Raw genomic sequence first — 55,887 nt, 5'->3', positions numbered from 1 at the left:
CGACCCACATGACGGCGGACGCGGTGAGCCCTCCGGCCGGGCTGCTCGGGATCCTCGGCACCCTTGGGCTCTGACTGACGTCAAGAAAGGATTACCGTGGCCGTCACCCACTGAGCCAATCGGTGCCCCTTCGCGTAGTGTGACCTTTGTGATGCTGCGTACATCGGCGTCGCGCGTGCTCGACGACAGCGACCGGGACGAGGTCCTAGCCCTGCTGGACACCGACCCGGTCGCGAACGTCTTCGTCTCCTCCAGAGTGCGGGCCGTCGGACTCAATCCGGCGAGGCTGGGTGGGCAGATGTGGGGGTTCGGCGCGCGAGGCGGCCTTGTGTCACTCTGTTACGCCGGGGCCAACATGGTGCCCGTCAACGCCGGTCCCGAGGCCGTGCACGCCTTCGCCGACCGTGCCCGCAAGCAGGGGCGCCGCTGCTCCTCCATCGTGGGCCCGGTCGACGCCGTCTCTCTGCTGTGGGAGCGTCTCGAGCCGCACTGGGGCCGGGCGCGCGCCATCCGCTGGGCTCAGCCGGTCATGGCCACCTCCCGCACGTCGCCGGTGCCCGCCGATCCGCTCGTACGCCGGGTGCGGCCGGAGGAGTTCGACATCCTGCTGCCCGCCTGCGTGGCCATGTTCACCGAGGAAGTCGGCGTCTCGCCCAACCTCGGCGACGGCGGCGCGCTCTACCGGACCAGGGTCGCCGAGCTGATCAGGATCGGCCGCTCCTACGCGCGCATCGACGACGGCCGGGTGGTGTTCAAGGCGGAGGTCGGGGCCGTCACGCCGCAGGCCTGCCAGATCCAGGGCGTGTGGGTAGCCCCCGAGCTGCGGGGGAAGGGCCATGCCGTGGCCGGCATGGCCGCCGTCGTGGAGGCTGCGAGGAGCCTGTTCGCCCCCGTGGTCACGCTGTACGTGAACGACTTCAACCTCTCGGCCAGGGCCGTCTACCGCAAGGTGGGCTTCCAGGAGGTCGACACCTTCATGTCCGTGCTTTTCTAGATACGGACGAGTTTGTCGAACAGCCTGGCCAGCTCGGTGTCGGGGTCGGCGGTGAGGCCCGCGTGCACGGGCCCGGTCTGGATGATCGTGCTGCGCGGCGCGGTCAGCCAGCGGAACCTGCCGCCGAGCGACTCCTCGGCCAGCGGTCCCGGCCGCTCGCCGCAGGCCAGCTCGTACGCGCTGAGCGCACGGCGTACCTCGTCGAGGTCGGCGTTCGGGTCGAGGGCGCGCAGCCGGGCGGCGTCGAGCTGGACCCGCGCGCACAGGTAGCCGCGCGGCTGGCAGTAGAGGAGCACGCCCGCGTTGATCAGCTCGCCGCGCTCGATCTTGGGCATCACGCGGATCACCGCGTACTCGTAGACGTCCCTGGTCACCGGCCGCCTCCCCGCCAGAACTCGCCCACCGACCCCGGGCCGCCGTGCGGCGACTTCGCCTCGCCGCGCACGAGCCACTCGCGCGGCCCGTGCGCCCGCTCCATCAGATGATCGACGTACGCCTCGCGCACCGCCTCCGGACTGTCGAACCCCGGCTCGCCGTCCAGCCACTCGTCGGGCACCATCGCGGTCACGCTCACCAGCAGCCCCCGCGTGATCCGCGCGGCCAGCTGGTCGCCCGCGGCCTCGACGTCACCGGCGAAGGGCGCGAGCACGTGGTCGCCCGCGTCGAACGTCCGCTGGGGGTCGGCCGTGCGCCAGTTGTGGTGGAACCAGAGCGCCGCGCCGTGGTCGATCAGCCAGGTCTCGCGGTGCCAGACCAGCATGTTGGGGTTGCGCCAGCTGCGGTCGATGTTGTGGATGAGCCCGTCGAACCACACCACCCTGGCCGCGAACACCGGGTCCGCCGCCCACGCCAGCGGCTCGAACCCCAGCGCGCCCGGCAGGAAGTCGATCGCCAGGTTGAGGCCGGTGCTGGCCTTGAGCAGGTCCTGCACCTCTTCGTCCGGCTCCCGGATGCCGATCTGCGGGTCGAGGTCGATGAGCTTGAGATCGGGGGTCCTGAGCCCCAGCCTGCGGCCCAGCTCGGCCGCGACGATCTCGGCGACGAGCACCCGCCGGCCCTGGCCCGCCTCGCGAAACTTCACCACGTACGTGCCCAGGTCGTCGGCCTCGACGACGCCGGGCAGCGAACCACCCTCCCGCAACGGGGTCACGTAACGGGTGGCTGAGATCCTTTCCAGCACAGGACGAAGGTTATCGCCCATCCCGGCCTCTCCTGCTCCCGGGACGGCGCGCGACGGGATCGGTCAGCCGGCCGGCCGGCGGCACGCTCAGAGGGGCCGGGTGGCGCGGGCGCGGAGGGCGGCGAGCATGACGCGGCGGATCAGGCCGCTGCCCAGCCGGATCGCCATCCAGTACCGCAGGAACGCGCGCCGCGCGTCCTCGCTCGTGGCCACCACGCGGGTCTCCGTGACGAGCCTGATCCGCCCCTCGCCCGCCTCGTCCAGCCGGAAGGACAGCGTGCCCTTCGCGTAGCCGGGACGGTCGAACGCGTGGAAGTCGGCGGCGCCGGAGATCGCGCCGCTCTTCTCGGCGTGCCCGAGGCGCCACCACTGCCCGATGAGCCCCATGACCAGCTCGTGCCCCGGGTCCTCGCCGAGCGGCGTGAAGCGGGGCGCGCTCCGGTGCGGCCGGCCGCCGCTGAGGCGCGCGGCCAGGTTGCGGATGGCCACGACGGCCCGCAGGTCGAACGAGCCCGGGTCCGCGACGGCGGCCCAGACGCGCTCGCGGGAGGCGTTGATCACGATGGAGTGCCGCTCGGAGGCGTCGGGCCGCGGGATGAACCGGTCCGTGAGCGTGGGCATGGGGGCCACCTCTTTCCATACGGATGCGTATGGTCCGACTATACGGTGGCGTATGGAAGGATGGGAGAGTGGGTCGGTTGAACGCGGACGACTGGGCGCGGGCCGCGCTGGAGGCCCTGGCGGAGGGTGGGCTGGCCGCCGTGGCCGTGGAGCCGGTGGCGGTGCGGCTCGGCGTCTCGAAGGGCAGCTTCTACTGGCACTTCCCCAACCGCCAGGCGCTGGTCGAGGCGGCGCTGCGGCGGTGGGAGGCCGGCACCGAGGAGATCATCGCCCGGCTGGAGCCGGTGCCCGATCCGGCCGAGCGCATGCGGACGCTGCTGGAGTGGGCCTTCGGCGACGGGCGTGACGCCGCCGTCTCGTTCCGGCTGATCAGCGAGGCCGACGACCCGGTCGTGGGTGCGGTGGTGCGGCGGGTGAGCGAGCGGCGGCTGGCGTTCATGCGAGCCGTCCTGGAGGAGGTCGGCCAGCCGCCGGACGAGGCCGCCCGGCGGGCGCTGACCGCGTACGGCGGCTATCTCGGCCTGGCCGCCCTGGCCCGCATCGGCGCGGTGACGGAGTCGCCGAAGGGCCTGGCCGAGGCCCTGGAGGAGCTGGGCCTGCGGCCTCGGTGACGTCAGAGCTTGGCGATGACCTCCTCGGCGAAGCGCTCCATGGTGGCGATCTTGAGCTCCAGCGTTCCCTCGCCGTACCTGGCCTTCTCCTCGGGAGTGGCCAGCCACCACGGCGCCGCCATGGTCCCGGTGACGCCCTTGGCGGCGAAGCGGCGGTACGTGTCGGCGTCCGGCATCACCGCGAGCGGCGCGATGATGTCGAGGGGCTCGCTCCGGCCGCTCTCGTCGAGGTGGCCGCGGAGCGTGGCCAGCACCACGTCGAACTGCTCCTCCGTGTAGATCCGGTTCCCGATCCAGCCGTCACCCAGCCGGGCGGCCCGGCGCAGGGCGGCGTCGCTGTCGCCGCCCACGTAGACGGGGATCGGCCGGTCGGGGGTGGGCGAGATCGACAGCTCGGGCAGGCCGTCCAGGGCGACCGTCTCGCCGGCCCAGAGCGAGCGCAGCGTCGGGAGCATCGCGTCCAGCCGCCGTCCCCGCGTGTGGAAGTCCTGCCCGGTGCCGACGAACTCCTCCTTGCACCAGCCCACCCCCACCCCGAACGTCACCCGGTCCCCCGACAGCACCGCCGCCGTGGACACCTGCTTGGCCACGGTGAACAGGTCGCGGGCGGGCGCGATGTAGACGTTCGGGGAGAAACGCAGGGTCGTGGTCACCGCCGCCATGGCGCCGATCGTCACCCACACGTCCGGCCAGTGCGTACGCGCGTCCCAGCGCGGCCGTCCGGACCGCGAGTACGGGTACGGCGAGGCGAAGTCGGCGTAGAACAGGTGGTCCGACAGCGTGAGCGTGTCGAACCCGCACCGCTCGGCCGCCCGCGCCAGCTCCAGGAACTGGTCGGTGTCGACGAACGAGGCTCCCAGCCAGAATTTCATTGGAACTCCGGGATGACCTTGGTGGCGAACAGCTCCAGATTCCGCTTGACCGTGTCCAGCGGCAGCACGCCCTGCTGTCCCTGCATGTAGAGCCCGAACCACTCCAGGTCGGGCATGCGGTCGAGCATCCGCTGGATCCCGCGCTTGACGTCGTCCGGCGTGCCGAACAGCGCCATCTCCACGTCGTTCATCCGCTTGGCGTCGCCCTTCTCGGGGGAGATGGGCTTGTGCTTCTCGTCCTCCTTCTTGCGCAGCACCTCCAGGTAGCCGAACGGGCCGAAGAAGGCGGCGAAGTCCTTGGGGATGCTGCGGCCGAAGGTGTTGATGGCCTCCTCGGTGGTGTCCGCGATACCGACGATCTTGAGGATGCCGGTGTGCTCGCCCAGCTTGTACTGGCGGCCCTGCTTGGCCGACTCCTCCTGGTAGAGCTTGGCCTTGGCGGCGTGGTCGTCGGGGTTGGGGGTGAACATCCACGGCAGGATGTCCTCCTGGGCGGCCCTGATGACCGACCGGTCCGAGATCGTGAACGGCTGCCACAGCTCGGGGTGCGGGTTCTGGTACGGCCTGGGGCAGACCGAGACGGCCTGCACCTTGCCGTCCTCGGAGAGCTCGCCCGGCGCCCCGAACGTCTGGGTCCACTCCTGCGCGGGCCATCCCTCGATGCCCTCGAACGGATACGGCACCTGGTAGTCCAGCACGTCCGATTTGTAGCGCAGCGTCTCCTGCGTCCACGCCATCTTCATGATCTTCAGCACCTCGCCGAAGACGTCGAAGTTCCGCGTGTCGGAGGCCGACCCGTCGGAGCGCGCGGCGGCGGCGTGCCAGCGCTGGCCCAGCACGTTCATCCACCGGTTCTGGTAGCCGCGCGCCACGCCGAGCCGCAGCCGTCCCTTGCAGAACTGGTCGAGCAGCGCCACGTCCTCGGCGGCTCTGATCGGGTCCCAGGCGGGCAGCACCAGGCCGAGCGGCGCGAGCAGGATCCGCTCGGTCCTGGCGGCGAGGTCGGTGAGGACCATCAGCGGGTTGACCGAGAACTCCATGCCCTCGGAGTGGAAGTGGTGCTCGGTCATCATGAGCGCGTCGAACCCGAGCTGGTCGGCGTGCACGGCTATCTCCCGCACCTCGTGCAGCAGCTTCTGGTACGACTCCGTGTCGCGCCCGATCGGGCGTTTGGCCTTGGCGTTCTCCTCGGCCGCGTACCCGGAGCCGGGAATCTGCGGATTCAGGAAGATAGAAAACTTCACCGGGGACCTCTTTCCGCGGAATGGTCTTCTGCAAGGTACTCTGGAAATCTTAACCGAGCAATCGCTTGGTTAACTAGAAGGAGGTCCCATGAGACTCGGGGTCACGATGTTCGCCACGGATCTGACCATGCCGGTCCAGGACCTCGCCCGAGCGGCGGAGGAGCGCGGCTTCGACTCCCTCTACGTGCCCGAGCACACCCACATCCCGGTCTCGCGCCGCACCCCTCCCGCGGCGGGGCAGGACATGCTGCCCGAGGAGTACAAGCGCACGCTCGACCCGCTCGTCGCCCTGTCCTTCGCCGCCGCCGCGACGCGCCGGCTGCGCGTCGGCACCGGCATCCTGCTCGCCGCCCAGCGCGACCCCATCGTGACCGCGAAGGCCATCGCCACGCTCGACCACCTCTCGGGCGGACGGGTCGTGGTCGGGGTCGGCTTCGGCTGGAACGTCGAGGAGATCGAGAACCACGGCGTCCCGTACGCGCGCCGCCGCGAGGTGGCCAGGCGGAACATGCTCGCCATGCAGGCGCTGTGGCGGGACGAGGTGGCCTCGTTCGACGGGTTCGAGCCGTCCTGGTGCTGGCCCAAGCCGGTCCAGGACCCGCCGGTGTACGTGGGCGGCGCGGCGGGACCCAAGCTGTTCGCCCACGTCGCCGAGTACGCCGAGGGCTGGATGCCGATCGGCGGCAAGGGGATCAGGTCGGCGCTGCCGATGCTCCGCGAGGCGTGCGAGAAGGCCGGGCGGCCGATGGCCAAGGTGATCCCGTTCGGGACGCTGCCGACGGAGGAGAAGCTCGACTATTTCGCCGGGCTCGGCATCGAGGAGGCGGTGGCCACCTTGCCCAGCGCGCCTGCGGATACGGTGTTGCCGATCCTTGATGATTATGCGCGACTGATCGATTGCCCGGCATAATCAGGAGATATGTCCGCACTCCGAGCCGATGATCCGCGACAGCTGGGATCGTACCGCCTGTCGCGCAGGCTCGGCCAGGGCGGACAGGGCGTCGTCTACCTCGGCCACTCCGAGCAGGGCGCCCAGGTCGCGATCAAACTGCTGCACGCGAGCCTGTCAGGCGACCCCGACGTGCGGCGCAGGTTCCTGGGAGAGGTCGAGGCGGTCCGCAGGGTGGCCGCGTTCTGCACGGCGCAGCTGATCGACGCCGATCTCGAGGGCGACCGGCCCTACCTGGTCAGCGAGTACGTCGAGGGCCCCTCGCTGCTGGAGCACGTGGTCGCCAAGGGGCCGCGCCTGGGCGGGTCACTCGAACGCCTGGCCATCGGCACCGCCACCGCGCTCGGGGCCATCCACCGGGCCGGGGTGGTCCACCGGGACTTCAAACCGGGCAACGTGCTGCTCGGGCTCGACGGGCCGCGGGTGATCGACTTCGGGGTGTCCCGGCTCATGGACACCGCGGCCACCACCAACGCGATGCCCGTCGGCACCCCGGCGTACCTGTCGCCCGAGCGCATCAAGGGTGAGCCCGCCGGGCCGCCCGCCGACCTGTGGGCGTGGGGGCTGACGGTCGCGTACACGGCGACGGGGCGGCACGCGTACACGGCGGACACCTACCAGGAGGTCCTGGCCAGGATCCTGTACGCGAAGGCGGACCTCGGGCCGCTGACCGGGCGGCTGCGGGAGATCGTGGCGGCCTGCCTGGCGCCGGAGCCGGGGGAGCGGCCGGACGCGGAGGAGGTGCTGCGGCGGCTGCTGGGCCAGGCGGCGGGGGGCGGCGACGTGCTGTCCTCGGGCGCGCAGGCCGCCGTCGGCCCGTCCGGTGTCTCGCCCGTCACCGGGTCCGGCAGGACGTTCGCCGATCGCGAGCTGAGCACCGCCGGGCTCCGGCTGGTCATGGAGACCGCGCCGCCCAGCGCCGAGCCGGGGCGTATCCACGACCCCGACCCCACGACGAGCTTCCCCGCCGTCAGCCGCGACACCGTTCCCGAGCCCCCGCCCCGCAGGCGGGTGAAAGCCTGGCAGATGGGCGTGGCCGCGGCGGGCGTGGCCATGGCGGTGGCCGGGTTCGTGTTCTGGCTGCGCGGTGCCCAGGAGCCGGGGCTGGTCGGGACGTGGACGGGCTCGGCCGAGCACTTCACCGCCCAGCGGGTCTTCCCCGTCGAGCTGCGTCTGGGCCCCGACAACGACGGCGGGGCCATGCTGTGGGGATCGGACCTGCACTGCTCGGGACGGCTCCTGCGGCAGGGGAGCGGGATGGTCTTCACCCTCGACCGGGTCACGGGCGATGAGTGCTATCCGGGGACGTTGCGGATGATCCCGACATCGGCGTCGAACCAGATGGACATCAAGGTGACGCGCGAAGGTAAGGACGAGGTGACCTATTCGGGCACGGTCACCCGCGAATCCTGACCAGCTGTGTCACGGTCAGGCGGCGATGCCCTGACCACCGTTGACTCGGGGCGGCCCGTTGCTTTCAGTAGAAAGCAGGCGAGGGTGGCGGCGAGGGGAGACGCCCGTGCCGACGGCGCAGCCGCTCAGAACGGGGGACCCGCAGCGACTCGGACAGTACGAGCTGTCCGGGCGACTGGGTGAAGGTGGTCAAGGCGCGGTCTTCCTCGGCTGGAGGAGCGGGGAGACCTACGCGGTCAAGCTGCTGCACGGACCCGTGGGTGACGAGCGGGCGGCGTTCCTGCGGGAGGTCGAGCTGGCCAAGCACGTGGCGAGGTTCTGCACCGCGCAGGTGATCGACGCCGGGTTCGACGAGGGGCGTCCGTACATCGTCAGCGAATATGTCGACGGGCCGTCGCTGCACAGGGAGGTCGCGCTCACCGGGCCGCGGCGGGGCGGGGCGCTGGAGCGGCTGGCGGTCAGCACGGTGACCGCGCTCACGGCCATCCACCGGGCCGGGATCGTGCACCGCGACTTCAAGCCGCAGAACGTGCTGCTCGGCTCCGACGGGCCGCGCGTCATCGACTTCGGCCTGGCCAAGGCGCTGGACGCGGCGGCCACGGTGAGCGGGCGCGGGGTGGGCACGCCCGCCTACATGGCGCCCGAGCAGATCACGGCGTCGGCCGTCACGGGCGCCGCGGACGTGTTCTCGTGGGGCGCGACGATGTGCTTCGCGGCCAACGCCACCGCCCCGTTCGGGCAGGACTCGGTCGCGCCGGTGCTGCACCGCATCCTGACCGCGCCGCCCGAGCTGGGACGCCTGGACGGGCGGCTGCGGGCCCTCGTGGAGGCGTGCCTGGACAAGGACGCGCGCAACCGGCCCACCAGCAGGGACCTGCTGTTCGAGCTGCTGGGGGAGTCGGAGGTGCCGTCGGAGGTGCTGAGCTCGCCGCCGGCCCACATCCTGCGGGTGCCGCCGCTGGTGCCAGAGCAGCGCTCGTCGGAGCGGGCGCCGATGGCCGAGCCGGAGGCCACGGGGGTGGCCGGCGGCTACCTGCTGCCCGACTCCCGCGCCGGTGCGTCCGCGCCCACGGAGGAGACCGGCGCGTTCACGCCCACGGAAGAGGCCGGAGCGTCCACGCCCACGGAAGGGAGCGTGTCCGCGCCCGCGTCGTTACCCGCGGGCTCCGGGCCGGGGAACGATCCATCGCCGGCGGGGTTGTCCAGGGTCGCCTGGCCCAGGGCCGCGATCGCAGTCTGCGCCGCCCTGCTGGTGACGGCCGCCGTGCTGCTCACCGCCCACATACCCACGGCGAACACGGCCGAGCGGCCCCAGGCGCCGCAGGGGGCCGGCCCGTCGGTCCCCCCGCAGTCGGATCCGGTGAAGTCCCGGCCTCCGGCGGACAGGACGACCGCGCAGAAGGTCCCGCTCAAGACCACGGGGACGCTGGAGGCGCGCGGGCCCACGACGCCGCCGCCGTCGGCGGTGCGCCCCGCCGCGGTCCCGGTCCCGGCGCTGGCGGGAATGGACAAGGGCGCGGCCACGAAGGCGATCAAACAGGCCGGGCTGGTGCTCGGCACCGTCACCCAGCTCGACTCGCCGAAGCGGATCGGCCAGGTCCTCAGCGCCCAGCCCGCCCCGGGCATGCTGGTGACCAGGGGCAGCAAGGTCTCGCTGGAGGTGTCGGCCGGGGTGCCCGTGCCCGCGGTCACGGGCCTGCAGCGCAAGGCCGCGGAGGGCGCCCTCACGGACGCGGGCCTGGCGGTGGGCGCCGTCACCCGCTCCTGCGTCGACCGGCCGGACGGGCAGGTGCTCTCCACGCAGCCCAAGGCGGGCGGGCGCGTCACGGGCGGCACCCCGGTGGCGCTCACGGTCGCGCGCAACGGCGCCACGGTCCCGTCGGTCGTCGGCCAGGCGCTGGAGGACGGGCGGGCGGCGCTGGTCGCGGCGGGGTTCACGGTGCGGACGAAGGGTCAGGTCGTGGACGACGAGTCGCGGGTGGGCACGGTCCTCGACCAGAGCCTCCAGGCCGGCACCTGCGCCAGGCCGGGCAGCGCGATCGAGATCGCCTTCGGCCTGGCCGGCCAGTCGGGCCCGGACCCGGGTGAGCCCGGGGAGACCCCCACCACCGGCCCGACCTCAGAGGAGTGACGACTCACGCTCAGTCCTCAGGAACGGTGACGGTCTGGCCGTCCAGCCGCGACCTCTCGGCGGCCCAGGCGATGAGATGGCTGTGCAGGCTCTCGCCCGGCGAGGAGAGGATCGAGGAGCGGTCCCGGGTGGCGACCGCGGTCAGGAACGCGTCGACCAGCGCCTCGTCACCGCCCCCGTGGCCGCCCCGAGCCGTCGCGTCCCCGGTGGGGCGGGTGTCGACGGTCTCCTCGCGGCCGGTGACGAAGTCGAAGACGGTCAGGCGGTCGCCGTCGCCCTCGATCCAGCCCCGGGTGCCGAAGATCCGGGTCTGCCGGTGGAGGGAGGGGGTGAAGGCGGTCATGGTGAACGACGCGGTCGTGCCGCCCTCGAACTCCATGTTCACGACCTGGTGGTCGACCACGTCGTTGTCGCAGGCGTACACGCACCTGCCGTACGGGCCCGTCCGCAGCGCCGCCAGCACGCCGGCCTCGGAGACGTCGTCGGTGAGCACCGAGACCGGCCACACCGCGCGCCCGGCCAGCGGCAGGTAGATGCGCTTGGCCGAGTACGGGCACGCCGCCTCGACCGCGCAGTCCAGGCAGCGGTCGGCGGCGCCCTCCGGGCGGTTCTCCGGGCGGAAGTGCTTGAGCCCGCCGAACGACGACACGCGCGTGACCTGCCTGCCGGTGAGGTGCACCAGCCAGTCGAGGTCGTGGCTCGACTTGGCCAGCAGCATGAACGTGGACTCGTCGGAGCGGCGCCAGTTGCCCCGCACGTACGAGTGCGCCTGGTGCCACCACCCGACCGGCTCCAGGTGCTGGACGCTGACGATCTCGCCGATCCTGCCCCCGTCCAGCAGCGCCTTCAGCGCCCGCGTGTACGGCGTGTACCGCAGCACGTGGCAGACGGCGAAGACGGCGTCGGACCGTCCGGCGGCCGCGACGATGCGCCGGCAGTCGTCCTCGGAGACCGCCATCGGCTTCTCCAGCAGGATGTCGTAGCCCAGCTCGGCGAAGCGCACCGCGGGCTCGACGTGGTCCCTGTCCTGGGTCGCGATGATCACCGCGTCCGCCTGGCGGGGGAGCGCGGCCAGCTCGCGCCAGTCCGCGTACGCCTCGGCCTCCGGGAACCTGGCGCGGCGGGCCGCCAGCGGATCGGCCACCGCGACCACCCGCGCCCGGCCGCTCCCGGTGGCGTGGCGGGCATAGGAGGAACCTCGCGAACCCGCGCCGACGATGGCGAGCGTGACCATTGCGCCTCCACATATGTAACCAGTTCACGTATGTCGGCCCGATGCTAGGATCCTGGCTGTTCCCCGTCAATGGGAGAGTTATGAGAAAAGGTCTCATAAGTTGACCGAGCTTCGCCCAGGTGACGCGTCCCTGCTGCGCAAGGTGAACACCCAGATCACGCTCCGAGCCCTGCGCCGCGAGGGCGTGGCCACGCTGACCCGGCTCGGCCGCATCACCGGGCTGTCCAGGCAGACGGTGGAGGCGGTGCTCGACGAGCTGGGCGAGCGCGGCCACGTCAGGGAGGTGCCGCCCGACGAGGGCGTGATGGGGCGGCCCGCGCGGCGGTTCGGGTTCCGCGCGGACGCCGGCTACGTGGTGGGCGTGGAGGTCGGGGGCGACGGGATCGTGGCCGCGCTGGCCGATCTCAACGGCGAGGTGATCGCCTGGGAGCGGGCCGACGTCTCCGGCGACGCCGCGGCCCACGAACGGCTGGAGGCGGCCCGGCGTACGGCACTGAAGTGCGTGGACGGCGCGGGCGTCGCGCGCACGCGGGTGTGGGCGGTCGCGGCGGGCACCCCGGGCATCGTGGACCGCACCGGCCGGGTGAGGTTGTCGATCACGCTGCCCGGCTGGACGGGCGTGGACCTGGCGGAGCTGGCCGGGCGCTGGTTCGGCGGCACGGCGCTGGCCGCCAACGACGCCAACCTCGCCGCGCTCGCCGAGCACTGGCGCGGCAGCGCGCAGCACGCCTCCGACATCGTGTACGTGCTCGTCGGCCACCGGGCGGGCGCGGGCATCCTCATCGGCGGGCGGCTGCACCCGGGGCGCAACGGCGCCGCCGGCGAGATCGGCACGCTGCGCCAGGTCGGCTGGGAGGACGCGGCCCGCGAGCTGGGCGAGGACGCCTCGGCGGCCGAGGTGTTCGAGGCGGCCCTGGCGGGCGACCGCGACGCGGCGCGGCGGGTCGACCGCTACGCCGAGAACCTCGCGATCGGCGCCTCGGCGCTCGCGCTGGCCATCGACCCCGACCTGCTGGTGCTGGGCGGCGGTCACTCGCAGGCCGGCGACGTGCTGCTCGAACCGCTCCGCCGGCACCTGGCCGAGCTGTGCGTGAGCGTGCCGGAGGTGGTGGCCTCCACGTTCGGGGACGAGGGTGTGGCGCTGGGCGCCGTACGCCTCGCGCTCGACCACGTCGAACGGGAGGTGCTGGGTCTCTAGAAAGCCCGGCAGGCCTCCAGCAGCACCTCGCGGACCTGCTCCTCCGGCAGGTCCATGGTCCTGACCGCGCCCCACTGCAGCGCGCCGAGCAGGGCCCAGCTCTTCAGCCTGGTCTCCGGGTCGGGGTCGTCGCCCACGAGCCGGCCGAAGATCTCGTCCCTGAACGTCCTGACCGTCGCGCGCTCCGACTCCGGCGCGCCGGGGTCCTCGGCGGCCAGGTCCTCCATGAACAGGCGGATCACCGAGCGGTAGCGCACCGCGAAGGTCACCAGCGCGTCGACGAACGCCTCCCGGCTCGGGAAGTCGGTCCCGAGCAGCGCCAGCATGTCGTCCCCCGCCGGGGCGAGTAACTCGGAGGCCAGGCGGTCCTTCGGGTGGAAGTGGTAGGCGACGGCGGTCTTGGTCAGGCCCACGGCCGCGGCGATGTCGGCCAGCGAGGTGCCCGCGTAACCGCGCTCGGCGAACAGCTCTCTGGCCGCGGCCAGGATCCGGGTCCGGGTGTCGTCGGGTGTGGTCATCATCTCATTTCCATGCGATGCATCCCCTCCGGATATTTCCTGCTTTATCGTAGTCCTGTACGACCGTACAGGACGGCCGTCGAGAGGGACTTGGGCGATGACGCGGTTTCTTGGGCGGCTGGGCGGCTGGTGCGCGCGGCACGGGCGGTTGGTGCTGGCGTTATGGGTGGTCGTGGCGGCCGCGCTGATGGGCGGGAGCCTCGTGCTCGGCAGCCCGGTCAGCAACGACGCGACGATTCCCGGCACCGACGCGCAGCGGGCGCACGACCTGATGAAGACCGGCTTCGGGCCGGGGTACGACACCGGCGGGACGGTGCAACTCGTCCTCTACTCCGCGGGCGGGCCGCTCGTCGAGAAGTCGCGCAAGAAGGCCGTCGAGGACGTCCTGGCGAGCCTGCGCACGATGCCGCACGTCGTCGGGGTGGACACCCCGTTCAGGCGCGGCGGCATCTCCGCCAGCCTGCAGATCGGGCTCATCGCCATCCGCATGCAGGGCCAGGACGGCACCAAGGTCGCCGAGACCACGCGGGCGCTGTCGAAGGCGGCCGACCCGGTGCGGGCCGCCGGGATCGAGGTGGTGGCGGCCGACAGCTCCACCCCCGCCGACAAGGACATCAAGACCGGGCCCAGCGAGATCATCGGCGTGGTGTGCGCGCTGCTGGTGCTGGTGTTCGCGTTCGGGACGCTCGCGGCCGCGCTGGTGCCGATCTTCACGGCCCTGGTCAGCGTCGCCACGGGGCTCGGCGTGATCGGGCTGCTCGGACACGTGCTGGACGTGCCCAAGCAGGCGGGCATCATGGCCACGATGATCGGGCTGGGCGTGGGCATCGACTACGCGCTGTTCCTGCTGTCCAGGCACCGGCGACTGCTGGCCGACGGGGTGCCGGTGGTGGAGTCCGTACGGCGGACCGTGGCGAGTTCGGGCGGGGCCGTGGTGTTCGCGGGCGGCACGGTGATCATCGCGCTGAGCGCGCTCATGCTGGGCGGGTTCCCGCTGCTGGCGACGCTCGGCTGGATCACCGGCATCTCGGTCGTCACCGCCGTGCTGACCTCGGTCACCCTCGTTCCCGCCCTGCTCGGGATGCTCGGCCACCGGATCAACGCGCTCAAGGTGCCGTTCCTGCGCGGCGGCGGTTCGTCCGGGTCCGGATGGGCCGGCCTGGGGTCGTGGGTGGCGCGCCGGCCGTGGCAGGTGCTGTTCGGCAGCGTGCTGGCGCTGGGCCTGCTGGCCGCGCCGGCGCTGGCCTTGAAGCTCGGGCCGCTCGACGACGGGTACGGCACCAAGGGCTCGGAGCCCAGGCGGGCCTATGAGCTGATGGCCGCCGGCTTCGGCGACGGGATCAACGGTCCGCTGCTCGTGGTCGCCGAACTGCCCGCCAAGGTGGCCGACCAGAAGGACCCGGTCGTCGACCAGCTCGTCCGCGAGGTCGGCGACGTCGACGGCGTCGCGCACGTGGCCACTCCCAAGGTCAACTCCTCGGGCCGCTCGGTCCTGCTCCAGGTCGTCACCGAGTACAAGCCCAGCGACCCGCGGGCGTCCGACGTGGTCAAGGACATCAGGGCCATCTCGCCGCCCGGGGTGAGCGTGCACGTCGGCGGCAAGGTGGCGGCCATGACCGACGCGGGCACCCGGATGTCCGAACGCACTCCGCTGGTGATCGGCGTGGTGGTGCTGCTGAGCGCCCTGCTCCTGCTGTTCGCCTTCCGCGCGCCCGTCGTCGCGGTGAAGGCCGCGGTGATGAACCTGATCTCGCTCGGCGCCGCCTTCGGCGCGCTCGCCCTGGTGTTCTCGATCGGCCTGGGCAGCCGCCTGGTGGGCATGGACGCCCCGGCCAGCTCCTCGTACCTGGAGACGGTCTTCTTCTCGGTGCCGATCGAGAGCTTCGTGCCGCTGATGCTGTTCGCGGTGCTGTTCGGGCTGTCGATGGACTACGAGGTGTTCCTGCTGACGGCGGTGCGCCAGGCGTACCTGCGGCACGGGGACAACGCGCGGGCGGTGGCGGAGGGGCTCGGCTCGACGGGCCGGGTCATCACGTCGGCAGCGCTGATCATGGTGGCCGTGTTCGTGGCGTTCATCGCGTACCCGGACCCGATGGTCAAGACGTTCGGGGTGGGTCTGGCGGTGGCCATCGCGGTGGACGCCACGATCATCAGGGGGTTCCTGGTGCCGGCGACGATGGTCCTGCTCGGGCGGCTCAACTGGTGGTGCCCGCGCTGGCTGGACCGCCTCCTGCCGAACCTCTCGGTGGAGGGTCACGAGGAGGAGGAGGAGCGGCCCGCGCCCGAGGAGCGGCCCGAGCCGGTCACGCTGGGGGTCTAGTCGGCGTCGGCGAGGTTGCAGGCGGGGACCCAGCCGACGATGCCGGTGGCCGTGTTGCGGCCGTGGTGCCACAGGATGCTGTCGAAGTAGTCGTCGCACTGGAAGAAGCCGTGCTCCTCCGACCGGTCCGACTCGAAGCCCTGGCCCGGGTAGCCGAAGCCGACGAGGACGGCGTCCCTTCGCGGGTCGCTCCAGATGACCACGCCCTCGGTGCCGAAGTCGTACACGCCCTTGGCGCCGGCGGGCTCCGGGCCGGTCATGGCCAGGGCCGTCAGAACCGTGGCCATGGCGGCCCGCCGGACGCGCACCCTGAGTCTTCTCTCCGTCATGACACACAGGGTATGAGTGCGGTGACGCCGGGTGTTCGTATTTCAGAAGGTGATGACGGTACGCGCCACCGAGCCCTCCCGTACGTGGGCCACGGCGTCGTTGATCCGGTCGAGCGGCAGGCGTTCGGAGATGAGGCCGTCGAGGTCGAGGCGGCCCCGCAGGTACTGCTCGGCCAGCATGGGCAGGTCGCGGTGGGGCGCGGCGTCGCCGCCCTGGGTGCCCATGAGGCGGCGGGAGGCGAACAGCAGGCCGGGGTCCACCTCCACGGCCTGGCCCTGGGGCGGGCTGCCGACCATGACCGTGGTGCCGCCGGACCGGGTCGCGGCGAAGGCCTTGGACAGGACGCCGGGTGCGCCCGTCGCGTCGAAGGCGTAGTCGACGCCGCCCTTCACCAGCTCGTCCACCTGCCGTGGCAGGTCGTCGGCCACGAGCGTGTGGGTGGCGCCGAAGCGCTCGGCCAGCTTGAGCTTCTGCTCGGCCACGTCGGCCGCGATGATCGTGGTGGCGCCCGCGAGCACCGCGCCCTGGATGACGTTGAGGCCGACGCCGCCGCAGCCGACGACGAGGACGCCCGCGCCGGGCGGGACCTCGGCGACGTTCATGACCGCGCCGACGCCGGTGACGACTCCGCAGGCCAGCAGGCACATGGCATCCAGGGGCGCGTTTTTCGCGATTTTCACGCACATGGCCTCGGCGACGACCGCGTACTCGGCGAACGAGCCGATGCCGATGAACCGGCGCGTCTCCTGCCCGTCCAGGGTGATCCTGGGCGCGCCACCCATGATCGTCTGCAGCCTGGCGGGGCCCGAGCACAGGTGGAACCGGCCCGCCCCGCAGTGGCGGCACCGCCCGCAGGGGCCGTTCATCGAGATGATGACGTGGTCGCCGGGCCGGACGCCGGTGACGCCCGCGCCGACGCTCTCCACCACTCCGGCGCTCTCGTGCCCGAGGATGAACGGCAGTTCGCCGACCACCGGGCTCTTGCCGTCGATGGCCTTGAGGTCGGAGCCGCACACGCCTGACGCCTTGATCCGCACGCGGACCTCGCCCGGCCCCGGATCGGCGATCTCCACCTCGCGGATCTCCATGGGGGAGTGGAAGCCGGTCAGGACGGCCGCGCGCATCAGCATGCGCCACACGGTAACCCGGTCTCGCGATTGCGAGCAAGCGGTTGCTCGGGTGCCCCCGTTGACACCCTTCCTGGGCGAATTTACGCTCGGCACAAAACCAAGCGAGCGCTAGGCCAAATCGCGGGAGGCCAGGATGGTACGGCGGGTCGCGGCGGCACTCACGGTAACAACGCTGCTCGTCTCCGGGTGCGCGGCCCAGCAGAAGAGCCCGGTCGGCTCGGCGGCGCCCGGCGTGACCGACACGACGGTCAAGGTCGGCGGCGTGCTGACCAAGACGAGCGCCAGCGGCTACTCGACCAAGGACGCCGAGATCGGGGCGAAGGCCAGGTTCGAGCGGGCCAACGCCGAGGGCGGCGTGAACGGGCGGAAGATCGAGTTCATCGGGGCGGAGGACGACGGCCAGGACGCGGCCAAGGGCGACGCGGCCGCCAAGAAGCTCGTGCAGAAGGACCAGGTCTTCGCCCTCGTCCCCGTGCACGCCCCGAACTTCGGCGGCGCCGCCTTCCTCGAGCAGCAGGGCGTGCCCTGGTTCGGCTGGGCGACGGGCCCGCAGTGGTGCGGCACGAAGACCGGCTTCGGCTACAACGGCTGCCTGGCGCCCAAGCAGGGGGCGGGCTCCCAGACGTGGTGGGGCCGGCAGCTGGCCGACCTGCTCGGCGGCGCCGAGGGCAAGAGCGTGTACGTCCAGACCTCCGACTCCAGCGGCAGCAAGTACGGCGGCACCACCATCTCCCAGTCGTTCACCGCCGCCGGATTCAAGCTGGTCGGCGTGAACTCCGGCCTCCCGGCCGCCGCGCCACCCCCTGACTGGCTCCCGTACGTCAACAAGATCATGACCTCGAACGGCGGCAAGGCCCCCGACGTCGTGGTCTCCGTGATCGCGGGCACCAAGTTCAACGTCGGCCTCTACTCGGCGCTCAAGCGGGCCGGCTACACGGGCGTGCTCACCGACGCGACCAGCTACGACGCCGCCATCCTCAAGGACCAGGCCAGCGCGCAGGCCCTGGAGGGCGTGATCGCGGCGCCGATGTTCGAGCCGTTCGAGTCCACCGCCCCCGAGATCGCCCGGTTCAAGCAGGACGTCGAGAAGGTCGCGCCGGGCGCCGTGCCCACCCAGCACATGGCGATCGGCTACTGGGCCGCCGACATCTTCCTCGACATGCTCGGCAAGACCGGCAAGGACCTCACCCGCGAGAAGTTCCTGGCCGTCGGCAACGGCGACTACCTCTACGAGAACGCCGGGTTCGGCAGGATCCAGTACCCCAAGGACCACAGCGAGCCGAACGGCTGCGGCGCGCTGGTCAAGCTGGAGAAAGGCGCCTTCCAGGTGGCCAAGAGCATGAAGTGCTTCGACAACGTGCCGCTCAAATGATCCTGGGATACGTGCTCAGCGGCCTGGTCACCGGGGCGATCTTCGCGGTCATGGGGTCGGGCCTGACGCTGTCGTACGCGGCGACCGGGGTGTTCAACTTCGCCCACGGCGCCGTCGGATTCCTGTCCGCCCTGCTGTTCTACGAGCTCAACCAGGCGGCCGGGCTGCCCGCGTGGCTGTCGGCCCTGGTGTCGGTGGCGCTGTTCGCGCCCGCGCTCGGATACGTGCTGCACAGGACCATGTTCGGCGGGCTCGCGCAGGCGGGCGAGACCGCGCAGATCGTCGCCACGATCGGCCTGACGATCGCGCTGCCCGCGCTGGGCCTGCTGGTCGTGGACCTGGCCGGGCTGCCGAGCGCGGACGCGACGTCGCTGCCGCGCGGCGTCGGCCCGCATCCGGCGCTCTCCTTCGAGGTGCTCGGGGCCCGGCTGGACACCGACCAGCTCATCACGTTCGGCTTCTCGGCGGTGGCGGCGGCCGGGCTGTGGGCGTTCATGCGGCACTCCCCGTACGGGCTGCGCATGCGGGCCGCCGTGGACCGGCGCCGCCTGGCCACGCTCCGGGGCATCGACGCGGACGCCACCTCGGCGCTGGCCTGGATGCTCGGCTCGGGACTCGCCGGGCTCGCCGGGGTGCTGGCCGTGTCCGTGCTGGGGCTGGACGCGACGGCGTACACGGTGCTGCTGTTCGCCTCGGCGACGGCGGCGGTGTTCGGGCGGCTGCGCTCGATCCCGTGGACGTTCGCGGCCGGGCTCGCGCTCGGCGTGGTCCAGAACCTGGTCGCCGGATACACCGACTTCCTCGAAGAGGTCACCGGGCTGCGCACGGCCGTGCCGGTGATCCTGCTGTTCGCCGGGCTCGTCCTGCTGAACAGGTCGCGCGAGCGGGTCGCGGGCAGCGCGGCCGAGGACGCGCCCCCGCCCGACCACCTGGCGGGGCTGCCGCCGTGGCGCCGCAGGCTGCCGTGGGCGCTCGCCCTGGCCGCGCTGCTCGCGTTCACCTTCCTCGCCTCCGAGTACTACGTGGGCGTGGCCGCGCAGGGGCTGGTGCTGGCGCTGATCTTCTGCTCGTTCGTGGTGGTGACCGGGATCGGCGGCATGGTCAACCTGGCCCAGGCCGCTTTCGCCTCGATGGCGGCGCTGACCTGCGGATGGGCGTTCTCGTCCGGGCTGCCGTTCTTCGTGGCGATCGTGCTGGGCGTGCTGGCGGCCGCCGCTGTGGGGATGCTGGTGGCGCTGCCCGCGCTGCGGCTGGGCGGGCGGGTGCTGACGCTGGCCACGCTGGCCATGGCGCTGCTGGCCGACCAGGTGCTGTTCCAGGTGGACGCGTTCAGCAACGGGACCATCGGGTGGCCGGTGCCCGCGCTGGGGCTCGGCTTCGCGGACACCTCGGATCCCCGGGTGCGGGTGGTGGTGCTGCTCGTGCTGATCGGGGCGGTCGCCCTGCTCGTACGGAACCTGGAAAGGTCGGCCTCCGGGCGGGCGATCCTCGCGGTCAGGTCGGCCCCCGCCGCCGCGACGACGTCCGGGCTGTCGGCGCCCCGTACCAAGATCATGCTGTTCGCGCTGGCGTCGGCGATCGCCGGGCTGGGCGGGGTGCTGTTCGCCGTCTCCAAGGGCTCGATCACCGCCACCGACCTGCCGGCGTTCTCCGGGTTCGTGTGGCTGGCCGTGGTGGTGCTCCAGGGCGTGCGCCGCGTCGGCGGCGCGGTGCTCGGCGGCCTGATCGCGGTGGCCGTGCCCGAACTGCTCGCCACCTGGGGCGTGTCCGCGCACGTCGGGGCCATCCTGTTCGGGGCCGGCGGCGTGATCCTGGCCAAGCACCCCGACGGGGTGCTCACCCAGCTCGCCGAGCTCCGCCACCGCCGCCGCACCCCGGCGGAGCCGGTCCCGGCGCCGCCGCCGGTCCAGGTGGACGGGCCGCTGTTCAGGCTGGAGGGCGTCGTCGCCGGTTACGCGGACAGCACGGTGCTGCGCGGCGTGGACCTGGCCGTCCGGCCCGGCGAGGTGGTCGCGCTGCTCGGCGCCAACGGGGCGGGCAAGTCCACGACCTGTGCGGTGGCCGCCGGCGACCTGGCCGTCACCAGCGGCCGGATCGTGCTCGACGGCGAGGACGTCACCGCCTGGCCCGCGCACCGCAGGGCCCGCGCGGGCATCCTGCTCGCGCCCGAGGGCCGGGGCGTGTTCCCCGGGCTCACGGTGGAGGAGAACCTGCGGACCTGGCTGCCCGACCCGGGTCCCGTCTACGAGCGCCTGCCGCAGCTCGCCGAGCGCCGTACCGTGCTCGCCGGCGCCCTGTCCGGCGGCGAGCAGCAGCTGCTCACGCTCGCGCCCGCGCTGGTGCGGCCGCCACGGGTGCTCATCGCCGACGAGCCGTCACTGGGGCTGGCGCCGATGATGGTGCGGCAGGTGTTCGACGTGTTCGCCGAGCTGCGTTCTCGCGGGGTGGCGCTGCTGCTGGTCGAGGAGAAGGCCACGGAGGCGCTGGCCCTCGCCGACCGGGTGGCGTTCATGCGGCTGGGACGCGTCACCTGGGTGGGGCCGCGCTCGGAAGTGGACAGCGAGCGGCTGACCGCCGCCTACCTGGGGGTGCGGTGAACATGCTGGCCGTGGAGGGCGTGTCGGTGGCGTTCGGCGGGGTCAGGGCGCTGGACCAGGTGTCGTTCGAGGTCGCGGCGGGTCAGGTGTGCGGCGTGATCGGGCCGAACGGGGCCGGGAAGACGACGCTGTTCGACGTGGTGTCGGGGCTGCGCCGGCCGAGCGAGGGCCGGGTCAGCGTGGCGGGCCGGGACCTGACCGGGGTGTCCCCGGTCAGGCGGGCCAGGGCCGGGGTGCGGCGCACGTTCCAGCGGACCCAGGTCTTCGGCCGGCTCACCGTGGCCGGCAACGTGCTGGCCGCGCTCGACTGGCACGGCGGCGGTGGCGGGCTCGCCGCCGACCTGGTGGGTTGGCCCGCCCGCCGACGGCTGGAGCGGGAACGCGGCGAGCGCGTGGCCGAGGTGCTGGAGCTGTGCGGGCTCACCCCGCTGCGCGACGCGTACGCCGCCGCGCTCCCCGTCGGGCAGCGCCGGCTCGTCGAGCTGGCCAGGGCCCTGGCCGACCGGCCCCGCCTCCTGCTGCTGGACGAGCCCACCTCGGGCCTGGACGCCTCCCAGACCGCACGCCTGGGAGAGGTCGTCAAGGCCCTGGACACGACCGTGCTGCTGGTCGAGCACGACATGGGCTTCGTCATGGACACCTGCGACCGGATCGTCGTGCTGGACCTCGGCAAGGTGATCGCCGCCGGCGCGCCGGGCGAGATCCGGGAGGATCCGGTCGTCAGGGCCGCCTATCTAGGCTGAGTGGCGCTCGGTGAACGACAGGATGCGGCGCCAGGAGTCCTGGCACGCGTCCGTCCACTCGGCGTACGTGCGGTCGAAGTACGAGTGCGGCGCGCCCTCGTAGACGACCTTCTCGTGCTCCGTGCCCACCCGGTCGAGCGCCGCCTCGAACGCCTCGAACTGCTCGGGCGTGGTCGCCGTGTCCGCGCCCGCGAGCAGCATCAGGAGGGGCGCGCCGGGCCCGGTCGTCGGCTCAGGGATGGCGCGCAGCGCGCCGTAGAAGCCGATGCCGCCGGCCAGGCCGTTCCCCTCGTACGCCTGCCGCCACGAGTGGGCGCCGCCCATGCAGAAGCCGACCGTGAAGACCGGGCCGTCGAGCTGCTCGGTGGCCGCCCTGGCGTCGGCCCTGACGTGCTCGGCCTTGAGCTGCGTGACGTGCTTCATGTAGTCGAAGTCGTCGTCCCGCTCGCCGAGACCCGCCGTGCGGCCGAAGTAGTCGATCGCGATCGTACGGAAGCCCGCCTCGGCGAAGCGCACCGCGAGGTCGCGGTAGTACGGGTGCAGCCCGCGCACGTCGGGCAGGATCACCACGCTGCGGCCGTTCGGCTCGGCGGGCTCGGCCCGGTAGGCGAGCAGCCGGTTGCCGTCGGCGGCCGTCAGCTCTATCTGCTCGTGAGAGGCCACCTCGCCCTGGATCGGCGGTGCGGGCGGCCTGCTGTCGGTGGAATGGCACATGAGGTCAGCATGCCCGCCGTGATTCCGGCTATCCAGGTACTCGGAGTGGCAGGTTCGGCGTGTCCCGGCAGGGCCCTCCACGGGCAGACTTGTACCCATGAACCGGGAACTCGGGGCATTTCTCCAGGCCCGCAGGAACGAGGTCACGCCCGAGGACGTGGGCCTGGCGAGCGGGCCGCGCAGGCGGGTGCGCGGGCTGCGCCGCGAGGAGCTGGCCGAGCTGGCGGGCATCAGCGTCGAATACCTCGTACGCCTCGAACAGGGGCGTACCGCCCAGCCGTCCGCGTCCGTGATGGAGTCGCTGGCCAGGGCGCTGGACCTGAGCGAGGCCGAGCGGACGCACCTGTTCGACCTGGCCGCGCCGCGGCCCCGCAGACCGCGGCCGTCCGGCGGGGTGCGGCGGGAGCTGGTGGAGCTCATCGACCGGATGACGGACATCCCGGCCATGATCTTCGACCACCGCCTCGACCTGCTCGCCTGGAACCGGCTGGCCGACGCGCTCTTCCCCGGCCTCTGCCGCCCCGGCGCCAACCTGGCCAGGTACAACTTCCTCGCCGAGCCCGACCTGTACGCCGACCGCGAGGAGGTGCTCCGGGCCACGGTCGGGCAGCTCCGCCTCGCCACCGGCCGCCACGCCGACGACCCGGCGCTGACCGCCCTGATCGGCGAGCTGTCGGTGCACAGCCATCGGTTCCGCACCCTCTGGGCCGGCCGCGTCGTCAAGGAGCGCACCAACGGGGTCAAGCGCTTCACACATCCGGTGGTGGGTGAGCTGGCGCTGCGGTACGAGACGTTCGACCTGCCGGGCGGGTCGGGGCAGCGGGTGAGCCTGCTCCACCCCGAGCCGGGCGGCGCCAACGAGGAGTCGCTGCGGCTGCTGGCCTCGTGGTCCGCCTAATAGGGTCCACTTAGTAGGTGGGGGAGGCGCGGAACGCCTCGATGAGGTGCGCGCGTACCCTGGCCACCGCGGGTTTGGCCAGCGCGCCCGAGCGGACGGCCAGGTAGCCGGTGTTGATCGGGGCCTCGTCGGGCTCGGCGAGCGTGACGAGTGTGCCCGCCGTCAGGTCACGGCGGCACAGGTAGGCGGGCAGCACGGAGACGCCCATCCCGGCCCGGACGGCGCTGAGCACGCCGCGCAGGTCGGGGATGACGACCTGCGCCGCCATCGCGGGCCGCCTGCCGAACACGGAGCGCCAGTAGCGGCGCACGATGGGCAGGTCCTCGGCGTAGGCCACCAGCGGCACCGCCGCCAGCTCCCTCGGCCCCACCCCGGCGAGCCCCAGGGACGGGGCGGCGACCAGCAGGAACTCCTCGTCGTAGAGAGGGTCCGCCTGCACGCCGCGCACCCGGGGCCGGATCGTGGAGATCACCAGGTCCAGGCGCCCGGCCGCGAGGTCCGCCAGGAGGTCGTCGGACAGCCCGAGCGTCGTGCGGAGCCGCAGCCCGGAGCCCACCAGCGGGGCGAGCATCGGCATCACCTCCTCGCACAGGAACTCGGCGGGCCCGCCCAGGTGCACGGCCGCGTCCGAGGGCAGCTCCGACTCCACCACCCCGTCCAGGGCGTCCAGCGAGGGGGCCACCCGGCGGGCCAGCTCGTCGGCGGCCGGCGTGGGCGCCACCCCGCGCGGCAGCCGGTCGAACAGCGGCCGGTCCAGCACCGACTCCAGCGTCTTGACCTGCGCCGTCACGGCCGGCTGCGACAGACCGAGGGTCTGCGCGGCGGCCGTGATGGAGCCGGTCCTGTGCACCGCGAGGAACGTCCGCAGCAGGTCGAGCGAGATTGGCGACATATCACTATTCTGATACCTAAGACGATATTTCGTTATTTGTTACTTATGGCGGGCCGGGGCGACGATGTGAGGCATGAACAAGCGCATTCTCATCGCCCTGACCAGCCATGACGACCTCGGCGGCGTCGAGCGGACCGGATACTACGTGCCCGAGGCGGCCCACCCCTGGGAGATCTTCCGCAAGGCCGGCTACGAGGTGGACGTCGCCAGCGTGCGGGGCGGGCAGCCGCCGCAGGACGGGTTCGACGCCGCCGACCAGACCCAGGTGGCCTTCCTCGCCGCGATCGGGGAGCGCGGCACCGACCGCCTCGCGGACGTCGACGCCTCCCGTTATGACGCCGTGCTCTACGCCGGAGGCCACGGCACCATGTGGGACTTCCCCGACGACCCGGACGTCATCCGTGTCGGGCGCGAGGTGTACGAGCGGGGCGGCGTGGTGGCGGCGGTCTGCCACGGCCCGTCCGCGCTGGTGAACCTGACCCTCTCCGACGGCTCGTACCTGGTGGCGGGCAAGCGGGTGGCGGCCTTCACCAACGAGGAGGAGCGGCTGCGCGGCGTGGCCGACGTGGTGCCGTTCCTGCTGGCTGACAAACTGGTGGAGCGTGGCGCCGAGCACGAGCCGGGCGCCGACTGGCAGGCTCAGGTCGTCGTGGACGGCAGGCTCGCCACCGGCCAGAACCCGGCCAGCGCCGCGCCCCTCGCGGAGCGCGTCCTCGACGTCCTCGCCGAACGGCGGGACTGAGGAGCGGAATCGCCGCCGGATGGCGGTTGTCTGCCACGGCGCGGGCTCTGACCATCGAGGAGTGGCCCCATAGAAGGGATATCAGATGGCATTCCACCCCAACCTCGACCCAGAGATTCGCGCCTTTCTCGAGCGGACACCGTTCCCGACGTTCGACACGGCGAACCTGACACCCGAGGAACTGCCCGAGCATCGTGCGCAGATCAACGCGTTCCTCGCCGCCGCGCCGCCGGCCGACAGCGACGTGGTGATCGAGGACCGGCACGTGCCGGGGCCCGACGGCGCTCCCGACGTGCGGGTACGGATCTACCGCCCGGCGGGCGGCGGTGAGGGGCGGCCGGGCCTGTACTGGATCCACGGCGGAGGGATGATCATCGGCACGCCCGAGATCGACGAGGCGATGATGATCGGCTACGTCGAGGAGCTCGGGTGCGTGGCGGTCTCCGTCGACTACCGGCTGGCGCCCGAGAACCCCCATCCCGCGCCGGTCGAGGACTGCTACGCCGGGCTGGTGTGGACCGCCAAGGCGGCGGGCGAGCTGGGCATCGACCCGGCCAGGATCGCGGTCGGCGGCGCCAGCGCGGGCGGCGGGCTCGCCGCCGCCACCGTGCTGCTGGCCCGCGACCGGGGCGGCCCCGACGTGTCGTTCCAGCTGCTCGTCTGCCCGATGCTGGACGACCGCAACATCACCCCGTCCAGCCACGAGTTCACCGAGGCGGTGGTCTGGGACCGGAGCGCGAACCTCTTCGGCTGGACCGCCCTGCTGGGCGACCGGATCGGCACCGACGACGTGCCCGCGTACGCGGCTCCCGCCCGGGCCACGGACCTGGCCGGGCTGCCGTCGACGTTCATCGACGTCGGTGAGCTGGAGGTGTTCAGGGACGAGGACGTCGACTACGCGCTGCGGCTGTCGCAGGCGGGCGTGTCCACCGAGCTCCACCTCTATCCGGGGGCCTTCCACGGGTTCGACGGGATGGTCCCGGACGCCGAGCTGTCCAAGCGGGCGCGGGCGGCCCGGCTGGCGGCGCTCAGGCGGGCGTTCGCGGCCTGAGGTTGGCGCGCAGTCGTACCAGGGCGAGGGCCAGGTGGGCGCGCAGGCGGCCGGCCGCGTCGGCGAGCGAGAAGCCCAGCACGGACTCGGCCCTGGCGATGCGCGCGGCCATCGAGCTGTGGTGCAGGTGCACGGTGGCGGCCGCGCCGCGGACCGAGCCCGCCAGGCACAGCGCCCGCACCGCCGCCAGGTACTCCTCGCCGAGCCGCTCCATCGCCCGGACGTCGGCCAGCCCCGCGACCGCCGGCTCCGGCAGGTCGGCGAACAGCGCCAGCGCCCCCAGCTCGGACCAGCGCATCACGCGGTCGTGCGGGCCGGTGAAGCGGAGCGCGGTCCGCGCGCCGGCCCACGACTCGGCCGCCCGCGCGCCCGGCAGCTCGGGCCCGATGCCCACCCGCGACCCCTCCGGAAGGTCGCGGGGCAGGGTGGTCGCCACCAGGACCGCTTCCGTGTCGCCGATCCTGGTGGCGCGCACCTGGTGGCCCATGGCGCGCAGGCCGGCGGCGAGTCCCCGGTCCGGCCCCCGGTCCGGCCCTCGGTCCGGCAGGGCGATCGCCAGGGCCTGGAGCGGGGTGGAGGGGGCGAAGCCGAGCAGGCGCAGGGCCCGGGCGCGTTCGGCCTCGCCGGTCTCGGCCGACAGCACCAGCTCCACCAGCGCGGGGTCCTGCCCCGAGCGCGCCAGCGCGGCCGCGCGTTCCAGGGTGACCTCGGCCGCCACCGCGTACCGTTCGAGGACGATCTCGTCGAGCCCGTGCGCCGGCCCCTCGCGCTCCATCCAGACCGCCCCGAGCCCGTCGCTCAGCTCCCTGACCTGGGCCGGGGCCTCGGCGGGCGTGTCCACGGCGCCGCGGGGCGACGTGCGGGTGCGGCGGCCGGTGGCCGCGTCGAGCAGCCCGACCGGGCATTGCGCCAGCCGCGCCGTGGCCGCGAGCAGCGTGGGAACGCTCACGTGGTCGCGAAGCAGCGAGTCGAAGTAGGCGATCACCCGCACCGCGCTCTCCGCGTCGGCGTCGAGCGTGGACAGCTTCAGCAGCAGTCCCTGCATGGCCAACAGACTATGTCCGTAAACCGCTGTTCGGGTTACCAAGCGTGCGCTAGGTTGGTTGTGTGGATCTCGACTTCTCCCCGGCCGAGCAGGGCTTCCGCGCCGAGGTTCGCGACTGGCTGCGCGCGCACGTGCCGGGACCGCTGCCGTCCATGGACACCCCCGAGGGCTTCGCCGCGCACCGCGCCTGGGAGGCGCTGCTGGCGGACGCGCGGCTGTCCGTCGTCTCCTGGCCCGAGGGGTACGGCGGGCGCGGCGCCTCCCTGATCGAGTGGCTGATCTTCGAGGAGGAGTACTGGGCCGCCGGAGCCCCCGCCCGGGTCACCCAGAACGGCATCTTCCTGCTGGGCCCCTCGCTGATGCGCTTCGGCGCGCCCGAGCAGCGCAGGCGGTGGCTGCCGAGGATGGCCAGAGGCGACGACGTGTGGGCGCAGGCCTGGTCGGAGCCGGAGGCGGGCAGCGACCTGGCCGCCCTCACCTCCCGCGCAGAGCCCGTGCCCGGCGGCTGGCGCCTGTACGGGCACAAGACGTGGAGCTCGCGGGCCGCCTACGCCACGCACGGGTTCGGCCTGTTCCGCACGTCGGGGACGCGGCACAAGGGGCTGACGTACTTCCTCTTCCCCCTCTCCGACGTCGCCGTGCGGCCGATCGCGCAGCTCGACGGGCTGCCGGGGTTCGCCGAGCTGCACTTCGACGGGGTGTTCACGCCCGATTCGATGGTGCTCGGCGAGGTCGGCGAGGGCTGGCGGGTCGCGATGGCCACCACGTCCTCCGAACGCGGCCTCACCCTGCGCAGCCCCGGCCGCTTCCTGGCCACGGCCGACCGGCTGGTCGCGCTGGCCCGCTCCTCGGGCGACCCCGTGGCGGCCGACCGGGCCGCCAGGTGCTGGACCGAGGCGGAGGCGTACCGGCTGCACACGTTCGCGACGGCGCGGCGGCTCATCGCGGGGGAGGAGATCGGGTCCGCGTCCAGCATGGGGAAGGTCTTCTGGTCCGAGCTGGACCTGCGCATGCACGCCCTGGCCATGGAACTGCTGGGGGACCGGGCGGGGGAGGAGGGCTGGCTGGACGGGTTCCTGTTCTCGCTGGCCGGGCCCATCTACGCGGGCACGAACGAGATCCAGCGCAACATCATCGCCGAACGGGTCCTGGGGCTGCCGAGATGAACTTCGGATTCACGGACGAGCAGCTCGCGCTGGCCGCCACTGTGCGGGACGTGCTGCGGGCGCACTGCCCACCGGCCGCGCTGCGGTCCGAGCGGCGGCCTGCCTGGGAGCAACTGGCCGCACTGGGGTTCTTCGGCCTGCTGGCGCCTCCCGAGTCCGACGGGCTGGGGCTCGGGCTGGCCGACGTCCTGCCCGCGCTGGAGGAGACCGGGCGGGCGTGCCTTCCGGGGCCGGTCGTCGAGACCGCCGTGGTGGCGCCGTACCTGCTGCCGGACAACCCCAAGCTGGCCTCCGGCGCGCTGTGCGTCGCCGTGCTGCCGCCGGAGCAGGCGTACGCGCCGGACGCCGATCTGGCCGACCTGCTGCTGGTGGCGCGGGACGGCGGGTGGCGCCTGGTCGCCAGGGAGTCCGTACGCCTGGTGCCCAGGACCGGGGTGGACCCGTGCCGTCCCGTGTTCGAGGTGACCTTCGACGAGTCCGAGGAGCTGGGCGGCCCGGCCGCGCCGGTGCTGCGGCGGGCCGCGGTGGCGACGGCGGCGCAGCTCATCGGGGTCGCCAGGGAGCTGCTCGCGGTCACCGTCGCCTACGCGCGGGTCCGGACGCAGTTCGGCGCGGCGATCGGGTCGTTCCAGGCGGTCAAGCACCAGCTCGCCGACGCGGCCGTGGCGGTGGAGTTCGCCGCGCCGCTGGTGCACCGGGCGGCCCTGTCGGTGGACCGGGTCGCCGAGAGCGTGGACCGGGTCGGCGTGGATCGGGCCGGCGGGGCCGCCGACCGGGACGTGAGCGCCGCCAAGGCCGCCGCCGGTGAGGCCGCCGTGCTGGCGGCCCGGGTGGCGCTGCAGGTGCACGGCGCGATCGGCTACACCGAGGAGCTGGACCTGCGGTTCTGGCTGGCGCGGGCCTGGTCGCTGTCGGCCGCGTACGGCACCACGGCGGCGCACCGGGAACGCGTCCGAACCGCCCTCCTGGGCGGCGACCTGCGGAGGTGGCCATGAAGTTCGGAGTGCCGCTCGGACTGGTGCATCCGGACGCGTGGAAGGACGTGGCGGTGGCGGCGGACGAGCTGGGGTTCGAGTCGGTGTGGCTGCCCGAGCACCTCGTCTTCGCCACCGACCTGTCGCTCGCCCACTACCCGGGCACGTCCGACCCGGGGATCAAGCCCGGCACTCCGCTGTTCGACGCGCCCGCGTACCTGTGCTGGCTCGCCGCCTTGACCTCCCGCGTCAGGCTCGGTACGGCGGTGCAGCTCCTCGCGCTGCGCCACCCCTTCGTGTCCGCCCGCGCGTTCGCCACCCTGGACGTGGTCTCGTCGGGACGGGCGATCTGCGGGGTCGGCGCCGGCTGGTACCGGGGCGAGTGGGAGGCGGCCGGCGTCGAGTTCCGCACCCGGGGAGCCCGGCTGGACGAGGCGATCGAGGTGGTCAGGCGGCTCTGGAGCGAGCCGGTGGTCACCCATTCCGGGAGGTTCTACTCGTTCCCCGAGGTCGCGTTCGAGCCCAAGCCGGTGCAGCGGCGGCTGCCGGTGCTCGCGGGCGGGGAGTCGGCCGCCGCGCTGCGCCGGGCCGCCCGGCTCTGCGACGGGTGGATCAGCATGCCGCACACCCTCGAGTCCATCAAGCCGCAGCTCGACCGGCTGGGGGCCGGGGTGCCGGTGACCGCGCACGCGTACGCGCTGGCCTCGCCCGACGAGGTGCCCGCCTGGGCGGCGCTGGGCGTGGAACGGCTGATCGTACGGCCCTGGAGCCGCAGCCGGGACGCGGTGTCCCGGCTGGCCGCCTTCGCCGCCGACTACGGCGTGGGGGCCGCCTCGTGAGGGCCGCCTCGTGAGGGCCGCCCCGTGAGGGCCGTCTCGTGAGGGCCGTTCACGCGCGGTGGCGGCCCCGCCTCCGGGGCTGACCGGACGTGCTCCGGCCGGGCTGGCCGGGGGCGCTCCTGCCGGGCTGACTCGGGGCGCTCCTGGCCGGGTGGCTGGACGCGCCCCTGCCGGTGCCGCCCGCGCCGACCAGCTGGCGCTCGTCCTCGCGCCGGTGCGGCTGCGGGGACCCGGCGGAGGCGTGGCGGCGGCCCGCCAGCGGGGCGTCCTGCGCGAACGGCTGCGCGCCGCCGATGTGCATGCCCTGGGTGGGCGCCGGACGGCGGTGCCGGCGGCCGCGCAGCGGGAGGTCGGTCGTTCCTGGCTCGTCGGCGGGGCGCCCGAGGCGGCGGCGACGTCCCTGGTACGTGGCGCCGATGTCGAGGACGTCGTCGCCCCTGCCGGCGGTCGGGCTGAAGGCGTCGAACGCGCTGGTCGCCTGGGGGATGACGATGCGCTCGAACGGCCCGGTGTCCACGAAGCGCTCCAGCGGCCCGGTGTCCACCAGGATCTCGACCGGCCCGCTCCCGGCGGGCTCGGCCGAACGGGAGGCGAAGAAGGTGTCGAAGGGGTCGGCGTCCGTGGCGAGGCCGAAGGGGCGCGTGTCGAGCGGGCGCCTGCGGCGTCCGGCGGCCCGGGCGGCGGGCTGGGCGGCTTCCAGGGCCGTAACCGGCTGGAGGGCGTCCAGGGCGGTTGCGGGCTGGAGGGCGTCCCGGGCCGCGGGGGCCAGTGCGGCGGTGTTTAGTGCGGCGGTGTCCAGGGCTGCAGCGGGCTGGAAGGCTTCCAGGGCGGCTGCGTCCAGGGCAGCTGTGTCCAGGGCCGCGGTCGGCTGGAGTGCGGCCGTTCGACGGCTCGTACGGACCGGCTCGACCTCGACCCCGAGCGTGCGGTGGCGACGGCGGCGGTTGGCGGCGGGGCGGGGCGCGGTGGCCCCAGCGGTGGCCCCAGCGGTGACCGGGGCGGCCCGCAGGCGGCGGGTCTTGGCCACGGCGAGCAGCGCCAGGGCCGCCACCAGAGCGGAGCCGACCAGCGTCGGCGAGGAGATGGCCGGCATCGGGCCGGTGGCCGAGGCGTCCGCGTGCGTGGGGAGGGGTTCGGCGGTCGCCGCCGTGGTGTCGGCCGTCGCCGGCTTGGCGTGCTTGGCCTTCTTCGGCTGCTTGGGGCTCTCGGCGGTCGTGCTGTCCTCGGCGGTCGTGCTGTCCGAGACGGAGCCGGTGGCGACCTTGGGGGTAGCGGGCGTGGGAGCGGCCTGAGGCTCCTTCTTCTTGGGGGAGCTTCCGGTCTCAGGGGCCTGGGCGGGCTCCACGATCTCGCTTTGGGGGATCAGGGAGGTGAGCAGCTCGGTCCCGGAGGGCTGGAGCGCACCGACGTCGGTGCCCGGCCCCGGCTGCAGGGCGGCCTGCTCCTCGGCCTTCTTCTGGGCCTCGCGCTGCTGCCGGGCCGCCTCCTCGTCCAGGCGGGACTTGATGCGCTCCGGATAGCCGTACCCGACGACCTTGCTTGTGTCACGTTCCTTGCGCTTGGCGACGCCGCCGTCGATGTTGCCCTCGATGGTGAAGATCGTGTCGCCCTCGACCCTCGTCACGATGCCGACGTGGTCGATGTTGTCGATGCTGTTCGAGCCGCTCCAGTCGTAGAAGACGAACGCCCCAGGCTTGGGCTTGTGGCCCCACGCCCCCTGCTCCTTGAACCACTCCGCGTGCGACACCGTCCACGCGAACTGCCCGATCCAGTCCTCGTACCCGAGCTTGTGCGCGGCCCACGAGAGGTACATGTCGCACCATGGGGCGGAGCTGTAGTCGGCGTCGAACTCGACGTTCTTGCCGTACCAGTTGCCGAACTTGGTGTATGCCCCTGATTTCTCGGCATACCCGAGCTGGCTCTCCAGCAACTCGATGTACTTCTGCATCTCTGGCGTCATGGAAGTATGGGGACACCTTCCGGGCAAGCCGGTTTGTCCGCATAGATACCGGGTAAAGGGACACCCTGTGACTACTGGGACAAAACCGGAGGCTTGTCGTCTTCCGTGATGAGCGAGGCTACCGTGCCGTCTCGGCAGGTCAAGCCAGCACCAAGTGACGTTCAAGCTTTCCTAGACCAAGAACCCGCTGGTCAAAGATGCTGCCAGAAATGTCCAAGCTAAGGAGGTTTAATCCAAAAAGATCTACCTCGTACCAGGTGAGAGCCTTGCCCCGAGTCAGTACCCCGCGCCCGTGAGCAGCCCGCCGTCCACCGTGAACTCGCTGCCCGTGCAGTAGCTGGCCCGATCCGAGGCCAGGAAGGCCACCACGTGGGACACCTCCACCGGCTTGGCGAAGCGCTTGATGACCATGGACTTCACGAAGGCGTCGGCGTCGACCTCGTTCATCATGTCGGGATCCATCGCCATCGAGGTGTTGATCGCGCCGGGATGCACCGAGTTCACCCGGATCTTGAACCGGGCCAGCTCCCGCGCCGCCGACTTGGTCAGCCCGCGCACCCCGAACTTCGACGCCGAGTACGCCGACAGCCCCTCGGCCCCGACGTAGCCCTCGATCGAGGAGATGTTCACGATGGCGCCCCGGCCGGCCGCCTTCATGGGGTCGATCGCCGACTTGATGCCGAGCCAGGTGCCCTTGAGGTTGACGCCGATCACCCGGTCGAAGTCCTCGGGAGACATATCGCTGATGCGCCGAAATTTCAGGATCCCGGCGTTGTTGACCAGCACGTCCAGCCGGCCGTGCAGCTCGGTGGCCGTCGCCACCGCCCGATCCCAGTCCTCGACGCTCGTCACGTCGTGATGGACGAACGCGGCCCCCGTCTCCTCGGCCAGCGCCTTCCCCTCCTCGTCCAGCACGTCACCGAACACCACCCGCGCCCCCTCCTCAAGGAAGAGCCGCACGTGCGCCGCCCCCATCCCGCGAGCGCCACCGGTGATCAACGCGACCTTGCCCTCAAGTAACCCCATAACGCCCTCCAGCCGCGACGGCCACCGCCGCCGCCTCCATGGAGCGGTAGACGGGGATCCCCGCCTCCGCCGCGATCCGCCTCACTTCGTCCTCGACGCCCGGGGGCGCGCACTCGCCGTTCCTGGTGACGAGGGTGATCCTGGTGCCCGGCAGCGCGGCCTGCGCCTGCGCCACGGCCCGCGTGTAGGCGTACAGGGGCTCCGCCGCGTCCCCGTACGTGAAGAACGCCTGGACGTTCACGTGCAGGACCACGTCGCCGTACGGCCGGCACCGCAGCAGCGCCGAGACGACCTCGGGCACGAGCCCGGCCCGGCCCAGGGGCCCGACCGGCACTTCGAGCGGGTTGCCGGAGGCCACCACCCCGAGCCCGCGCAGCGCCTCCAGCGCGTCCGGGGGCAGGGGATCCAGCCGTACCCCCGCCAGGTCGAACGCGTCCGCCGCCAGCACGCTCGCGCCCCCGCTCGGCCCCACCACCAGCACATCGCCGGAGGCGGCGCCTGAGCGCGAGCCGTGCGCCTGGAAGTACGCCAGCACCCCGATCAGGTCGTCCTGGCCGGCGACCAGCACCGCTCCCGCCTGCTCGGCCACCGCCTCCCACACCCGCCGGTCGCTCACCATGCCGCCCGTGTGGGACGCGGCCGCCTCCTGCCCCTGCCCGCTCCGCCCGCCGACCAGGAGCACCACCGGCAGCTCCGTGGCGCGCAGCGCCTCGAACAGCTCGCGCCCGTCACGCGGGTCCTCCAGGTACAGCCCGACGGCCCGCGTCTCCTGGTCCCGGGCGAGCCAGCGCAGCAGCTCGGCGGGGGTCACGTCGGCGGAGTTCCCCACGGTGACGACCCGGCTGAACGCCAGCCCGCGCCGCTCCCCGACCTTGATCACCTCGCCCGCGAGCCCGCCGCTCTGCGAGATCAGCGCCACCGTCCCGGCGGGCCCGAGCCCGCCCCCGACGAACGTCTGCCGTCCTCGAGGGCTGTACACGCCCATGCAGTTGGGCCCCAGCAGCCGCGTCCCCGCCGCCCGCGCCGCCTCGACCAGCTCCTCCTCCAGGTCCGGCCGGCCGGTCTCGGCGAACCCGCCGCTCATCACCTGCACGAACGGCACCCCGCGCGCCTCCCGCAGCACCTCGGCGCAGCGTTCGGCGGGCACGGCCACGAGGGCGTAGTCCACGTCCGCCTCGGCGAGGGACGGCACGGCCGGCACCCCCGCCACCTCGGCCGCCGTGGGGTGCACGGCCACCAGCGGGACGCCCGCGGCGCGGTAGAAGCCGAGGAACATGTTCCCGAAGTTCGGCCTGGTCGTGGAGGCCCCGACGACGGCCACGGCCTTGGGCTCGAAGAGCGGCAGGAAGTCCGTCGCCGCACGGGACGCGCCCGCCACGGGTCCCGGGGAAGGCAGGTAGCGGGCGTCGACCGCGATCACCTCGGAAGGCCCGGCGATCACCGGGTTCAGCTCGAACTCGCCCAGTTCGAGCCGCTCCCACAGCCCACCCGGGCCGCCGACCGTCATGAGCAGCTTGACCACCGCGTCCACGTCCACCGGCGGGCCGCCGCGGCTCCCGTACAGGACGGAGGACCCGCGCAGCGACGCCAGCATGCGCCGCGCGTCCTCCTCCGAGATCGGGCAGAGCCGCAGCGCCGTGTCGCGCAGCGCCTCCGTCCACACCCCGCCCAGCCCGGTGAGGAGCACCGGCCCGAACCCGGGGTCCCGCACCAGGCCCACGATCAGCTCCACGCCCGCCTCGGCCTGCTCCTCGACGAGGAAGCCCGCGACCTCCAGCCTGGCCCGCATGCCGGCCGCCGCCGCGGCGAGGTCCTCCCTGGAGAGCCCCAGCGCGACGGCGCCGACGTCCGACTTGTGCACCAGTCCCGGGCCGAACGCCTTCAGCACCAGCGGCTCGGCCAGCTCCCCGGCCCGGTCGAAGTCCAGGCCGGAGTCCAGGTCGTGCACCACGACCCCGCGCGGCACCGGCACCCCGGCCGCGCTGAGCAGCGCCTTGACCTCGTGCTCGTACGCGCTCACCCGAGCAGCTCGCGGATCTTCCCGCGCAGCAGCTTGCCGGGGCCGCCGGAGGCGTCCTGCGAGTGCGGCAGCGCGTCGGCCACCACGATGTGGTCGGGCCGTTGATGGGCCGGCAGGGTGTCGGCCAGCGCGAGCGCCAGCTTGGACGCGTCCAGCGTGTGCCCCGCCCGCGGCACGACCGCCAGCAGGACCTCCTGCTCGGAGGCCCCCTCGGGCACGCCCACCGCGCCGGCCTCGGCCACGCCGTCCAGCGCCGAGACCGCCTCCTCGATCACGACCGGCTGCGTCCAGACGCCGCCCTTGAGTATCGAGTCCTCCCGCCTGCCCAGCACGCGCAGCACGCCGTCCGGGGAGAGCGTGCCGAGGTCGCCGCCGACGTACCACTCGCCGCGCAGCACCTCGGCCGTCCGCTCGGGCAGGCCGTCGTAGCCGGTCATCCGGTGCGGCCCGGCCAGGTTGATCTCGCCCACCTCGCCGACCACGCGCTCGCCGTTCGGGTCCGTGATCCGCACCGCGTTGCCGGTGCGGGGGCGGCCGGAGGAGCCGAGCGGGGTCGTGCCGTCGTCCACCCGGCCCATGCACGTGTACGGGGCCTCGGTCTGGCCGTAGTACGAGTACACGCCCGCCTGCGGCAGCCTGGCCTTGATCCGTTCGAGCATGGTCGCGGTCAGGGGCTCGCCGCCCAGCATGATCACCTGGATGGACGACAGGTCCACGTCCTCGTGCTCGGGGGACGCGAGCAGCGCCGCGTAGAACGAGGGGATCTGCGAGAGATGCGTGACCCGTTCGCGGGGGACGACGCGCAGGAAGTTCGCCGGGCCCCAGTCCTGCTCCAGCACCAGCCGCATCCCGGCGTACAGGGCGGGCCCGACGATGGCGGGGAAGCCGATGCCCCAGATGATCGCGCCCGTCCCGAACACCGAGTCGGGACCGCGCGGCACGTCCAGCCAGATCTGCGCCGTGGCCAGCGACGACGCGTGCGTGTGCACGACGGCCTTCGGTAATCCCGTCGTGCCCGAGGTGTAGTAGAGGGCCAGCGGGTCGTCGTACCGGCCGCTGATCGGGGGCTCCTCGTCGGAGGCGCCTTCGAGCTCCCGCACGTCGATCCACGTGGTCACGCCGGGGAGCGAGTCCCTGATCTGCGCGACCACGCCCTCGACCGTCGCGTCGTACACGAACGCCGTGCACCCCGAGGCCGCCACCACGTCACGCAGCGTCTCCACCGGCCAGTACGGGTTCAGCGCCGCCGTCACCGCCCCGATCTTGGCCTGCGCGAGGTAGACCTCGGCCACCCGCAGCGTCTCGTTGAGCAGCGCCGCCACCCGCCGGCCCGGCCCGACCCCCTTCTCCAGGAGGGCGTGGGCGCGGCGGTTGACGTTCCTGTTGAGCTGGTCGTAGGTGAAGCTCTGCTCGCCGCAGTACGTGAGCGCGACCTGGTCGGGCGTGCGCAGCGCTCCGGCGGTCAGGATCGCGTGGCCGTAGTTGCCATAAGGTGATCGCGCCATGGGGGAGGCCTCCAGTCAGAGGGGCTGATAGAGCACGAAGACGTTTCCTGAGGGGTCGCGCAGCACCGCCCGGATCTCGTGCGGCCCCTTCTCGGGTTCCCGCACCACCTCGCCGCCGCGTTCCGTCAGCCCCCGCACGGCGTCCGCCACGTCGTCCACCTTGTACGACGGCGCGACCGAGGTCGTGACGTGCTCGGCGGGCCCGGCCAGCGCCACGGTGACCCCGCCGCCGTCGAGTGCCGCGAACCTGTCGCCGTCCCTGAACTTCACCGGCAGCCCGTAGAAGGCGATCGCCTCGTCCAGGTTCGCGACGGGGATGAGCACGTTGCCGAGCTTCACGTGGGCCTCCAATGGGGGAGTTCGTCGATGAACGTCACGCGTACCGGCATGCCGACGCGTACCTCGCCGGGGGCGCATCCCACCACGTGCCCGAACGCCCGCACGCCGGCGGGCAGGTCCACCCAGGCCATCACGTACGGCTCCCGGCCCCGGTAGGCGGGGGCGAACGAGCGGTGCACGACGGTGAAGGTGTGCACGACGCCCTCGCCCTCGACCGGCTCGAAGACGAGCTCCCCGCCACCGCACCAGGGGCAGGCCGCCTCGGGGAGGTGGACGCGGCGGTCGCAGGACGTACAGCGCTGGACGACCAGCTCGCCGCGCCTGCAGGCGGCCCAGTACGCAGAGGTGTCACCGCTCATCGCATGCCAAGCTAGCGCACGCTTGGTTGCCCCACAAGGCCCCCACCCAGCCGCTAAAGGGGCGGCTCCTCCTCGGGCGTCGAGAGGAGCATCATGGGCTCCTCGGAGGGCCGGCCGGTGGGCTCGTCCGATGATCGGGCGAAGGATTCCTCCGATGGCGTAGGCGTCCCGACGGCCGTCCTGCTGTGCTCCTCGCTCGGCGTAGGCGTAGGCGTGGGTGTAGGTGTAGGCGAGTGGGGAGTCGGCGTAGGCGTGGGGCAGGCAGGACCGTCGACGGCGACCTCGCTCACCTGCGGCCCGTTCCCCGCCGCCGGCTCCGTCATCACCACGATCCCGACATACGCCCGCTTCCCGCAGGAAACACCTCCAGGATCGTGCGTGACGGCACTGGTGTATGCCGTGCTCCCCCGTAAGGTCCGCATCTCCTGCTGCACCGTCCGGGCCGCCCCGCCCTCCCCTTCCCGCCGCGTGTACGAGATCCGCAGCCGTACGGGTCCCGTGCCGTCCGCCGAGACCGTGATCGCTCCCGCCGTGCCGCTCCACCCCACGATGCCGGCGGCCCGCACCGCGGTCGGACGTGGCACCGAGGTCCCGCCCTGCCGCACAGTGGGAGGAAGGCTGGGAGGAAGGCTGGGAGGAGGACTGGGGGGAGGGGCGGCCGTGCGCGCGGGAGTGCTGCGCCGGGGAGCCGCGGACGTCCGGGTCCGGGTGGGCGTGGCAGCGTCCACGGGCGCCGGCTCCGGCTCGCTCTGCGCCGTCTTGGGCGGCGGCATGAGGATCGTGCCGGGTCCGGGAGGCATGCGCCCGCCCGACATCAGGAGCGAGATCGCCACGGCGGCCACCGTCGCCCCCGCCACCCACAGGTACGGCGGCAGCCGGGGCATCCGCAGCACCCGGTCCCGGAGGGTGGTCGTGACTCCGGAGGCCCGCTCGGTCCTGGCCAGCGGGAAGCGCAGGGCCAGCAGCGTGGCCAGCTCGCCCAGGTGCCGCCGCCCGCGCTTCTCCCAGTCCGGGCCGTACCCGGCGACCGCGTCCTCCTCCAGCTCCGCCGCGAACTGCCTGGCCGAGGCGTACCTGGTCGCCGGGTCCTTGGCCATCCCGCGCCTGAGCAGGTCGCGCAGCGAGTCGGGCGCGACCTCCAGCGGCACCGGCTCCACCAGGTGCTTGTCCCGCAAGGCCGGGACGTCCAGCGCCCTGTCCTCGCCCTCCTTGACGGCCCGGTACGGCGGCCGCCCCCTGACCGCCTCGAACAGCACGCACGCCGCCGCGTACACGTCAGCCGGCGGCCCCGTCCGGTCCTGCGTCCACAGCTCGGGCGACATGTACTCGGGGCTGCCGGCTGGCACGCCCGGCTCCTCCGCGTACACGACCACGCCGAAGTCGGCCAGCTTGCTGGTGCCGTCGGCCTGGACCAGGATGTTCTCCGGCTTGACGTCGCGGTGCGGCACCCCTCGCTCGTGCGCGGCGGCCAGGGCCAGCAGCGTGCTCTTCAGCACGGTGAGGGCCGCCTCCGGGCTGATCCCGCGGTGCTCGTCCAGCAGCGTACGCAGCGACACGCCGTCCACCAGCTCCATGACGACGGCCGCCCTGGTGGGGGTCTCGACGTACTCGTAGAGCCGGACCACGTTGGGGTCGTCGATCTCGACGAGCTCGTGGGTGTCCGACCGGAAGCGGTCCATGAACTCGGTGTCCCTGCGCAGGGTGGCGTTCAGGTACTTGATCGCCACGTAGGCGCCGGTCTGCTGGTAGGTGGCGAGGAACACGCGGCCGGTACGGCCCGCGCCGAGCTGGCGAACTTCACGGTAACCAGGGACCAAGTCGAACCCCCATCAGCAGCCGTCATCGATTCGACGGTCTCACCCGGGGTTCGGGTTGTCACGACTGGAGATATTTCGCCGGGCGTTAATGCGAAATAACCCTGTGTCGCGGGTGATATGCTGAGGCGTCCCAAGCAAGCGCTCGGCTAAATCGACGGAGGTCGCCTGTGGAGCGCGTGGCCGTGCTGGTGATGGAGATGCAAAGGGGCGTCGTCGGCGATCTCACGAAATTTCCGGATCTGGTGGCGGCCTGTGCGCGGCACGACGTCGTCGCCAACGCCGCCCGCCTCCTCCACACGGCCAGGTCGGCCGGCATCCCGGTGATCCACTGCACGGCGGCCTTCCGCCCCGACCGGTCCGGCTCCCACACGGACAACTGCCCGTTCATCGTCGCCCTGCTCAAGGACCCCGGTCACATGCTGGAGGGCACGGCCGCCACCGAGGTCCTCCCGGAGCTGTGGGACGGCGGCGACCTGGAGAGCCGCCGCCACCACGGGTTCTCCCCGTTCACCGGCACCTCGCTCGACATGACGCTGCGCTCCCTGGGCGTCTCCCACGTGGTCGCGCTGGGGGTCTCGCTCAACCTCGGCATCCCCGGGCTCGCGCTGGAGGCGGTCAACCTGGGCTACCGGGTGACCGTGGTCAGGGACGCGGTGGCGGGCATCCCAGAGGAGTACGCGCAGGCCGTACTGAAACACACGATCAGCCTCCTCGCCACCCGCGCCACCACCGCCGACCTGGTGGAGGCGTGGAAGTGATGGACGGGCTGCGCCTGGACGGGCGCGTCGCGGTGGTCACCGGCGGAGCGGGCGCGATCGGCTCGGCCATCGCCACAGACCTGACCACGCTGGGCGCGGAGGTCGTCGTCGCCGACGTGGACCTGCCGAACGCGGAGAAGGTGGCCTCCGGCCTGTCCGGAGCGCGGGCGCTGGCCGTCGACCTGACCTCGCCGGCGTCCGTCGCGGAGTTCGGCGGCGCCGTGGGCCCCGTGGACATCCTGGTGCACAACGCCGGGGTGTCGATCGTGGAGCCGTTCACCGAGAGCGACCCGGCGAACTGGGACCTCATGTGGCAGGTCAACCTGCGCGGGCCGATGCTGCTCACCAAGCTGCTGCTGCCGGGGATGGCGGCCAGGGGGCGGGGGCGGCTGGTGTTCATCTCCTCGGACGGCGCCAGGGCGGGGTCGGGCGGCGAGGGCGCGTACGCGGCGACCAAGGCGGGCCTGTTCGGGCTGGCCAAGACGATCGCCCGGGAGGCCGCCAAGGCGCACGTCACCTCGAACGTGGTCTGCCCGGGCCCCACGGACACGCCGATGCTCCGCCGGGTGTCGGCGGCCGAACCGGGGCTGGTGGACAGGATCGCGCGGGGCATCCCGCTGCGCCGCCTCGGCACGCCCGCCGACGTGGCGGGCCTGGTGTCCTACCTCTGTACGGATCGCGCCGCGTACATCACCGGGCAGACGCTGTCGGTGAGCGGCGGCGTCACGATGCAGTGAGCGATCATGCGGCGGTCAGAGCGAGTCGTAGACGGCCTGCACCAGGCGCAGGCCGCGCAGGTTGCCGGAGACGGCGTTGGCCATCTTGTTCATGACGTAGCCGATGCCCAGGCCGCGCTCCGGGTCGCCGACGCCGAGGGAGCCGCCCAGCCCGGAGTGGCCGAACGCGGTCTCGGACGGCATCGGGAACGTCATCGACGGCCGCATGTAACCCAGGCCGAACGACGTGTCCAGGAAGAGGACGCGGTCGGGGCCGTGCACGCGGGGGCGTACGGCGTCCCGCAGCGTCTCGGGGCGCAGCAGGTCGCCCGCGATCAGCGACCGGTAGAACCCGGCCAGCCCCCTTGCCGTGGTGACGACCCCGGCCGCGGGCCATCCGGCGCGCAGGATGACGGGGTGGTTCGCGCCGCCCTTGAGCCGGTGCATGCCGGGATTGCCGAGCGCCCGGTTCATGAGGCTCTGCGGATCGAGCGCGGCCTTGGCCATCTCGGCCATCACGGTCGGCACGGCTGTCTCGGCCTCAGCTTGCCCTTCGGTGGGTGCCGGGCCCGCACCCGTTTGAGGGCTTTCGCCTGCCTTGAGGCGGGCCGTACGGGCGATCACCGCGTCCGGCGCGCCCACCCACAGCTCCAGCCCCAGCGGCCCGGCGATCTCGGCGGACACCAGCTCGCCGACCGACGTGCCCGTCACGCGCCTGATCACCTCGCCCACCAGGAACCCGTACGACAGCGCGTGATACCCGTGCGCCGACCCCGGCTCCCACAGCGGCGCCTGACCGGCGAGCCGGGCGGCGATGGCCGCCAGGTCCCCGAACTCCTCCACCGGCACCGGCTCCTCCACCACCGGCAGCCCGCTCTGGTGCGTGAGCAGGTGCTCGACGGTGATCGCCTCTTTGCCCCGGGCCGCGAACTCCGGCCACACGTCCGCGACGGCCCCCGGGACGTCCACCAGCCCCCGCTCGGCGAGCCGCAGCAGCACGGTGGCGGTGATCGCCTTGGTGCAGGAGTAGGCGAAGGCAGGCGTGTCGTGCTCCCACGGCCGGCCCGTGTGCCGGTCGGCGACGCCACCCCACAGGTCCACGACCAGCTCGCCGTCCAGCTGGACGGCGAAGGCGGCACCCAGCTCCGCCCCGTCGGCGAGCTGCCGCTCGAACACCTCGCGCACGCGGGAGAACCGCGGATCGCAGTGCATCACACCTCCGTGTGAGACAGGAGAAAGGAAGCGCTTACTTGGTTCACGAGCCTAACAACTGGGGACGATTCGGCCCAGACGATCAGCGCGGCACCCTCAACCTCCTCACCCCGGCCGTGGTGCTCGACGCGCTGCGCAGCGCCACCACGGGCGAGGTGCTGAGCCTGGCCATGCCGATCAGGGGCGCCACCTCCTCGCCCGCCCCCACGACGGTGCCGCACCTGCCGGGCCGTCCGCTGCCGCAGCACTTCATGTCCGTGGACGGCGGCGACTACGCGGCCGGCGCCCGCGCGATCGGGGAGGGCCTGTACGTGGCCGACGACGCGCTGGTCGTCAGCCACCACGGCACCACGACCCACATGGACGCGCTGTGCCACATGTGGTCCGGCGACGAGCTCTACAACGGCCACCCGGCGGCCCGGGTCCGCTCCTACGGGGCGACCAGGTGCGGGATCGAGCAGGTGGGCGGCGTGGTCGCCAGGGGAGTGCTGTTCGACGTGCCCCGGCGCCTCGGCCTCGACCACCTGCCGGCCGACTTCCGGATCCCGGCCGAGCTGCTGGCGGAGATCGCCATGCCGCGGCCGGGGGACGCCGCGGTGATCCGTACCGGATGGCCCGCGGTGTGGGGGCGCTCGCGCGAGGAGTACTGGTCGGGCCAGCCCGGGCTGTCGGCGGAGGCGGGCCGCTGGCTCGCGGCGCACGACGTGTCCGTGGTGGCCTCGGACAACGCCGCCATCGGCGGGCTCAACGCCCGCGGCCTCGCCGACGAGGGCCTCGCCGACGACCTGCACCTCATCCTGCTGCACCGGCACGGCGTCCACCTGATCGAGATGCTGTGGCTGGAGGAGCTGGGGGAGAGGGGGTGTACGGAGTTCGTGTTCGTGGTGGCGCCGCTCAGGATCGAGGGCGGCACGGGCAGCCCGGTGACCCCGCTGGCCATCCTCTGACGTTCCCGCATATTTCCTAGCTCGTTTGGATATTTCGTGATCGACCGTTAACCCCTGACTTCGATGGTCTGTCCCGGTAAAACCCCCTTGCTAGGAGACCCATGCGCCGCCTCGCCCTCATTGGCCTCGCCGCCACCGCCCTGACCGCGCTCGCGTCCGTACCCGCCGCGGACGCCACCACAGCCGCCACCACAGCCGCCACCACGGCCGGACGCGGGAACCTGCGGATCAACCAGATCCAGACCATGGCCACCCACAACAGCTACCACCGCGAGCTGACCGACGCCGAGAAGGACGTGCAGCGCAGGACCGACGCCAACTGGTGGAACCTGCAGTACTCGCACACCGCCCTGCCGAACCAGTTCGGCGCCCAGCACGTGCGCGGCATCGAGCTGGACGTCTTCCCCGACCCGCAGGGCGGCCTCTACGCCAACCCGCTGGTCAGGCGGGACGCCGGGCTGCCGCCGCTGAACGACCCCGCGCTCGCCAAGCCCGGCTTCAAGGTGCTGCACTGGGCCGACCACGACTACGGCACCAACTGCTCGGCCCTGGTCACCTGCCTCCGTCAGGTGCGCGAATGGTCCGACGCGCACCCCGGGCACGTGCCGCTGACGATCCTCACCGAGTTCAAGAGCACCGACCCGGCCAAGGAGGCGATGGGCGGCGCCAAGAGCCCGGCGTGGGACACGGCGCTGATGGACGCCCTGGACGCCGAGATCCGGTCGGTGTTCCCCGACGATCGGCTCATCACGCCCGACGACGTCCGCCGGCCGGGGCTCACCCTCGAACAGTCCGTTCTCAAGCGCGGCTGGCCCGAGCTGTCGTCCTCGCGGGGCAAGGTCATGTTCTTCATGGACAACCAGGGCGAGAACATCCAGACGCCCTACAAGGCGGGCCGGCCGAGCCTGGAGGGGCGGGTGCTGTTCACGAACTCGCGTCCAGGCCGCCCCGACGCCGCCTTCGTCGGCTGGAACGAGCCGCAGGGCGCCAACACCGCGCAGATCCAGGACCTCGTACGGAAGGGGTACTACGTCCGTACGAGGTCCGACGTGCCCTTCACCGAGGCCAGGTCGGGCGACACGAGCAGGCTGAAGGCGGCGCTGGACAGCGGCGCGCAGATGGTCAGCACCGACTTCCCCGTGATCGGCCTGTCCGCCAGGAACGGCAGCGACTACGTGGCGGAGCTGCCCGGCGGCGCCACGGCCCGCTGCAACCCGGTGAACGCTTCCTCCGGCTGCCGCGACCAGACCCTGGAGCACCTCAGCCGGTAGCCGGCCAGGTCACCTTTCAGCCACCGGTCGGCCAGGTCACCGGAAGGCATCTCACCCCGTACACCGAGGCGTCGTGCTTCAGCGGCACCTCGGTGGCGGGGACGGCCAGTCGCAGGCCGGGGAAGCGCTCGAACAGCGCCCGGTAGCCGATGCGCAGCTCGTTCCTGGCGAGCTGCTGCCCCAGGCACTGGTGCACGCCGTGGCCGAACGCCAGGTGCCGCCGCGCGTCCGGCCGGTCCAGCCTGAGCGCGTCCGGATCCTCGAACACCGCGCCGTCACGGTTGATCACGGGCAGGGACAGGGCGACCGTCTCCCCCTTCCTGACCACCTCGCCCGCCACCTCCACGTCCTCGAGCGCCGCCCTGGACGGCGCCCCCTGGTGCAGGATCGACAGCCAGCGAAGCAGCTCCTCCACCGCGCCCTCCACTGGGCCCTCCTCGAACGGCAGTCCCTCCTTCAACAGCGCGAACACACCCAGGGCCAGCATGTTCGCGGTGGTCTCGTGGCCCGCGACGAGCAGGATCAGCGCGACGTAGGTCAGCTCCTCGTCCGTCAGCTCGGCGGTCAGGCCGCTGATCAGGTCGTCGCCCGGCTCGACCCGCTTGCGGCGTACCAGCTCGCCGAGATATGCGGTGAGGTCGGCCGTCGCCTGCGCGCCGTCCCTGCCGTGGGTGACGAGGGCGGCGCTGCGGTCCTGGAAGAAGTCGTGGTCGCTGTACGGCACGCCGAGCAGCTCGCAGATGACCAGCGACGGGATCGGCAGGGCGTAGGCCGTCACCAGATCGACCGGCGGGCCCGCCTTCGCCATGGCGTCGAGATGGTCGGCCGCGATCTGCTCGATGCGCGGCTCCAGCAGGCGCATCCTGCGCACCGTGAACTGCCCGGTGAGCAGGCGGCGGTAGCGGGTGTGCTCGGGCGGGTCGGTGGCGGCGAAGAACCCCGGCGGGGCGGGCCGGTCGGCACCGCCGGGGCGTACGACGCGCACGGCGGCGTGCTTGAGCTCCTGCCTGGCGCTGAACCTCGGATCGCCCAGCACGGTGCGGGCCGCCGCCATCGTCGTGGCCAGCCAGCCCTGATGCCCGTCGGCCATCTCCAACCGGGCCATCGGCGGCAGGTCGCGCAGCTGCGCGGGCGGGTCGAAGGGGCACTCCTGGTTGCGTTCGATGGGAAGTCGCATAATTTTGAGAGTAGGCTCTCAGTTGGGAGTTGTATAGCGAATCATCGTCTTCTCCTGCGATTGGACTCGGGAGGCCGTACATCGGAGAATGCGGAGTCATGAGCGATCGACCGGGCCTGCGCGAGCGGAAGAAGGCCAAGACCAGGGCGCTGATCCAGAAGGAGGCGCTGCGGCTCTTCCAGGAGCAGGGGTACGCCGCGACGACGGTCGAGCAGATCGCGGAGGCGGCGGAGGTGGCGCCGAGCACCGTCTTCCGCTACTTCGCCACCAAAGAGGACCTGGTGCTGGTCGACCAGTTCCCGCCCTTCATGCAAGCGCTCCAGTCCGTCCCCGCCCACCTCAAGCCCGTGCCGGCGATACGGGCCGCGATGCGGGTGATGCTGGCCGGGCAGACGGCGGAGGAGTTCGCGGAGAGCATGGAGCGGGAGAAGCTCATGTTCACGGTGCCCGAGCTGTGGGCGGCCAGCCTGGACAACATCAGCGGCGTGGTCAGGACCATGCACGAGCAACTGGCAGCCCGGACCGGACGGCCGGCCGATGATCCGGAGCTGCGTAATGTCACGGGGGCGATCGTGGGGGTGCTCATGGCGGTCTGGCTTGACTTGGTAAAGGACCCGGCTCTGGACGCCTCGGTCGAACTCGACAAAGCCCTGGCCCACCTAGAAGCAGGCCTCCCCCTGTAACCGATCCGCTCACCCAGGCCCACTCGGCGGTCCTTGGCCGGTGGCGGCAGCCCGGGGTCAGGTGCCCGGGTAGTTGCCGCCGCCGTGTGCCGAGTCCAGGGCGTCATAGTCGGGGGTGAAGCCGCGCTTCGGTATCGCGTCCACGAACGCCACGTGGCTCGGCTTCTTGTACGACGCCAGCTGCGTCCTGACGTGCTCGACGAGCTCGTCCGCCGTGGCAGCGGCGTCCGGTTTGAGGGCGATTACGGCCTTGACCGCCTGGTGCCAGGTGGGGTCCGGGACGCCGATGACGGCGGCGTCGGCCACGGCCGGATGGGATTTGAGGGCGCGTTCCACCTCGGCCGGGTAGACGTTCTCGGCGCCCGATTTGATCATCCGGAGCTTGGGGCCGATGAAGGTGATGGTGCCGTCGGGTTCGCGGCGGCCGAGGTCGCCGGTGTGGTGCCAGCCATACGCGGATTTGGCCGTATTTAAGTCGTGACGGGCGAAATATCCGGAAAAGAGGGTCTTGCCGCGCGCGCAGATCTCGCCCACCTCGCCGGGCGGCAGCTCGGTCCCGTCCGGGGCCAGGATGCGTACCTGGACCAGCGGAGAGGGACGTCCCGCGAACCCCGAGCCCCCATCGGCCAGCCCGAGGAACGTGAGCATCCCGCCGACCTCGGTCTGCCCGTACCCGCCCATCTTGGAGCGGCACCAGGGAGAGTCATCCACCGTGATCATGCTGTCCCACTCGGCCGAATGGGAGACGAACCTCAGCGACGACAGGTCGTACTTGCCCCCGGCGTTCGCGGCCGTCATCGCGTCGATCATCGGCCCGAACAGGAACGCCTGAGTCACCCGCTCAGCGTCGATCAGGCGGCAGACCTCTTCGGGGTCGAAGGCGGGCGTGAACACGTTCGTGCCGCCGATCTGGAACGTGGCCAGGCAGAACATCATCGTGCCCACGTGGAAGAGGGGGCCGTTGTTCAGGAACGTGAAGCCGGGCTCCATCTGGCGTACGACGAGGAGTGAGGCGCTGTGGGCGACAAGGGCGGCGCTGCTGAGCAGGGCCGCGTTGGGGCGTCCATCGAAGGCGGCGGTGTAGAGGGCGAGAACCGGCTCGCCGTCGTCCACCTGCGGGAAGTCCCTCGGGGATCCGCTCGCCACGAGTTGCTCGTACTCGTCCCCGGCCCGCACCCACGTGCTCTCGGACACGGCCGTGATGGCGTCCGAAGGCTCCCATACGACGACCTTGGGCGTCAGATCGGACAGTACGAAGCGCAGCTCGTCCTCCGACTGCCGCCAGTTGGCCGGGCAGAGGATCGCGCCCAGCCGCGAGCAGGCCAGCAGCAGCTCCAGTACGGCGTGGGAGTTCTGGCCGAGCCACACCACCCGCTCCCCGGCCGCCACACCCCGCCCCGCCAGGGCGTCGGCCAGCCGGGTCACCCGGGCGTCGAGCTCGGGGTACGTACGCCGTACATCCCCGTCCACCACTGCCGTGACCTGGGGACGGCTGCGGGCGTGATCGGCGAGGAGGTCTGACAGGGACAGACTGTGGATCATCTGAGCCTCCCGAGGGGTTACCGGAACGCGGGCATGACTTCGGCGGCGAAGAAGCGCATGATCCGCTTCATCTCCTCCAGCGGCATGGGGCGGGTGCTGCCGAAGTCGCACAGGAGGTTCGAGAAGCCGGAGTCCCGTAGGAGGGAGATCTGCTGGATCACCCGCTCCGGGTCCCCGATCACGTCCAGTTGCTCCCACCGGAAGTCGGTCGACAGCGTGCCGCCCTTGAGGTAGCGGTCCTGGTAGTACTCGAAGCCCTGCGCGGCCCGGCCGGTCTTCGGGTCGATGGGGGCGCTGCGCTCGTTGAAGATCCGCGAGCGGTCGAACGACGCCTCGAACCGCGCCTGGTCCTCGCGTGCCTGTTCCAGCGTCGGCGCCACGTACACGCTGCGCGCCACGACCAGCTCCGCGCCCTCGGGGTGGCCCGCCTGCGCGGCCGTCTCCCGCCAGGTCTCCGCCGCCTTGACGACCTTGCGGAACGGCGCCGCCGGGTCGGCGAGAATGGGCAGCCCGCGCTCGGCGTACATGGTCACGGTCTCGGGGGAGACGGCCGCCACGTGCAGCGGCGGGTGCGGCGACTGCAGCGGCCTCGGGACGAGGCTCACCTCGGAGCCGGTCTTGTAGAACTTCCCCTCATGCTGGTACGAATCCTGCGTCCAGAGCCCGAGGATCACCTCCAGCGCCTCGTTGAACCGGTCGCGCGCCTCCGCCAGGTCTATCCCGAACCCCTCGAACTCGAAGCTCTGATACCCCCGCCCGATCCCCAGGTCCAGCCGCCCACCGGAGAGCACGTCCACCATCGCGGCCTCCTCGGCCACGTGAACCGGGTTGTGCAGGGGCAGTACCACGATGCCCGTGCCGAGCCGGATGCGGGAGGTGCGGGCGGCGGCGTGGGCCAGCATCGTGAACAGGTTGGGGACGACGCCGTAGTCCCGGAAGTGGTGCTCGGCCAGCCGTACCCCGTCGAACCCCAGCTCCTCGGCCAGCTCGACGAGCTCCAGATGGTAGTCATAGACGTCCTTGAAGCCATGGCCGTCGAAGCGGTGGAAGAGGTGGAAGGTCGAGAACTTCATGCGGCGACCTCTCGGCAGGCGACTAAACCAAGCGCTCGCTTGGGAGCGTACCACGCCAGCCAGGAACGCCCCAGGGCCCGGGGGGAAACGCATGGCCTTCCACGAAGGCGCCGCTTCGCGCCAAGGGGCTCCAGACAGCGCCTCCCGGGAAGGGTTCCGCCCCCTTCGACCCCCCGAAACCCCCGCTCGCTTCGCTCGCCGGCCCCCACCCCTTGCCTGGTTACCGGCTGGACCTGCTGGAGCCCGCCCAAAACCCCGCTCGCTTCGCTCGCCAGTCGAACACCCGTTGCGTGGTTACCAGATGGGCTCGCTGGAGCCCTCTCCCCGCCCGCGAAAGGGCGGTCGGCCTGCGGATCAGCTCGGCAGACGCCTACGCGAAGCCCTCAAGGCGTGAAGCGGTGGCAGCCGGCAAGACCGCGGCCGTGGGCGACTACACCTCTGCGAGGACGTAGAGCAGGGCGTTCATGCTGGTCCCGCCGACGAGCTCGCGCTTGTCGATCAGGCGGCGGATGTCCGTGAGCGGTACCCACTCGATGCGCTCAGAGCCTCCCCTGCCTCGGTAGGCGGGCCAATGTACTGGGCGCTGTCGGCGCGGAAGGCGTGGTGTTCGGAGTCGGTGATGAAGCTTTGCCGCCGGAAGTGTGGCTTCTCTCTTGATCTGTCGAGCGCTCGAGTCGCCGGGCCTGCGGTTCGCCATTCGTAATCGGGACGGTTACTGGTCTTGCTGTCTCATGCGAAGTGGCGGATTTCGGGAAACGGGACGCTCCTCCTCCATGCTCACGGATTCAGCCGCCGCGTTCGTGCGTACGTGCAGGTGCCCCTCGGTAGCTGAGAACTCGCCACCCGCTTTGCCGGAGCGCCCGAGAACCCGCCACTTCGGATGAGAACCCACAGGAAGTGCAGACCGGCGGACACCCTTATACGCGGGTGAAGGATCTTCCACCCGGGTGGAAGATCCTCCGCTCTAGATGCAAAACACCATACCCATGCCAGACCAATCGCTCTGTGCCGCCAGCTATTTCCGGGTTTCGGCCACACGATCGCATGCTCCGAGGGCCGGCAATACCGGAGGCGTCCCGGGCCTCAGCTGGCTATCCCTCACGCGTAGGCTCGGTCTGTGCTGACCATCGCCTTCGATGTCGGGGAAACCATCGTTCGTGACGACCGATACTGGACCTCCTGGGCCGACTGGCTCGACGTCCCCGCCACACGCTGAGGCGGCGGGTGGAGGGACGGTTCTCCAGACCTTGACGTGCAGCGCCGCAGCTTGCCATAGCCGTTCATCCAGGCATGAGGCCGTCTTCACTCGGCGGCGGCGCCATCAGCGCGGCGGACCATTTGTCGGACCCGGACGATAAGGTCCTCGCGTCCGGAACGGAACGTCATCGGAGAAGTGAATGATGGCCCGCCATACTCCGCCTCGGCCGGTAGCTGTGGAGGAACTCTTTCCCGAGCTGAAGCCGTTCGGCAGAAGCGCGCTCCGGCTGCATCCGCGTGCGGGAATCCCGTCGTACGAGGACAGTTCTGTCGGGGGCCCGCTGAGGTGGCCGGCCGATGAACCTTGGCCGTTGTGCGCCGAGGAACACTACAACGACGACGGTCTGGAGGACGCCACCCGCCACGAGGCCGTGGTGCCCATGGTGCCGGTCATGCAGCTCTACGCGGCGGACGCGCCCGGTGTGCCGTTCCCGCAGGGAAGCGATCTGCTCCAAGTGCTGTGGTGCCCGTTCAACCACGGGGAGGAGCCCGCCGAGCGCTGCCCCCTGCCGCAGGTGCGCTGGAGGAACGCGGCTGACGTCCGCCAGGTGCTCGTCACGCCCCCGGCACCCGCTGACGCTCCCGAGGGTCACGTTCCCATCCCCTGCGTGGTGCACCCGGAGCAGGTGACGGAGTACCCCGACTGGGACGACATACCGCAGGAAGTGCACAACCAGATCGACGACCGGCTGCGCCGGTTCGAGGAGAGGACCGAGTGGGACTACTTCTACCACCTCAGCGCGGCCCCCGGAACCAAAGTCGGTGGTCATCCGCACGGATGGAACGGCTCGACGACCTGGTTCAGCTGCGAGAGGTGCGGGCAGCCCATCCACCATCTGCTGACCGTGGCCTGTGACGAGTTCGACGGGGAGTCCTGGCGGACCTGGCTCCCGGTGGAGGACCGGCCCGACGACGACAGCGGGCCGGAGATCTACCTTTCGAGGTCCGAACGAGCCGAGGCCGCGCACAATCCGCCCGGCCTGATGGTGTCGGGCGGGGGCAGTGTGTACCTCTTCGAGTGTCGTTCCTGCCACGATCGCCCAGTTGAGCACCTTTTCTATCTCAACTGAGCAAGACGAACAGGATTGGGCCTCAATGCCCGCCAGAGCAGCCCGGTTCGGGTGGGTGGTGTCCTCGGGCCAAGGACACCTCAGGTGGCGCGGAAGTCCGCGATGATCTCGTCGAGCTGGCGCAGGGCTCGCTCGACGCGTACGGGATCGGCGTAGAAAGGGTCGTCAGGCACCGGGAGCGACGACGCGAGGCCCCAGCCGCGGCCCCGCGCCCACGTCGCGTCGTCCACGCCGAGCGTCTCCCGGTAGACGTCCCAAGCCACCGCAGGCAGGAACGTCCACGCGGGCAGCAGGTCAACGGCGGGGTCGCCGACGGCGAGCGTGCCGAAGTCGATGATGGCGCTCAGTCTGCCCTCGACGGTCAGGAGGTTCCCGGGCGCGAGGTCGCCGTGGATCCACACCGGCGGGCCGTCCCAGGCGGGGGCCGCCAGGGCCGCCTCCCACACGGCCGTCACCGCGCCGGTGTCGACGATCCCGCGCAGCGCTTCGATCTTGGGGCGTACGCGGGCCTCGACAGCCACCGAGTCGCGCTCGTCGCCCATCGGCACGCCCCGGAACGCGTTGCTCCACGAAGGCCCGGGGCCGCCGGTCGCGTCGATCCGCTGCAGCGCGCTCACGAACCCCGCCAGTTCCTTGGCCGCCTCGACGGGATCGGCGAGATCTTCCGTGGTCTCACCAGGCAGCCACCGATAGACCGACCAGGGGAACGGGTAACCCTCGCCGGGCTTGCCCTTCGCGAGCGGCTCGGAGATCGGCAGCGGCAGGTGCGGGGCGAGTCGCGGCAGCCATTCGTGCTCGCGGTCAACCTGGCCGACCCACCGGGGATAGCGCGGCAATCGTACGGACATGTCCGGGCCGAGTCGGAACGTCGCATTGTCCATCCCGGACCGCGGCACGGGGGAGAGGGGTAGATCGGCCCACTGGGGGAACTGCGCCGCCAGCAGACGGCGTACAAGAGCCTCGTCGATCAGCACGTCGTCGGGGTCAGGCGTCGACATGGACCGGCTCCTTGTGGGGGAGAGGTGCGAGCAGCAGATCGTCAGGGTTGGGTGTCGACATGGACGGCTCCTTCTGAAGGAGGGGTGCGAGCAAGGTCGGCGGGTCGTCAGGGTTGGGCGTCGACACGGACGGCTCTTTCCGGGGGAGCGGTGCGGGAAGGGCGCAAGACCGGGGCGAGCAGCGTCAGCAGCACGACCACGCAGGTGATCAGCGCGAACGCGGCGGGGTAGCTGAGCGCGCCCGCGACCCAGCCCGTCACGGCCGGGGCGATCAGGCCCGACAGGTACGTGATCGTCGCGACGCCCGCCACGCCCTCGCCCGGAGTCGTGCCCGCGTTGCCCGCCGCCACGATCACGAGCGGCACGATCACCGCGATCCCCAGTCCGACCAGGGCGAACCCGGCGATGCCGAGCGCGGGCGTACGGGCCGCGACCACCAGGACGCCGCCGACCGCCGCCACGGCACCGCCGGCCCTGACCGTCGCCGCCGGACCGAGCCGGCGGATGACGTGGTCGCCCAGCAGTCGCGCGCTCGCCATGCAGAGCATGAAGACGGTGTATCCGGCGGCGGCCAACCCGGGGCCGGCGTCGGTGACGGCGGTGAGGTAGACGGCGGACCAGTTCGAGCTGGCGCCCTCCGCGAACGTCGCGCAGAACCCGACCAGCCCGATCACCAGGATCCCTCGCGTGGGGAGCGCGAAACGCCGCGGCGCAGGCGCGTCGCGTACGGAACCCGTCATCCCGCTGTCGGGGAGGAGGCCGCGCCCGGCCGCCGCCCCGAGGCCGAGTAACGCGAGCGACATGACCCCGAGGTGGATCCGGGCGTCGATGCCCGCGTGCGCGGCCAGAGCGCCGAGTCCGCCGGCGGCCAGGCTGCCGACGGACCACATGCCGTGCAGTCCCGACATGATCGAGCGGCCCAGATGCCGTTCGAGGAGGACGGCGTGCGCGTTCATGGCGACGTCGCACATGCCCGCCGACGCCCCGAACAGCAGGAACGCCCCGAACAGCCACACGGGCGACGGCGAGAGCGCGGGGAGGGCCAGGCCCGCGCACCACAGCGCGAGGAGGACGCGTGTGGCGGCGCGGTTGCCGAAGCGGTAGGCGAGGCGGCCGGCCATCGGCATGCCCACGAAGGCGCCGATCGACGGGCACAGCAGCGCGAGGCCGAGGGCGCCTGGGCTGAGGTGCAGGTGCTCCTGGATCCAGGGGATGCGCGTGGACAGGCTGCCGGCTACGGCGCCGTGCGCGACGAAGACGGCCGCGATGGCACGGTGATGGCTCATGATCCGAAAATTATCAGGCAGGGTTCCTGATGAAAAGAGGTTTTAGGCAGGGTCCCTGATTATTATGAGGACCGTGAAGACCGCCACCCCCGCCCTGGCCCGAGCGATCAACGACCGGCTGGCCCTCGACCTGCTACTCGAGCACGGTCCACTGACCGCGCCGCAGCTCCGCACGCTGACCGGGTTGTCCAGGCCCACCGTGTCCGACCTGATCGAACGACTCATGGCAGGCGGCCTCGTCGAGGTCACCGGCGAGAGCGGCGAGGACCGGCGGGGCCCGAACGCGCGCCTGTACGGGCTGGTGGCGGACCGGGCTCATGTGGCCGGGGTGGACGTACGGCGCGACGCCGTCAACGTCACGGTCGCCGACATCACCGGGCGAGTGGTCAGCGAGGCCAGCACGACGATCGGCGCGAGAGCCGACCTGGCAGCCCTCATCGCGAAGGTGGTCGGGGGCGCGGTGGGGCGGCGCGCGCTGGACACGGTCGTGGTCGGCGCGCCGGGGCTGGTCGATCCGCGTCACGGGGAGCTGGTGTCATCCAACGACGTGCCGGGGTGGCGGCCCGGCATGATGGGGTCCGTACGCGAGCGCCTGGGCGTGCCCGTGATCCTGGAGAACGAGGTCAACCTGGCCGCCATCGCCGAGCTCCGCACTGGAGCCGCCGCCGGGAGCGAGGACTTCGTGCTCCTCTGGCTGGACGACGGGGTGGGAGCGGCGGTCGTGCTCGAGGGCCGGCTGCGCCGGGGTGCGTCGGGCGGCGCGGGGGAGATCGGGTTCCTGGAGGTCGGGGGCGTGGCGTTCTGCGAGCTGTTGAACGCCGAGATCATACGGAGGTTCGACCGGGACGAACTCGCCCGGCGGATCGCTCAGGGTGCCTTCGCCTACGCCACCCTCCTCGACCCGGGACTCGTCGTCCTCGGCGGGACGACGGGTCATGCGGGCGGGGACGGGCTGGCCGAGCTGGTGGCCGACCACCTGCGCGCCCTGGCCCCGGCGCCGACCGAGGTCCGCGCCAGCACGGTCACGGGCAACGCCGTGCTCCAGGGTGCCGTGCTGACCGCCCTCGACCTGGCCCGCGACCGCGTCTTCGGCTGACGCCACCCACTGCCACATCGCGCCTGACGGTCAGAGCTCGGCCGCGTCTTTGGCTGACGCCGCCACAGCCCGCCTGATTGAACAGGCGGGTTGCGTCCCCTCGGGAGCGGCGGGCTCAGGCGAGGGCGGTGATCAGGCCCATGGTCAGCGCCGTGCGCTCCGCGATGTGCTCCACCAGTACGTGCTCGTGCCGCGCATGCGCCCCATCCCCCACCGCCCCCATCCCGTCCAGCACCGGCCGGCCCAGTGCCGAGACGAAGTTCCCGTCGCTGGCGCCCCCCACCGACACCTCGTCCAGCAGCCATCCGAACCCGGCCGCCACCTCCCGCGCCTCCTTGAACAGCCGCTGGGAGGCCGCGTTCGGCGTCATGGGCGGGCGGTTCCACTCCCCGGTGGCCGAGATGGTCACCCGGGGGTCCGACGCCTTCAGGTCGGCGAAGACGTCGTCGATACGTCCCATCTCCGCCGGATCCGTGACGCGTACGTCGATTCCGCAGCTCGCGTCCCCGGCTGTCACGTTCCGCCCGGTGCCGCCGCTGATCAGGCCGACGTTCACGGTGGTGCCGCGCTCGCGGGAGCCGGCCCGGGCCAGGGTGGTGACGATCTCGGCCAGGGCGTGGATGGCGCTCGCCCCCGCGTACGGGTCGAGCCCCGCGTGCGCCTCCACCCCGGTCACGCTCACGTTGAACAGCCCCACGCCCTTCCTGGCGGTCTTGAGCGCTCCCTCCTGGGAGGCCTCGAAGACCAGGGTCGCCAGCGTGTCCTCGCTGGCCGCCTCGATGTGCGTGCGCGAGGCGGGGCTGCCGATCTCCTCGTCCCCGTTGAAGAGGTAGCGCACGCTCGGATGCGGCAGCCCGAGCTCGCGCAGCCCGCGCAGGGCCCAGATCGACTGGACGAGGCCCGTCTTCATGTCGAACACGCCGGGCCCCGTCGCCTTGCCGTCCACCACCGCGAACGGCCAGGCGGCCAGCGTCCCGGTCGGCCAGACGGTGTCGTAGTGGCTGAGCATGAGCACGGTGCCGGGCGCGGTGCCCCGGTAGGTCAGCTCCAGGATGTCGCCGTAGGACCCGCCGTCGTGCAGGACCTCCTCGTCCGGCGTCCCGAGGCGTTCGACGGCCCGGCCACGGATCTCGCGCAGCCCCTTGACCAGCATGGCCTTGTCGTAGCTGTGGGTTTCCAGCTCCACCGCGGCCTTGAGGTCGTCGAGCATGGCCGGCAGGGACTGCCGGGCCCAGTCGTTGATCAACACGAGGTCCTTTCTAAGGAATCGGCGCTCCGGGGCCGAGCGGGATGCCGAGCCACCAGAATGCGAAGAACAGCAGCGTCCAGACGACGAGCAGGGTGAACGAGAGCGGGATGGTCATCGAGGCCAGCGTGCCGATCCCGGCCGAGCGCCGGTAGCGCTGGAGGAAGCCGAGCGCCATCACGAAGTACGGGCTCATCGGCGTGATCGCGTTGGTGCACGAGTCGGCGATGCGGTAGAGGGCCTGGGTGTATTCGGGCGGAATGTTCAGCAGCATCAGCATCGGCACGAAGACGGGGCCGACGAGCGCCCACTGCGCGGACCCGCTGGTCACCACCAGGTTGATCAGGGTGACCACGACCAGGATGCCCAGGAACACCACGGGCCCGCTCACCCCGGCCGACTTCAGCAGGCCGGCCCCGTCGATCGCGATGATCTCGCCGATGCCGGTCCACTTGAAGTACGCCAGGAACTGCGAGATCGCGAAGAACAGCACCAGGATCGGCGCCATCTCGCGGAACCCGTGGGCCATGAAACCGGGGATGTTCCGGCTGCCGGTGATCGTCCCGGCGGCCTTCCCGTACGCCCACCCGACGGCCAGGAACGCCAGCGCGAGGAAGATCGCGATGGAGGTGAGCAGCGGCGACTGCACGATGCCGCCGTCCTTGCCGCGCAACGGCGACCCGGCGGGCAGCACGGCCGCCACCACGGCGGCCACGTACACCACGAGCGCGATCAACGCGGCCCGCAGCCC

51 protein-coding genes (2 of these 51 only partly in view) are annotated in these 55,887 nt (G+C 72.1%); 24 read left to right on the top strand and 27 right to left on the bottom strand.

Annotation, left to right across the window (positions count from 1 at the left end):
* Both AB0L65_RS05450 and AB0L65_RS05445 read left to right on the top strand, forming a co-directional pair.
* Positions 1-74, top strand: partial view of an alpha/beta hydrolase gene (locus AB0L65_RS05450; protein ID WP_364240492.1) — the 3' end only. Its footprint begins 1,333 nt before the window's first position; only the last 74 of its 1,407 coding nucleotides appear in the window; its start codon lies beyond the left edge, outside the window; its stop codon occupies positions 72-74.
* 77 nt (positions 75-151) lie between these two features.
* Positions 152-994, top strand: a complete 843-nt coding sequence (locus AB0L65_RS05445) for a GNAT family N-acetyltransferase (RefSeq protein ID WP_364240601.1) — start codon at positions 152-154, stop codon at positions 992-994.
* Here the strand turns inward: AB0L65_RS05445 and AB0L65_RS05440 are convergent.
* The 3 genes from AB0L65_RS05440 to AB0L65_RS05430 form a co-directional block, all read right to left on the bottom strand.
* On the bottom strand, positions 991-1,368 hold the full coding sequence (locus AB0L65_RS05440; RefSeq protein WP_364240489.1) for a DUF3037 domain-containing protein: 378 nt from the start codon (positions 1,366-1,368) through the stop codon (positions 991-993). The two genes, AB0L65_RS05445 and AB0L65_RS05440, sit on opposite strands and share 4 nt — an antisense overlap.
* Positions 1,365-2,174 (bottom strand): HipA family kinase, encoded by an 810-nt coding sequence (locus AB0L65_RS05435; protein WP_364240486.1) that lies wholly within the window; start codon positions 2,172-2,174, stop codon positions 1,365-1,367. The genes AB0L65_RS05440 and AB0L65_RS05435 overlap by 4 nt, the downstream gene beginning before the upstream one ends.
* A gap of 87 nt (positions 2,175-2,261) precedes the next feature.
* A complete protein-coding gene (locus AB0L65_RS05430) occupies positions 2,262-2,795 on the bottom strand; it encodes a hypothetical protein (protein WP_364240483.1) in 534 nt (177 codons plus the stop codon).
* Between the two features lie 68 nt (positions 2,796-2,863).
* Between AB0L65_RS05430 and AB0L65_RS05425 the strand changes: the two genes are divergently transcribed.
* Complete coding sequence (locus AB0L65_RS05425; protein ID WP_364240480.1) at positions 2,864-3,406, top strand: TetR/AcrR family transcriptional regulator; 543 nt, start codon at positions 2,864-2,866, stop codon at positions 3,404-3,406.
* Between the two features lie 2 nt (positions 3,407-3,408).
* Here AB0L65_RS05425 and AB0L65_RS05420 read toward each other — a convergent pair whose 3' ends face one another.
* Entirely contained in the window at positions 3,409-4,278 is an 870-nt protein-coding gene (locus AB0L65_RS05420) for a TIGR03619 family F420-dependent LLM class oxidoreductase (RefSeq protein WP_364240477.1), read from the bottom strand.
* Positions 4,275-5,522, bottom strand: coding sequence for an LLM class flavin-dependent oxidoreductase (locus AB0L65_RS05415; protein WP_364240475.1), 1,248 nt, complete (start codon positions 5,520-5,522; stop codon positions 4,275-4,277). The genes AB0L65_RS05420 and AB0L65_RS05415 overlap by 4 nt, the downstream gene beginning before the upstream one ends.
* An 88-nt stretch (positions 5,523-5,610) precedes the next feature.
* On the opposite strand from AB0L65_RS05415, the gene AB0L65_RS05410 reads away from it, so the two are divergent.
* The 3 genes from AB0L65_RS05410 to AB0L65_RS05400 all read left to right on the top strand — a co-directional run bounded on the left by AB0L65_RS05410 (position 5,611) and on the right by AB0L65_RS05400 (position 10,015).
* Positions 5,611-6,432: a TIGR03619 family F420-dependent LLM class oxidoreductase gene (locus AB0L65_RS05410; RefSeq protein WP_364240472.1), complete on the top strand. Its 822-nt coding sequence runs from the start codon at positions 5,611-5,613 to the stop codon at positions 6,430-6,432.
* Between the two features lie 9 nt (positions 6,433-6,441).
* The gene (locus AB0L65_RS05405; RefSeq protein ID WP_364240470.1) at positions 6,442-7,884 is read left to right on the top strand and encodes a serine/threonine-protein kinase; all 1,443 of its coding nucleotides are present in this window, start codon (positions 6,442-6,444) and stop codon (positions 7,882-7,884) included.
* 106 nt (positions 7,885-7,990) lie between these two features.
* Positions 7,991-10,015, top strand: coding sequence for a PASTA domain-containing protein (locus AB0L65_RS05400; RefSeq protein WP_364240468.1), 2,025 nt, complete (start codon positions 7,991-7,993; stop codon positions 10,013-10,015).
* A gap of 10 nt (positions 10,016-10,025) precedes the next feature.
* On the opposite strand, the gene AB0L65_RS05395 is transcribed toward AB0L65_RS05400, so the two are convergent.
* Complete coding sequence (locus tag AB0L65_RS05395) at positions 10,026-11,249, bottom strand: Gfo/Idh/MocA family oxidoreductase (RefSeq protein WP_364240465.1); 1,224 nt, start codon at positions 11,247-11,249, stop codon at positions 10,026-10,028.
* 100 nt (positions 11,250-11,349) lie between these two features.
* Here AB0L65_RS05395 and AB0L65_RS05390 point away from each other — a divergent pair, with 100 nt between their 5' ends.
* The gene (locus AB0L65_RS05390) at positions 11,350-12,447 is read left to right on the top strand and encodes an ROK family transcriptional regulator (protein WP_364240462.1); all 1,098 of its coding nucleotides are present in this window, start codon (positions 11,350-11,352) and stop codon (positions 12,445-12,447) included.
* Here the strand turns inward: AB0L65_RS05390 and AB0L65_RS05385 are convergent.
* Positions 12,444-12,968 (bottom strand): helix-turn-helix domain-containing protein, encoded by a 525-nt coding sequence (locus AB0L65_RS05385; RefSeq protein WP_350724429.1) that lies wholly within the window; start codon positions 12,966-12,968, stop codon positions 12,444-12,446. The genes AB0L65_RS05390 and AB0L65_RS05385 overlap by 4 nt on opposite strands.
* A 94-nt stretch (positions 12,969-13,062) precedes the next feature.
* Here AB0L65_RS05385 and AB0L65_RS05380 point away from each other — a divergent pair, with 94 nt between their 5' ends.
* A complete protein-coding gene (locus AB0L65_RS05380) occupies positions 13,063-15,285 on the top strand; it encodes an MMPL family transporter (protein WP_364240459.1) in 2,223 nt (740 codons plus the stop codon).
* On the opposite strand, the gene AB0L65_RS05375 is transcribed toward AB0L65_RS05380, so the two are convergent.
* Complete coding sequence (locus AB0L65_RS05375; protein ID WP_350724433.1) at positions 15,282-15,614, bottom strand: hypothetical protein; 333 nt, start codon at positions 15,612-15,614, stop codon at positions 15,282-15,284. The two genes, AB0L65_RS05380 and AB0L65_RS05375, sit on opposite strands and share 4 nt — an antisense overlap.
* Positions 15,615-15,656: 42 nt before the next feature.
* On the bottom strand, positions 15,657-16,745 hold the full coding sequence (locus tag AB0L65_RS05370; RefSeq protein WP_364240456.1) for an alcohol dehydrogenase catalytic domain-containing protein: 1,089 nt from the start codon (positions 16,743-16,745) through the stop codon (positions 15,657-15,659).
* Between the two features lie 133 nt (positions 16,746-16,878).
* Here AB0L65_RS05370 and AB0L65_RS05365 point away from each other — a divergent pair, with 133 nt between their 5' ends.
* Genes AB0L65_RS05365 through AB0L65_RS05355 form a run of 3 tightly spaced genes read left to right on the top strand, consistent with a single transcriptional unit; the run spans position 16,879 to position 21,457 of the window.
* Entirely contained in the window at positions 16,879-18,117 is a 1,239-nt protein-coding gene (locus AB0L65_RS05365; protein ID WP_364240453.1) for an ABC transporter substrate-binding protein, read from the top strand.
* Positions 18,114-20,714, top strand: a complete 2,601-nt coding sequence (locus AB0L65_RS05360) for an ATP-binding cassette domain-containing protein (protein WP_364240451.1) — start codon at positions 18,114-18,116, stop codon at positions 20,712-20,714. The genes AB0L65_RS05365 and AB0L65_RS05360 overlap by 4 nt, the downstream gene beginning before the upstream one ends.
* 2 nt (positions 20,715-20,716) lie before the next feature.
* Positions 20,717-21,457: an ABC transporter ATP-binding protein gene (locus AB0L65_RS05355; RefSeq protein WP_364240448.1), complete on the top strand. Its 741-nt coding sequence runs from the start codon at positions 20,717-20,719 to the stop codon at positions 21,455-21,457.
* Here the strand turns inward: AB0L65_RS05355 and AB0L65_RS05350 are convergent.
* Positions 21,449-22,171 (bottom strand): dienelactone hydrolase family protein, encoded by a 723-nt coding sequence (locus tag AB0L65_RS05350; protein ID WP_364240446.1) that lies wholly within the window; start codon positions 22,169-22,171, stop codon positions 21,449-21,451. The two genes, AB0L65_RS05355 and AB0L65_RS05350, sit on opposite strands and share 9 nt — an antisense overlap.
* A 97-nt stretch (positions 22,172-22,268) precedes the next feature.
* Here AB0L65_RS05350 and AB0L65_RS05345 point away from each other — a divergent pair, with 97 nt between their 5' ends.
* Positions 22,269-23,069 carry a helix-turn-helix transcriptional regulator gene (locus tag AB0L65_RS05345; protein WP_364240443.1) on the top strand — a complete coding sequence of 267 codons (801 nt, stop codon included), beginning with the start codon at positions 22,269-22,271 and terminating at the stop codon, positions 23,067-23,069.
* A gap of 10 nt (positions 23,070-23,079) precedes the next feature.
* On the opposite strand, the gene AB0L65_RS05340 is transcribed toward AB0L65_RS05345, so the two are convergent.
* Complete coding sequence (locus AB0L65_RS05340) at positions 23,080-23,961, bottom strand: LysR family transcriptional regulator (protein WP_364240441.1); 882 nt, start codon at positions 23,959-23,961, stop codon at positions 23,080-23,082.
* Between the two features lie 73 nt (positions 23,962-24,034).
* Between AB0L65_RS05340 and AB0L65_RS05335 the strand changes: the two genes are divergently transcribed.
* Together AB0L65_RS05335 and AB0L65_RS05330 are read left to right on the top strand one after the other, a co-directional pair.
* Positions 24,035-24,703, top strand: a complete 669-nt coding sequence (locus AB0L65_RS05335; protein ID WP_364240439.1) for a type 1 glutamine amidotransferase domain-containing protein — start codon at positions 24,035-24,037, stop codon at positions 24,701-24,703.
* 85 nt (positions 24,704-24,788) lie between these two features.
* Complete coding sequence (locus AB0L65_RS05330; protein ID WP_364240437.1) at positions 24,789-25,754, top strand: alpha/beta hydrolase; 966 nt, start codon at positions 24,789-24,791, stop codon at positions 25,752-25,754.
* Here AB0L65_RS05330 and AB0L65_RS05325 read toward each other — a convergent pair.
* Positions 25,732-26,799 carry a helix-turn-helix domain-containing protein gene (locus AB0L65_RS05325; protein ID WP_364240434.1) on the bottom strand — a complete coding sequence of 356 codons (1,068 nt, stop codon included), beginning with the start codon at positions 26,797-26,799 and terminating at the stop codon, positions 25,732-25,734. The two genes, AB0L65_RS05330 and AB0L65_RS05325, sit on opposite strands and share 23 nt — an antisense overlap.
* 62 nt (positions 26,800-26,861) lie before the next feature.
* On the opposite strand from AB0L65_RS05325, the gene AB0L65_RS05320 reads away from it, so the two are divergent.
* From AB0L65_RS05320 to AB0L65_RS05310, 3 genes are read left to right on the top strand one after another with little or no spacing between them, the layout of a single operon-like run.
* The gene (locus AB0L65_RS05320) at positions 26,862-27,965 is read left to right on the top strand and encodes an acyl-CoA dehydrogenase family protein (RefSeq protein WP_364240432.1); all 1,104 of its coding nucleotides are present in this window, start codon (positions 26,862-26,864) and stop codon (positions 27,963-27,965) included.
* Positions 27,962-28,960, top strand: a complete 999-nt coding sequence (locus AB0L65_RS05315) for an acyl-CoA dehydrogenase family protein (RefSeq protein WP_364240430.1) — start codon at positions 27,962-27,964, stop codon at positions 28,958-28,960. The genes AB0L65_RS05320 and AB0L65_RS05315 overlap by 4 nt, the downstream gene beginning before the upstream one ends.
* Positions 28,957-29,778, top strand: coding sequence for a TIGR03619 family F420-dependent LLM class oxidoreductase (locus AB0L65_RS05310; RefSeq protein ID WP_364240427.1), 822 nt, complete (start codon positions 28,957-28,959; stop codon positions 29,776-29,778). Before AB0L65_RS05315 ends, AB0L65_RS05310 begins: the two co-directional genes overlap by 4 nt.
* A 49-nt stretch (positions 29,779-29,827) precedes the next feature.
* On the opposite strand, the gene AB0L65_RS05305 is transcribed toward AB0L65_RS05310, so the two are convergent.
* From AB0L65_RS05305 to AB0L65_RS05275, 7 genes are all read right to left on the bottom strand, one after another.
* Positions 29,828-31,738: a CHAP domain-containing protein gene (locus tag AB0L65_RS05305; RefSeq protein ID WP_364240424.1), complete on the bottom strand. Its 1,911-nt coding sequence runs from the start codon at positions 31,736-31,738 to the stop codon at positions 29,828-29,830.
* Between the two features lie 276 nt (positions 31,739-32,014).
* On the bottom strand, positions 32,015-32,764 hold the full coding sequence (locus AB0L65_RS05300; protein ID WP_363984799.1) for a glucose 1-dehydrogenase: 750 nt from the start codon (positions 32,762-32,764) through the stop codon (positions 32,015-32,017).
* Positions 32,751-34,784 carry an acetate--CoA ligase family protein gene (locus AB0L65_RS05295; protein WP_364240422.1) on the bottom strand — a complete coding sequence of 678 codons (2,034 nt, stop codon included), beginning with the start codon at positions 34,782-34,784 and terminating at the stop codon, positions 32,751-32,753. The genes AB0L65_RS05300 and AB0L65_RS05295 overlap by 14 nt, the downstream gene beginning before the upstream one ends.
* Positions 34,781-36,289, bottom strand: coding sequence for a class I adenylate-forming enzyme family protein (locus AB0L65_RS05290; protein ID WP_364240420.1), 1,509 nt, complete (start codon positions 36,287-36,289; stop codon positions 34,781-34,783). Before AB0L65_RS05290 ends, AB0L65_RS05295 begins: the two co-directional genes overlap by 4 nt.
* Positions 36,290-36,304: 15 nt before the next feature.
* The gene (locus AB0L65_RS05285) at positions 36,305-36,628 is read right to left on the bottom strand and encodes a VOC family protein (protein ID WP_355210710.1); all 324 of its coding nucleotides are present in this window, start codon (positions 36,626-36,628) and stop codon (positions 36,305-36,307) included.
* Positions 36,625-36,987, bottom strand: a complete 363-nt coding sequence (locus AB0L65_RS05280; protein WP_364240418.1) for a Zn-ribbon domain-containing OB-fold protein — start codon at positions 36,985-36,987, stop codon at positions 36,625-36,627. The genes AB0L65_RS05285 and AB0L65_RS05280 overlap by 4 nt, the downstream gene beginning before the upstream one ends.
* A 53-nt stretch (positions 36,988-37,040) precedes the next feature.
* Positions 37,041-38,804: a serine/threonine-protein kinase gene (locus AB0L65_RS05275; protein WP_364240417.1), complete on the bottom strand. Its 1,764-nt coding sequence runs from the start codon at positions 38,802-38,804 to the stop codon at positions 37,041-37,043.
* Between the two features lie 167 nt (positions 38,805-38,971).
* On the opposite strand from AB0L65_RS05275, the gene AB0L65_RS05270 reads away from it, so the two are divergent.
* Positions 38,972-39,562 carry an isochorismatase family cysteine hydrolase gene (locus AB0L65_RS05270; RefSeq protein WP_364240416.1) on the top strand — a complete coding sequence of 197 codons (591 nt, stop codon included), beginning with the start codon at positions 38,972-38,974 and terminating at the stop codon, positions 39,560-39,562.
* Positions 39,562-40,299: an SDR family NAD(P)-dependent oxidoreductase gene (locus tag AB0L65_RS05265; protein ID WP_364240598.1), complete on the top strand. Its 738-nt coding sequence runs from the start codon at positions 39,562-39,564 to the stop codon at positions 40,297-40,299. The genes AB0L65_RS05270 and AB0L65_RS05265 overlap by 1 nt, the downstream gene beginning before the upstream one ends.
* Before the next feature lie 15 nt (positions 40,300-40,314).
* Here the strand turns inward: AB0L65_RS05265 and AB0L65_RS05260 are convergent, their stop codons facing one another.
* Positions 40,315-41,490, bottom strand: a complete 1,176-nt coding sequence (locus AB0L65_RS05260; RefSeq protein ID WP_364240414.1) for a serine hydrolase domain-containing protein — start codon at positions 41,488-41,490, stop codon at positions 40,315-40,317.
* A 38-nt stretch (positions 41,491-41,528) separates the two neighbouring features.
* Between AB0L65_RS05260 and AB0L65_RS05255 the strand changes: the two genes are divergently transcribed.
* Both AB0L65_RS05255 and AB0L65_RS05250 read left to right on the top strand, forming a co-directional pair.
* Positions 41,529-42,437: a cyclase family protein gene (locus AB0L65_RS05255; RefSeq protein WP_364240412.1), complete on the top strand. Its 909-nt coding sequence runs from the start codon at positions 41,529-41,531 to the stop codon at positions 42,435-42,437.
* Positions 42,438-42,538: 101 nt separating this feature from the next.
* A complete protein-coding gene (locus AB0L65_RS05250) occupies positions 42,539-43,708 on the top strand; it encodes a phosphatidylinositol-specific phospholipase C1-like protein (RefSeq protein WP_364240410.1) in 1,170 nt (389 codons plus the stop codon).
* 16 nt (positions 43,709-43,724) lie between these two features.
* Here AB0L65_RS05250 and AB0L65_RS05245 read toward each other — a convergent pair whose 3' ends face one another.
* Complete coding sequence (locus AB0L65_RS05245) at positions 43,725-44,885, bottom strand: cytochrome P450 (protein WP_364240408.1); 1,161 nt, start codon at positions 44,883-44,885, stop codon at positions 43,725-43,727.
* A gap of 98 nt (positions 44,886-44,983) precedes the next feature.
* Between AB0L65_RS05245 and AB0L65_RS05240 the strand changes: the two genes are divergently transcribed.
* Positions 44,984-45,568 (top strand): TetR family transcriptional regulator, encoded by a 585-nt coding sequence (locus AB0L65_RS05240; protein ID WP_364240406.1) that lies wholly within the window; start codon positions 44,984-44,986, stop codon positions 45,566-45,568.
* 57 nt (positions 45,569-45,625) lie between these two features.
* On the opposite strand, the gene AB0L65_RS05235 is transcribed toward AB0L65_RS05240, so the two are convergent.
* Positions 45,626-47,110: an AMP-binding protein gene (locus tag AB0L65_RS05235; RefSeq protein WP_364240404.1), complete on the bottom strand. Its 1,485-nt coding sequence runs from the start codon at positions 47,108-47,110 to the stop codon at positions 45,626-45,628.
* Between the two features lie 17 nt (positions 47,111-47,127).
* A complete protein-coding gene (locus AB0L65_RS05230) occupies positions 47,128-48,183 on the bottom strand; it encodes an LLM class flavin-dependent oxidoreductase (protein ID WP_364240402.1) in 1,056 nt (351 codons plus the stop codon).
* Positions 48,184-49,751: 1,568 nt separating this feature from the next.
* Here AB0L65_RS05230 and AB0L65_RS05225 point away from each other — a divergent pair.
* Positions 49,752-50,510, top strand: coding sequence for a DUF1963 domain-containing protein (locus tag AB0L65_RS05225; RefSeq protein ID WP_364240400.1), 759 nt, complete (start codon positions 49,752-49,754; stop codon positions 50,508-50,510).
* 80 nt (positions 50,511-50,590) lie between these two features.
* Here AB0L65_RS05225 and AB0L65_RS05220 read toward each other — a convergent pair whose 3' ends face one another.
* Positions 50,591-51,508 carry an aminoglycoside phosphotransferase family protein gene (locus AB0L65_RS05220; protein ID WP_364240398.1) on the bottom strand — a complete coding sequence of 306 codons (918 nt, stop codon included), beginning with the start codon at positions 51,506-51,508 and terminating at the stop codon, positions 50,591-50,593.
* Positions 51,509-51,615: 107 nt separating this feature from the next.
* Positions 51,616-52,794 carry an MFS transporter gene (locus AB0L65_RS05215; RefSeq protein WP_364240396.1) on the bottom strand — a complete coding sequence of 393 codons (1,179 nt, stop codon included), beginning with the start codon at positions 52,792-52,794 and terminating at the stop codon, positions 51,616-51,618.
* A 73-nt stretch (positions 52,795-52,867) separates the two neighbouring features.
* Between AB0L65_RS05215 and AB0L65_RS05210 the strand changes: the two genes are divergently transcribed.
* Positions 52,868-53,890 (top strand): ROK family transcriptional regulator, encoded by a 1,023-nt coding sequence (locus AB0L65_RS05210; protein ID WP_364240394.1) that lies wholly within the window; start codon positions 52,868-52,870, stop codon positions 53,888-53,890.
* Between the two features lie 115 nt (positions 53,891-54,005).
* Here the strand turns inward: AB0L65_RS05210 and AB0L65_RS05205 are convergent, their stop codons facing one another.
* Complete coding sequence (locus tag AB0L65_RS05205) at positions 54,006-55,139, bottom strand: M20 family metallopeptidase (protein ID WP_364240392.1); 1,134 nt, start codon at positions 55,137-55,139, stop codon at positions 54,006-54,008.
* A 10-nt stretch (positions 55,140-55,149) separates the two neighbouring features.
* Positions 55,150-55,887: the 3' end of an AbgT family transporter gene (locus tag AB0L65_RS05200; RefSeq protein WP_364240391.1), read on the bottom strand. It continues 864 nt past the right edge of the window; the window shows 738 of its 1,602 coding nt (coding positions 865-1,602); its start codon lies off the right edge, out of view; it ends in the stop codon at positions 55,150-55,152.

Source organism: Nonomuraea sp. NPDC052116 (genome assembly GCF_040680035.1).
Classification (GTDB): Bacteria; Actinomycetota; Actinomycetes; order Streptosporangiales; family Streptosporangiaceae; genus Nonomuraea; species Nonomuraea angiospora_A.
Note: the sequence above shows the minus strand (reverse complement) of the source record. Positions and strands in the feature narration are given on the sequence as shown.

Coding starts and splice junctions, on each gene's coding strand:
- AB0L65_RS05445 (WP_364240601.1), top strand. CDS start 152: ATGCTGCGTACATCGGCGTCGCGCGTGCTCGACGACAGCGACCGGGAC.
- AB0L65_RS05430 (WP_364240483.1), bottom strand. CDS start 2,795: ATGCCCACGCTCACGGACCGGTTCATCCCGCGGCCCGACGCCTCCGAG.
- AB0L65_RS05420 (WP_364240477.1), bottom strand. CDS start 4,278: ATGAAATTCTGGCTGGGAGCCTCGTTCGTCGACACCGACCAGTTCCTG.
- AB0L65_RS05410 (WP_364240472.1), top strand. CDS start 5,611: ATGAGACTCGGGGTCACGATGTTCGCCACGGATCTGACCATGCCGGTC.
- AB0L65_RS05405 (WP_364240470.1), top strand. CDS start 6,442: ATGTCCGCACTCCGAGCCGATGATCCGCGACAGCTGGGATCGTACCGC.
- AB0L65_RS05395 (WP_364240465.1), bottom strand. CDS start 11,249: ATGGTCACGCTCGCCATCGTCGGCGCGGGTTCGCGAGGTTCCTCCTAT.
- AB0L65_RS05385 (WP_350724429.1), bottom strand. CDS start 12,968: ATGATGACCACACCCGACGACACCCGGACCCGGATCCTGGCCGCGGCC.
- AB0L65_RS05380 (WP_364240459.1), top strand. CDS start 13,063: ATGACGCGGTTTCTTGGGCGGCTGGGCGGCTGGTGCGCGCGGCACGGG.
- AB0L65_RS05375 (WP_350724433.1), bottom strand. CDS start 15,614: ATGACGGAGAGAAGACTCAGGGTGCGCGTCCGGCGGGCCGCCATGGCC.
- AB0L65_RS05370 (WP_364240456.1), bottom strand. CDS start 16,745: ATGCTGATGCGCGCGGCCGTCCTGACCGGCTTCCACTCCCCCATGGAG.
- AB0L65_RS05365 (WP_364240453.1), top strand. CDS start 16,879: ATGGTACGGCGGGTCGCGGCGGCACTCACGGTAACAACGCTGCTCGTC.
- AB0L65_RS05360 (WP_364240451.1), top strand. CDS start 18,114: ATGATCCTGGGATACGTGCTCAGCGGCCTGGTCACCGGGGCGATCTTC.
- AB0L65_RS05355 (WP_364240448.1), top strand. CDS start 20,717: ATGCTGGCCGTGGAGGGCGTGTCGGTGGCGTTCGGCGGGGTCAGGGCG.
- AB0L65_RS05350 (WP_364240446.1), bottom strand. CDS start 22,171: ATGTGCCATTCCACCGACAGCAGGCCGCCCGCACCGCCGATCCAGGGC.
- AB0L65_RS05345 (WP_364240443.1), top strand. CDS start 22,269: ATGAACCGGGAACTCGGGGCATTTCTCCAGGCCCGCAGGAACGAGGTC.
- AB0L65_RS05340 (WP_364240441.1), bottom strand. CDS start 23,961: ATGTCGCCAATCTCGCTCGACCTGCTGCGGACGTTCCTCGCGGTGCAC.
- AB0L65_RS05335 (WP_364240439.1), top strand. CDS start 24,035: ATGAACAAGCGCATTCTCATCGCCCTGACCAGCCATGACGACCTCGGC.
- AB0L65_RS05330 (WP_364240437.1), top strand. CDS start 24,789: ATGGCATTCCACCCCAACCTCGACCCAGAGATTCGCGCCTTTCTCGAG.
- AB0L65_RS05325 (WP_364240434.1), bottom strand. CDS start 26,799: ATGCAGGGACTGCTGCTGAAGCTGTCCACGCTCGACGCCGACGCGGAG.
- AB0L65_RS05315 (WP_364240430.1), top strand. CDS start 27,962: ATGAACTTCGGATTCACGGACGAGCAGCTCGCGCTGGCCGCCACTGTG.
- AB0L65_RS05310 (WP_364240427.1), top strand. CDS start 28,957: ATGAAGTTCGGAGTGCCGCTCGGACTGGTGCATCCGGACGCGTGGAAG.
- AB0L65_RS05305 (WP_364240424.1), bottom strand. CDS start 31,738: ATGACGCCAGAGATGCAGAAGTACATCGAGTTGCTGGAGAGCCAGCTC.
- AB0L65_RS05300 (WP_363984799.1), bottom strand. CDS start 32,764: ATGGGGTTACTTGAGGGCAAGGTCGCGTTGATCACCGGTGGCGCTCGC.
- AB0L65_RS05290 (WP_364240420.1), bottom strand. CDS start 36,289: ATGGCGCGATCACCTTATGGCAACTACGGCCACGCGATCCTGACCGCC.
- AB0L65_RS05280 (WP_364240418.1), bottom strand. CDS start 36,987: ATGAGCGGTGACACCTCTGCGTACTGGGCCGCCTGCAGGCGCGGCGAG.
- AB0L65_RS05265 (WP_364240598.1), top strand. CDS start 39,562: ATGGACGGGCTGCGCCTGGACGGGCGCGTCGCGGTGGTCACCGGCGGA.
- AB0L65_RS05260 (WP_364240414.1), bottom strand. CDS start 41,490: ATGCACTGCGATCCGCGGTTCTCCCGCGTGCGCGAGGTGTTCGAGCGG.
- AB0L65_RS05250 (WP_364240410.1), top strand. CDS start 42,539: ATGCGCCGCCTCGCCCTCATTGGCCTCGCCGCCACCGCCCTGACCGCG.
- AB0L65_RS05245 (WP_364240408.1), bottom strand. CDS start 44,885: ATGCGACTTCCCATCGAACGCAACCAGGAGTGCCCCTTCGACCCGCCC.
- AB0L65_RS05240 (WP_364240406.1), top strand. CDS start 44,984: ATGAGCGATCGACCGGGCCTGCGCGAGCGGAAGAAGGCCAAGACCAGG.
- AB0L65_RS05235 (WP_364240404.1), bottom strand. CDS start 47,110: ATGATCCACAGTCTGTCCCTGTCAGACCTCCTCGCCGATCACGCCCGC.
- AB0L65_RS05230 (WP_364240402.1), bottom strand. CDS start 48,183: ATGAAGTTCTCGACCTTCCACCTCTTCCACCGCTTCGACGGCCATGGC.
- AB0L65_RS05220 (WP_364240398.1), bottom strand. CDS start 51,508: ATGTCGACGCCTGACCCCGACGACGTGCTGATCGACGAGGCTCTTGTA.
- AB0L65_RS05215 (WP_364240396.1), bottom strand. CDS start 52,794: ATGAGCCATCACCGTGCCATCGCGGCCGTCTTCGTCGCGCACGGCGCC.